Origin of the sequence: Streptomyces regalis (genome assembly GCF_001509475.1) — a bacterium.
In the GTDB taxonomy this organism is placed as follows: domain Bacteria; phylum Actinomycetota; class Actinomycetes; order Streptomycetales; family Streptomycetaceae; genus Streptomyces; species Streptomyces regalis.
Genome location: NZ_LLZG01000403.1, coordinates 1 through 41,164 on the forward strand (window position 1 = coordinate 1; position 41,164 = coordinate 41,164).

Below are 41,164 nucleotides of genomic sequence, written 5' to 3' on the forward strand. Positions count from 1 at the left end.
GGCAGCAGGCGTCTGCGCTGCTCGCCACGACCGCAAGCGGCCACCCCACGATCCCCCAACCCGGGCGGATACCCCCAGGTCCGCCGCCCCCGCCCCGCTGAACGTCCCCCGCACCCCCACCGGCAACGCCGACGTCGACGCCCAGCTCGAGCGGTTGGGCGATACCGACCACCTCGCCACGGACGGGCACATCGAGGTGTACGAGGATGTACACGGGGGGCTGCGCGACGCGCTCACCGCGCTCGACGCCCACCCGGGACCTCCGGCTCCCACCCGCCACCCGACCACCACCCCTCAACGAGACCCTTCGGGTCACACCCATCGATTGCCGTACGAGCACAGGAGCTGAACCGAACGTGGCAGGAGTCGCACGCCGTCGTCTCGACGCGGAGCTGGTCCGCCGGAAGCTCGCGCGCTCGCGCGAGCACGCCAGCCAGCTGATCGCCGCGGGGCGGGTCTCCGTCGGCAAGACCGTCGCGACCAAGCCGGCCACGCAGGTGGAGACCGCGGCGGCGATCGTCGTCGCGACCGACGGCAGTGATCCCGAGTACGTGTCGCGGGGCGGGCACAAGCTCGCGGGCGCGCTGGAGGTCTTCGTACCCCAGGGGCTCGTGGTGGAAGGGCGGCGGGCGCTGGACGCCGGCGCGTCGACCGGGGGTTTCACCGACGTCCTGCTGCGGTCGGGTGCCGCCCATGTCGTGGCCGTCGACGTCGGATACGGACAACTCGCCTGGACTCTCCAGAGTGATGAACGCGTCACCGTCAAGGACCGTACGAACGTACGCGAGTTGACGCTCGAAGCGATCGATGGGGAGCCAGTGGATCTTGTCGTGGGGGATCTGTCCTTCATCCCGCTCGGACTGGTGCTGCCCGCCCTGGTGCGGTGCGTGAAGCCGAACGCGGACCTGGTGATGATGGTCAAGCCGCAGTTCGAGGTGGGGAAGGAACGGCTGGGAAGCGGCGGGGTCGTCCGCAGCCCCCAGCTGCGGGCCGAGGCCGTGCGCGGCGTGGCCGAGAAGGCGTGGGAACTCGGGCTCGGGGTGAAGGGGGTCACGGCCAGTCCGTTGCCCGGACCCTCCGGGAATGTCGAGTACTTTCTGTGGCTGAGTGCCGGGGCGCCCGCCCTGGACCCGGCCGACGTTGACCGTGCAGTTGCGGAGGGGCCGCGTTGACACAGAACCGAGCTCGTACTGTCTTTCTGCTCGCCCACACCGGGCGGCCCGCGGCCATTCGCAGCGCCGAGCTGGTGGTCAAGGGCCTGCTGCGCTCGGGCATCGGCGTGCGGGTGCTGGAGGCGGAGGCCGAGGATCTGCCGCTGCCGGACGAGGTGAAGCTCGTCAAGGAGGCCACTCCGCAGTGCCTCGACGGGTGCGAGCTGCTGATAGTGCTGGGCGGTGACGGGACGCTGCTGCGGGGCGCCGAGTTCGCGCGGGCGTCCGGCGTGCCGATGCTCGGCGTCAACCTCGGACGCGTCGGGTTCCTCGCGGAGGCCGAGCGGGACGACCTCGACAAGGTTGTCGACCGGGTGGTGACCAAGGCGTACGAGGTCGAGGAGCGGATGACCGTCGACGTCGTCGTGCATCAGAACGGCGACATCGTGCATACCGACTGGGCGCTGAACGAGGCGGCCGTGCAGAAGGCCGGCGCCGAGAAGCTGCTCGAGGTCGTGCTGGAGATCGATGGGCGGCCGGTGACGGGGTTCGGGTGCGACGGCATCGTGCTGTCGACTCCGACCGGGTCGACGGCGTATGCCTTCTCCGCGGGTGGGCCTGTGGTGTGGCCTGAGGTCGAGGCGCTGTTGATGGTGCCGATTTCGGCGCACGCGCTGTTTGCCAAGCCGTTGGTGACCTCGCCGGATTCTGTGCTGGCGGTGGAGGTTCTGCCACACATTCCGCCGGGAGTGTTGTGGTGTGACGGGCGGCGGACTGTGGAGTTGCCGCCGGGGGCGCGGGTCGAGGTGCGGCGGGGGGCTGTGCCGGTGCGGTTGGCTCGGCTGCATCATGCTTCGTTCACTGATCGGTTGGTGGCGAAGTTTGCGTTGCCGGTTTCTGGGTGGCGGGGGGCGCCTCACTAGCCGTCTGTGGGGGGTTGTGCCGGAGCGCGGGCGGCTGCGGGTGGTTCGTGGTTGCTCGCGCCCACGCGGCGGAGCCGCACATCGATACAGCCCCGCGCCCCTGAGGGAAGTGACACTCGCCTGGGTGACAATGTGCTGCCGATACACATTCGTCACCTGGACCTTCACATGACTGAGGCCGGGGGCCGTCGCACTCTCCGCCCCCGACCTCGTAAGGTCGTGTCCGTGTTGGAGGAGATGCGGATACGGTCGCTCGGAGTCATCGACGATGCGGTCGTCGAGCTGTCGCCGGGATTCACCGCTGTCACGGGTGAGACAGGTGCGGGCAAGACCATGGTGGTCACCAGCCTGGGGCTGTTGCTCGGTGGGCGGGCGGACCCGGCGCTCGTGCGGATCGGGGCCGAGAAGGCGGTCGTGGAGGGGCGGATCGCCGTGCCTTCGGGCGCGCCGGTCGTCGTACGGGTCGAGGAGGCGGGGGCCGAGCTCGACGACGGGGCGTTGCTGATCAGCCGTACCGTTTCCGCCGAGGGGCGGTCGCGGGCGCATCTCGGTGGGCGCAGTGTGCCCGTGGGGATGCTGGCCGAGCTCGCCGACGAGCTGGTGGCCGTGCACGGGCAGACCGATCAGCAGGGCTTGCTGAAGCTGGCCCGGCAGCGACAGGCGCTCGACCGGTACGCGGGGGATTCCGTCGCTGTGCCGCTCGCCAAGTACACCGAGGCCTACCGGCGGCTGCGGGCCGTCTCTGTCGAGCTCGACGAGATCGTGACACGCGCGCGTGAGCGGGCTCAGGAAGCCGACATGCTGCGGTTCGGGCTCGACGAGATCGCGGGTGTCGAGCCGCGGGCCGGGGAGGACGTGGAGCTCGCGGAGGAGGCCGAGCGGCTGGGGCACGCGGAGGCGCTGTCGTCGGCCGCCACGGCCGCTCACGCCGCGCTCGCCGGCAACCCGGAGGACCCCGAGGGCATCGACGCCGCGACGCTTGTCGCCGGTGCGCAGCGGGCCCTGGACGCCGTGCGGTCGCACGATCCGGCGCTGGCCGCGCTGGCGGAGCGGATCGGGGAGATCGGGATCCTGCTGGGCGATGTCGCCGGGGAGTTGGCCGGGTACGCCGATGATCTGGACGCGGACCCGCTGCGGCTCGCGGCCGTCGAGGAACGGCGGGCCGCGCTGAACGGGCTCACGCGGAAGTACGGCGAGAACGTCGCCTCCGTGCTCGCCTGGGCCGAGGAGAGCGCGGCGCGGCTGACCGAGCTGGACAGCGACGACGAGCGCATCGACGAGTTGACCGCCGAGCGGGATGCGCTGCGGGCCGAGCTGGGCGGGCTGGCGCAGGCGTTGACCGATGCGCGGACGGACGCCGCCGAGCGGTTCGCCGCCGCGGTGACGGCGGAGCTGGCCTCGCTCGCGATGCCGCACGCGCGCGTGTCCTTCGACATCCGGCAGACCGAGGATCCCGAGGGCGTGGAGGTCGGCGGGCGTGCGGTCGCCTACGGGCCGTCGGGTGCGGACGAGGTCGAGCTGCTGCTCGCTCCGCATCCGGGAGCGCCGCCCCGGCCCATCGCCAAGGGCGCGTCCGGCGGTGAGCTCTCGCGCGTGATGCTCGCCGTCGAGGTCGTGTTCGCGGGGACCGATCCCGTGCCGACGTATCTCTTCGACGAGGTCGACGCCGGCGTCGGCGGCAAGGCGGCCGTGGAGATCGGGCGGCGGTTGGCCCGGCTGGCGAGGACCGCGCAGGTCGTCGTCGTGACCCACCTGCCGCAGGTCGCTGCCTTCGCCGACCGGCAGTTGCTCGTCGAGAAGACCAACGACGGGTCGGTCACCCGGTCCGGGGTGAAGGTGCTGGAGGGCGAGGAGCGGGTGCGGGAGCTGTCCCGGATGCTCGCCGGGCAGGAGGACTCGGAGACCGCGCGGGCACACGCGGAGGAGTTGCTGGCGACGGCTCGGGCGGACGTGTAGCGCGAGCACCGGTGGAACGGGCCGTGCGTCGCCGTGGCCCCCGGCCGTGTCACTCCGCGCCGCCTGTGGTCGTCCGGGTGGCGCTCGCGAGGCTTCACGGCGGGTGCGGAAGCGTCGTGGCCGTTGGCCGGCGAGGATCTCGGGGAGCGGCTCCTCCATGCCGTACTGGGCCGTCAGAGTCGTCGCGCTGTCGCTCTGTGTTGCGCAACTGCCGTGCCGACGCGTGGTCACCGAGTCTGTGGGCGCGGCCTCTTCGCGATGTGCCCCCGCCGAGGCATGCTCCACGTGCGCATGTTCGGCCACACCCCCCACCCTGCCTCACTCGTGCAGGTGACTCGGCCCGTCGCGTTGCCCGGCGTCTGCGCCGCTTTCGCCCACCCGCCGTGCCCGGAACAGCCGTACGTCCTGGCATCCTTGGCGTAAACACGTCGTACGCGTAGGGATCTCGCGGTACACCCCCTCCGCCCGATCCTTCTGTACTTTCTTCGTGACCGCCCGACCCGAACCAGGAGCCCCGGCCACGTGACCCCCGTGAGCAGCCACTCACCGCACGGCCAGTCGTCGCTGCGCACCGTGCAGGTGCTGGGCGGCGGCAACGCCGGCAGTAGCGCGCATGTGCGATCGCTGGCCTCGGGCCTGGTCGCGCGGGGCGTGCGGGTCACCGTGTGTGCCCCTGTCGAGGCCGATCGTGCCTACGACTTCACCGGGGCCGGCGCCGAGCACGTACACGTGCCACGCAGCAGCGACCCCGCCTCCGTGGCGGCCCTGCGGGCGGCGTGCGCCGACGCCGACCTGGTGCACGCGCACGGGCTGCACGCCTCCTTCCGTGCCGTGCTCGCGCTCAGCGGGCGGCGTACTCCGCTCGTCGTCACCTGGCACGACCGGGCGCATGCAGAGGGGGCCCGCGCCCATCTCGTACGGCTGTTGGAGCGGCGGGTCGTCAAGGCCGCCTCCGTCGTGCTCGGGACCACATCGGCGCTCGTGGACCGGGCCCGCCGGACCGGTGCGCGGGACGCCCGCCTCGCCGCCGTCGCGATGCCCGGGCCGGGCCGTGCCGTCGAGCGCGACGACCCCGACCGGCTGCGGCCCAAGGTGCGGGCCGAACTCGGGGCCACCGGACGCCCGTTGCTGATCGCCGTCGGCTCGCTGGAGCGGCATCGCGGGTACGACGTGCTGCTGGACGCCTCGCGCGCGTGGCTGCGGCTCGATCCCGTGCCGTTGGTCGTGATCGCGGGGGAGGGGGCGCTGCGGGCCGCTCTGCAGCAGCGGATCGAGGACGAGGGGCTGCCCGTACGGCTCATCGGACGGCGTGACGACGTCTCCGAGCTGCTCGCCGCCGCCGACGTCGCGCTCCTGCCGAGCAGTTGGGAGTCGCGGTCCGTCCTCGCCCAGGAGGCCCTCCACGCGCGCGTGCCGCTCGTCGCCACCGAGGTCGGCGGCGTGCCGGAGCTCGTCGGTGACGCGGCCGAACTCGTCCCGTACGGCGACCCGGAGGCACTCGCCGACGCCGTCGTACGGCTGCTCGGCGACTCCGAGCGCCGGGAACTCCTCAAGGAGCGGGGCGGGCGGCAGGCGGCGACCTGGCCGACCGAGGACGAGACGGTTGCCCAAGTGCTCAGCGTGTACGACGAGTTGACGCAGCCGCAGCCCATGATCTAGACGCCGGACGCGTCTCTACTCCTCGACCCCTCTACCTCTTTTACCCCTCTACCCTTCTGCCCTCTATCCCGCATGCCTTCGCGCCCGCAGCGCCAGGCTCAACGCCAGCACCGTCTGTGGGTCGTCGAGGTCGGTGCCGAGCAACTCGCCGATGCGGGCGAGGCGGTTGTAGAGCGTCTGTCGGTTGAGGTGCAGCTCGCGGGCCGTCTCCGCCTTGCGACCCGCGTGCGCCAAGTACGTCTCCAGGGTGGGCAGCAGAGGCGGCCGGGAGCGGTTGTCATGGTCGCGGAGCGGGCCGATCGCGCGGTCCACGAAGGCCGCGAGGTCCGGGTGGTCGCGCAGCCGCCACAGCAGCAGGTCGATGTCCAGGCGCCGGGCGTCGTACCAGGGGCGGTCGGACAGGCCCTGCGCCGCCGTCGCCGTCTCCGCCGCGTGCCTGAGGCCCGCCGACGCAGTCGCCCAGCTGCCCGCGACGCCGACGACCACGACCGGCGGCTGCGCGCCCGGCCGCTGGATCCCGGCCCGCTCGACACCGGCCCGCAGCGCCGCCGCGACCCGGTCCGCGACCGCCGACCGGTCCGACTCCGCACGCAGGCCCAGGAGCAGGGGGACGCGGCCCTCGACCGGGCGTACGCCCAGCAGGACCGGAACTCCTACGGACGCCAGCTCCTCGCCGACCGCGCGCGCCAGTACCGCCCAGCCGCCGCTGGGGGACAGCGCGTCCCCCAGCCGCATCACGACCGGCAGCAGCGGGCTGTCACCGGGCTTGAAGCCCAGTACGCGCGCCTGTGCCGGGGCGTCCTCGGCGGCGATCCGGCCCTCCGCGAGGTCGGTCAGGAAGTCGCCGCGACCGCGTGCCGCCAGCTCCTCCTCCTGGCGTGCCTGCATCAGCACCACGGCCAGGATGCCCGCGGCCCGCTCGGCGGCGATCCGGTGTACGGGCGCCAGAGGGCCGCGCACGGGGAGGAGCACGAGTCGGGCCCGGACCGAGCCCGTCCCCGGGCCGCCCCCCGGAACATCCACGAGCACCGCCCCGGCGGGCGGCGGCGCGTCCTTGTGCTGCCCCCGCAGCCCTTCCCATACCTGCAACGGATCCGCCCCCTCGGGCCCGGCCCCGGCGGCGTACAGCAGCCGGCCGTCCGTCGTCTCCAGGAAGACCGGGTTGCCGCCGAAGTCGGCCAGGATGCCGAGCACCTGGGGCACACCGCCGCCGCCGAGCAGTGCTTCCGTGCACCGGCGGTGCACCTCCTCCGCCCGTTGCAGCAGCGCGTAGTGGCCGTTGACGATCTCGGTGTGGATCTCCTCGGTGACCGTCACGAAAGGCACCTCGCGGTGCAGCTGGATCAGCGGCAGACCGGCCGTACGTGCCGTGTCGACCAGCGTGGCGGGCAGGCGTGTGAAGCGCGGGCCCAGCTCGATGACGAGGGCCGCGATGCCGCGCTCGGCCAGGGTGCGCACGAACGCGCGCTGGTCGGCCGGACGCGTACCGAGGCCGTAGCCGGTGGTCAGTAGCAGCTCCCCGCCCTTCAGCAGGGAGGCGATGTGGGGCACCTCGCCCGCGTGCACCCAGCGCACGGTCCGCCCCAGCCGGTCGGCGCCCGCCAGGACCTCGGGGAGCCCGCTGCGCAGGCCGGGCAGCTCCAGAGCCCGCCGCACGGTGATCCCGGCGCCGTGGGTGCCGAAGCCGCTGTCCGTACCGCCCGTACCGCTGTCCATGAGCCGGACGCTACCCGCGGTCACGCTTCCACGACATATCCGGACCGTTACGGGAGGAGAAGCCGGTTACGGCGCGTGCGGCGGGGTAGCGGCGCCTGTATGGACTTCAGCGTGGTTGCCGTGGCACGGGAGGACGACAGTGAGGTCGAGGAGCCGTTGCGGGTGGCGGTGGTCGCCGATCGGCTCGGGTACTGCGAGGTGTGGGCGGGGGAGGGGCCGACCTGGGACTCCTTCGTCCTCGCCGCGGCGATCGGGCGGGCCACCGAGCGGGTCGCGCTGACGGCCGGTCCCGTGGCGGTGTCGGTGCGTGAGCCGTTCGGTATCGCGCGGGGTGCCGCCTCGGTCGCCGCCGTCACCGGGAGGCCGGTCGGGGTGGCGCTGGGGACGTCCAGCAAGCGGGTGGTGGAGGGCGTGCACGGGGTGCCGCGAGTGCGGCCCGCGGCGGCGATGGAGGCCTCGGCGGCAGCCTTGCGCGTCCTCCTGCACGGCAAGCCCGGCGAGCCGGTCGTCCCGGGCAGTGCCTTTCCGCGCCGCCTCCCGCCTCCAGGCGGCCCGCTCACCGTGGCGGCGTTCGGCGACCGAGCGATCGCCACGGCGGCAGCGCACTCCGACCGCATGCTGCTCGACCTCGTCTCGCCGGAACAGGTCCGCATGCTGCGGGCGAAACTCGAAGCGGCCGCCGAGCGCGCGGGCCGTACGGCGCCGCCGACCCTGGCCGCCTGGCTGCCTGCCGCCGTCGATCCGGACCCTCAGTCCCTCGCGCAGGTCCTGCGGAGCATCGCCGGGTATCTGACGGTGCCGGGCTACAGCGACATGTTCGAGGCGGCCGGTTTCAGGGAGGCGGTCGAGCTGGCCCGCACCGGTGCCGACCCCGGCACCCTGGTCCGCGCGCTGCCCGCTGCGGCGGCCGACATGGTCGGGCTGGTGGGTGACCTGGACGCCGTACGCGCGCGTGTCGAGGAGTATGCCGAGGCCGGACTCGACGAGATCGCCCTCGTCCCGGCGACGGCAGGCGATCCGGGCGGGGAGCGGACGCTGACGGCATTCAGGCAAGCCTGGTGACGGCGCTCAGGCCGGCCTGATGTTGTGGTTGAACCGGAAGACGTTGTCGGGGTCATAGCGCCGCTTCAGTTCCGCCAGCCGCCGGGTGTTCTCGGCGCCCAGACCGGCCACCACCCGCTCCGGGCCCTCGTCGCCGATGAAGTTCAGGTACACCGCGCCGGTGCTCCACGGCCGCACGTCGGCGCGGACGCCGCGCACCCACTGCCTGCACCGCTCGTCGTCCGCCGCGTCCTGCCACATGCCGTACGGGTGCACCGCCCAGGGCGCGTCCCGGTAGGGCACCGGGTACTCGTGCGGTCCGGCGGCGATCGCGCCACCCTGCGGGAGCAGGACGTGCTGGGTGCCGGTCGGTACGGGCATGGACCGCCCGTCGGCGCAGTACACGTCCACGAAGTCGTCCGGCGCGCCCGTCAGATACTCCGCCGACCAGTAGTGCCGCATACCGGGCGGATCGTCGATCATGCACTGCACGTCGGCGTACGGCATCGCGCCGACGATCTCCGCCTCGTGCGGCAGCGCCAGCAGCGGCTCGGCGTACTTGCGCATGTCCTGTTCGGCACCGGCGTACGTCAGGAGCGCACAGCACACCAGTGAGCCGACGAGGGGCGGCGGTACGAAGTCCTCGGGCGGGCCGGTGAAGTGCAGGATGCCGCCGCCCACCTCGTCGGGGCCGGACTCGATCACGTCGCGGAAGGTGCGGACGGCGTCCGGTCCGAGCTCCGGCCGGTACAGCAGCAGCGCGATGGCGAACTCGGGCAGCTCGTACAGCTTCAGGGTGATCGCGGTGGCGATGCCGAAGTTGCCACCTCCGCCGTGCAGGGCCCAGAACAGGTCCGGGTTCTCGTCCGCGTTGGCATGCACCCGGCTGCCGTCGGAGGTGACGAGTTCCACACCGAGCAGGTTGTCCACGGCGAGCCCGCACCACCGGTCCAGCCAGCCGGTGCCGCCGCCGAGGACGAAGCCGCCGACGCCGGTGGTCGAGGCCCGGCCGCCGGTCGTGGCGAGGCCGTACACCTGGCAGGCGCGGTCCAGGTCGCTCATCGTGGCCCCGCCCGCGACCCGTACCGCCTCGGCCCCGGGGTGCACGGTGACCGCGCGCATATGGCGCAGGTCGATGACCAGGCCGTTGTCGTTCAGCGCCATTCCCGCGACGCTGTGCCCGCCGCCGCGGACCGCGATGTTGAGGTCCAGCTCCCGCCCGAACCGCACGGCCCGCACGACGTCGTCCTCGTCCACGCACTGCGCGATCACCGCGGGCCGCCGGTCGATCATGGTGTTGAAGACGACCCGGGCGTCGTCGTAGCCGAAATCCCCCGGCGCGAACACATCACCGGCGAGATCCTCACGCAGCGCGGCGAGGGCCGCGCCCGCCTTCGAGTGGGAAGCCATGGCCGCCCCCTTCCGACAAGCGGCAAGGCAAGGGGCAATCGCCTGCTTCCAGGCTAGGCGGGCGCGTCACGTCCGTCCTGTCGAGCGGTACGGCGATGCGGCGGTACCGCGGCCCTGCTCAGCCGCCGTACGCCCCGGACGCCGTCAGTCGCAGGGCGGTGTCGATCAGCGGAACGTGGCTGAAGGCCTGCGGGAAGTTGCCGACCTGGCGCTGCAGGCGCGGGTCCCACTCCTCGGCCAGCAGACCGAGGTCGTTGCGCAGGGAGAGCAGCTTCTCGAAGAGCTTGCGGGCCTCGTCGACGCGGCCGATCATCGCCAGGTCGTCCGCCATCCAGAACGAGCAGGCCAGGAAGGCGCCCTCGTCACCGGGGAGCCCGTCGACGCCCTCGTCCTCGCCCTGCGTCGGGTAGCGCAGGATGAAGCCGTCCGCTGTGGACAGCTCGCGCTGGATCGCCTCGATGGTGCCGATGACACGCTTGTCGTCCGGCGGCAGGAAGCCCATCTGCGGGATCAGCAGCAGGGAGGCGTCCAGCTCCTTCGAGCCGTACGACTGCGTGAAGGTGTTGCGCTCCTTGTCGTAACCCTTCTCACACACGTCCCGGTGGATGTCGTCGCGCAGCTCGCGCCAGCGCTCCAGCGGCCCGTCGGCGTCGCCGGACTCGATGAGCTTGATCGTGCGGTCGACGGCGACCCAGGCCATGACCTTGGAGTGCACGAAGTGCCGGCGCGGCCCGCGCACCTCCCAGATGCCCTCGTCGGGCTGGTCCCAGTGGTCCTCGAGGTAGCGGATGAGCTTGAGCTGGAGCAGCGAGGCGTAGTCGCTGCGGGCCAGGCCGGTCATGTGGGCCAGGTGCAGGGCCTCGGTGACCTCGCCGTACACGTCCAGCTGGAGCTGGTGCGCGGCGCCGTTGCCGACCCGGACCGGTGCGGAGTTCTCGTAGCCGGGAAGCCAGTCCAGCTCGGCCTCGCCGAGCTCACGCTCGCCCGCGATGCCGTACATGATCTGCAGGTTCTCCGGGTCGCCGGCGACCGCCCGCAGCAGCCACTCGCGCCAGGCGCGAGCCTCCTCGCGGTAGCCGGTGCGCAGCAGCGAGGACAGGGTGATCGCCGCGTCGCGCAGCCAGGTGTAGCGGTAGTCCCAGTTGCGCACGCCGCCGATCTCCTCCGGCAGGGAGGTGGTGGGCGCGGCGACGATGCCGCCGGTGGGGGCGTACGTCAGCGCCTTCAGCGTGATCAGCGAGCGGATGACCGCCTCGCGGTACGGCCCGTGGTACGTGCAGTGCTCGACCCACTCCCGCCAGAAGTCCTCCGTCGCCTCCAGCGACTGCTCCGGCTCCGGCAGCGGCGGCGGCTCCTTGTGCGAGGCCTGCCAGGAGATCGTGAACGCGAAGCGGTCGCCCGGTCCGACCGTGAAGTCGGAGTACGTCGTCAGCGACTTGCCGTACGTCTCGCGGTCGGTGTCGAACCACACCGAGTCCGGGCCCGCGACGGCCACCGTGCGCCCCTCGTGCTTGTGCACCCACGGCACGATCCGGCCGTACGAGAAGCGCATCCTGAGCGCCGAGCGCATCGGCACCCGGCCCGAGACGCCCTCCACGATCCGGATCAGCTGGGGCGCCCCGTCACGCGGGGGCATGAAGTCGATCACCCGGACCGTGCCGCGCGGCGTGTCCCACTCGGACTCCAGGATCAGGGAGTCACCGCGGTAGCTTCTGCGGGCCGCGGTGGGCGGTTCGGCGTCGGAGGCGTGGGCGGGACCGAGCCGCCAGAAGCCGTGTTCCTCGGTGCCCAGCAGGCCGGCGAAGATGGCATGCGAGTCGAAGCGGGGCAGGCACAGCCAGTCCACTGTGCCGTCCCGGCAGACCAGCGCTGCGGTCTGCATGTCTCCGATGAGTGCGTAGTCTTCGATGCGCCCGGCCACGTGCAACTCCAGTCGAACGGCCACGTCACCCCCTCTTCTGGCAAGGGGGCTCTCGCTAGTGCGGTCAAGGGGTGGGTTTTGTAATGCGTCGTTGAGCGGTGAAGCAAAGCAGTCGTCTCGGCCGTGAGGCAAAACGACAGTCTCTTCTCAACAATCTCTGCTCAACGAACTGACGAGCTCTCGTTGTTCCGGTGGTTACGGGCGAGGGGTGGTGCCGTGTTGCCGGCCGGGCTCGGCAGCGAATGTCCGAGCAGGATACGACGCACGTAGATGATCTGCGTGCCGCTCCGGGCAACCCGGGTCGGCCGAACGGGTGAGCAAGGGGTGAGAAACCGAGGCGCCTGTGCAGGAACGTGGCGACTCGTGTGCGGAGCGTGGCCGGAAGCCATCGGTCCCCGTCGCTGATACCCTGGTAGCCCGTGGACCGGTGGGAGAAAAACCCCCGAACCGCAGCGACGGCGACCCCGGAGAACTCTCCGGTCACACAGCCGTACCGCACCCCAGACCGCGACCACGGGAGCCCCCCTTTGGCCATGCCGCCCGCTGCTTTTCGAAACAGCACAGCCACGACGACCAAGCACATCTTCGTCACCGGGGGTGTCGCCTCCTCGCTCGGCAAGGGCCTGACGGCCTCCAGCCTCGGCATGCTGCTCAAGGCGCGGGGCCTGCGCGTCGTCATGCAGAAGCTGGACCCGTACCTCAATGTCGACCCTGGCACGATGAACCCCTTCCAGCACGGTGAGGTGTTCGTCACCAACGACGGCGCCGAGACCGACCTGGACATCGGCCACTACGAGCGCTTCCTCGACCGCGACCTGGACGGCTCCGCGAACGTCACCACCGGCCAGGTGTACTCGACGGTGATCGCCAAGGAACGCCGCGGCGAGTACCTCGGCGACACCGTGCAGGTCATCCCGCACATCACCAACGAGATCAAGCACCGCATCCGCCGCATGGCGACGGACGAGGTCGACGTCGTGATCACGGAGGTCGGCGGCACGGTGGGCGACATCGAGTCGCTGCCGTTCCTGGAGACCGTCCGCCAGGTCCGTCACGAGGTCGGTCGTGACAACGTCTTCGTCGTCCACATCTCGCTCCTGCCGTACATCGGCCCCTCGGGAGAGCTGAAGACGAAGCCGACCCAGCACTCGGTTGCGGCTCTGCGCAACATCGGTATTCAGCCAGACGCGATCGTGCTGCGCTGCGACCGTGAGGTGCCGACCGCGATCAAGCGGAAGATCAGCCTGATGTGCGACGTCGACGAGGCGGCCGTGGTCGCCTGCCCCGACGCCCGCTCGATCTACGACATCCCGAAGACCGTGCACGGTGAGGGCCTGGACGCCTACGTCGTCCGCAAGCTGGACCTGCCGTTCCGCGACGTGGACTGGACGACCTGGGACGACCTGCTCGACCGCGTCCACAACCCCGACCACGAGATCACCCTCGCGCTGGTCGGCAAGTACATCGACCTGCCCGACGCCTACCTCTCGGTCACCGAGGCGCTGCGCGCGGGCGGCTTCGCCAACAAGGCCCGCGTGAAGATCAAGTGGGTCACCTCGGACGACTGCAAGACCCCGGCCGGGGCCAAGCAGCAGCTCGCCGACGTGGACGGCATCTGCATCCCGGGCGGCTTCGGCGACCGCGGTGTGCTCGGCAAGGTCGGCGCGATCAAGTACGCCCGCGAGAACAGGATCCCGCTGCTGGGCCTGTGCCTGGGCCTGCAGTGCATCGTCATCGAGGCGGCCCGCCACCTCGCCGACATCGGCGACGCCAACTCCACCGAGTTCGACCCCGCCACCTCCCACCCGGTCATCTCCACGATGGCCGAGCAGCTCGACATCGTCGCCGGTGAGGGCGACATGGGCGGCACCATGCGGCTCGGCATGTACCCGGCCAAGCTGGCCGAGGGCTCGATCGTGCGTGAGGTGTACGACGGCAAGGAGTACGTCGAGGAGCGGCACCGTCACCGGTACGAGGTGAACAACGCCTACCGGGCGGAGCTGGAGAAGAAGGCCGGAATCCTGTTCTCCGGCACGTCGCCCGACGGCAAGCTCGTCGAGTACGTGGAGTACCCGCGCGAGGTCCACCCCTACCTGGTGGCCACGCAGGCCCACCCCGAGCTGCGCTCGCGCCCGACGCGTCCGCACCCGCTGTTCGCGGGGCTCGTGAAGGCGGCTGTCGAGCGCCAGCGGGCTGAGGGTGCGCGCCAGCAGGGCGAGGGCGTCGGCAAGAATTCGAAGTAACACGAGAGTTGTACGGTGGCCGGGGTGCAAACCTTCAAAGGTGCGCACCCCGGTTTTCTTTGCGCACGTGGAAGGGCAGGGCATGACGATCAAGGACACCCCCGAGCAGTGCGAGGTCCGGGCGACGGACACCCCCTTCGTGGGCAACAAGACCTCCGTCCGCACGGACGACGTGGTCATGCCCGACGGCTCGGTGGTCCGGCGCGACTACCAGGTCCACCCGGGCTCGGTGGCCGTCCTCGCCCTGGACGACGAGGACCGCGTCCTGCTCATCAAGCAGTACCGCCACCCGGTGCGGCAGAAGCTGTGGGAGATCCCGGCCGGCCTGCTCGACATCCCCGGTGAGAACCCGCTGCACGCCGCCCAGCGCGAGCTGTACGAGGAGGCGCACGTCAAGGCCGAGGACTGGCGGGTGCTGACCGACGTGTACACCACGCCCGGCGGCTGCGACGAGGCCGTACGGATCTTCCTCGCCCGCAATCTGTCCGAGGCCGACGGGGAGCGCTTCGAGGTGGAGGACGAGGAGGCCGACATGGAGCACGCGCGCATGCCCGTCGACGAGCTCGTCCGGGCGGTACTCGCGGGCGAGTTGCACAACAACTGCCTCGTCGTGGGCGCGCTGTCGCTGGCCGCCGCGAGGAGCGGCGACGGGCTCGACGCGCTCCGTCCGGCTGAGGCGCCCTGGCCCGCGCGCCCCTTCGAGTCCTGATCCAGCATCGGAAGCAGCACCGGGAGACCTCCGGTCGGATGATCCGATCGGGGGACTTTCCCGTTGTGCTCCGACGCGATCGTCGCAGCGCGTGAACTAGGCTGCCCACTGCCCGTAGCCGAAGCGACAGGCTTGCAGTTCGGGAGCACCGATGGCTTCGATGCCCAGTCCGCGTCCAGCATCCGCGAAGGATGCAGAGGCGATGGGCTGCGCCCCGCAGCTCGGGCATGTCAGCCCGGCGGTCATCACACCGTCAGCATCCCGAAAAACCGGGTCCACCGGCCGCAGCCGGAATGGTGCCTGCAGGACTCGGGTGTGTGCCCGGCCAGCATACGGATCGCCGGGGACACGTGTGGTGCTCTTGCGGCAACCCGCCCTCGGCGGGAAGGGAGTATGACGGTGGCGGAACAGGCGGTCGCATCCGGCGGGCGGGCGGCAGACATGGAATCCCCCACTCAATTCCTGGGCCGCACCCGCGAGTTGAAAGAGCTCCTCGCCGACATCGAGCGTGCGGGTCTGGACACCCTCTCCGGCCGCAAGGCGCCACGCGCGCGCGTGCTGCTCATCGCCGGCCGTCCCGGCTCGGGTCGCACCGCGCTCGCCGCGGAACTGGTACGGCAGGTGGCGGACCGTTACGCGGACGGCGTGCTGCGCGCCCGCCTGAGCGAGCCCGACGGCACCCCCGTCCCCGTCGAGCGCACCGCCCGCGAACTGCTCACCGCCCTGGACCGGCCGACCCCGGCCGGCGCCGCCGAGGACGAGCTCACGGCGGCCCTGCGCGAGGCTCTGGCCGGGCGCCGGATCCTGCTCCTGCTCGACGACGCGGCCGAGGCGGAGCAGGTCGACGCCCTGCTGCCGGACACCCCGGAGTGCCTGGTCGTGGCCGTCTCCCACGGCCCGCTGACCGGGATCTCGGGCGTGCGGCCCTGCACGCTGGGCGGCCTGGACACCAAGTCGGCGGTGGAGCTGCTGTCCCGGTACGCCGGCTCGGTCCGCATCACCGTCGACCCACGGGCTGCCGAGAGCCTCGCCGAGGTCTGCCAGGGCCAGCCCGCCGCGCTGAAGCTGGCGGGCGGCTGGCTCGCCGCCCGGCCCAAGGCGGCCGTCGCCGATCTCGCCAAGCAGGTGCATGCCGAGGGCGACGAGGGCACACCGCTCAGCCGGGTCTTCCGCCTCGTCTACGCGTCCCTACCGGGCCCCGCCGCCCGGATACTGCGGCTGCTCTCCCTCGCCCCGGGTGGCCTCGTCGACCCGCACACCGCATCCGCCCTCGCCGGCAGCTCGGTCGACGGCGCCCACACCACCCTGGAGGACTTTGTCGCCCTCGGCCTGCTGCACGCGGCCGACTCGCCACTGCCCCAGTACGAGGTCCCGGCCTGCCTGCACCCCCTCCTCAAGGCCCTCACCGAGACCCAGGACCGCCCCGGCGAGCTCCAGCTGGCGCGTGCCCGCATGCTGGAGCGGACCCTGCGGCTGCTGCAGTCCTGCCGGGCGATCACCGAGACCGACGATCCCGAGGCCCGGCAGAAGCTCCTCGACACCCCTCGCGCCCTGCGTTTCCCCAACCCCAGGGCGGCTGCGGACTGGATCGGCATCCGCAGGCCCGCCCTGCTGGCCTCGGCCCGCGCCGCGGTCGCCGACGGGGAGCTGGACACCCTGGCCCGGCGCCTGATGTCCCAGCTGGTCAGGGCCATGGTCGTGCACTTCGGCACCCAGGCGGCCGCGGGCGACCTGTATGGCATCCACCGCCTGGTCCTCGATGTGGCCGAACGCCGCAACCTGCCCCGTGAGAAGGCCGCGGCCCTGCTGAACCTCGGCGACCTCGACGCCCGGACCGGGCGTACGAAGGCGGCGCTGGGGCGCTATCGGGCCGCGCTGGACGCCGGACGGGAGGCAAACGACCCGTATGCGACCGGTCGCGCGATGGAATCCGTAGGCGGCGCCCACCTGGAGATCGGGGACTACGACCGGGCCGCCGACTGGTTCGGCCGGGCGCTGGCCCAGCGGCTGGCCCGGAGCGAGCGCGCCGACGCCGCCCGGCTGTACGGCCGTATCGGCGCCGCCCACACCTATGCCGGCCGCTACGGCGAGGCGCTGCGCAGCTGGCGGGCCGCGGTCGCCGGGCATCGCAAGAACGGCGATGTCGCGGGCCACGCACGGGCGTTGAGCGAGGTGGCGCGGGTCCAGGAGTACGCGGGGCGGCCCGAGGAATCGCTGCGTACCTGCCAGGAGGCGGTGGAGTTGGCGCGGCGCGCCGAGGACCCACGGCTGCACGCGGCGCTGTACTTGCGGCTCGCCGACACCCTGGAACATCTCGGCGATCCCGCGGCGGCGCAGCTGCACCGGGGCGCTGCCCAGCGGATGCTGGGGGAGGAGCCTCAGGAGTCCGATGCGGCCGAGCCTGGGCCCAAGCAAGGCGCTTTCGAGCCGGAACGCGACCCTAACGCCTGCGAAATCCGTAGTACATCCGCTGAAGATTGATGCAATGAAAGGCTAGACAGCGGGAACACCTTCATTAGACTGGCTCTGCCGCACCTTCTCCTGCGGTGTCTCCCGGTGTGCCCTGCATGCACGGGTATGTCTTGTAATGCCCCCACACCCTCTGAGCCAAGGACCGTGATCGACGTGAAGGTCGGCATCCCCCGCGAGGTCAAGAACAACGAGTTCCGGGTGGCCATCACCCCCGCCGGCGTGCACGAGCTGGTGCGCCACGGCCACCAGGTCGTCATCGAGCAGGGCGCCGGTGTCGGCTCGTCGATCCCGGACAGCGAGTACATCGCCGCAGGCGCCCGGATCCTGCAGACCGCCGACGAGGTGTGGGCCACCGCCGACCTGCTGCTGAAGGTCAAGGAGCCCATCGCCGAGGAGTACCACCGCCTCCGCAAGGACCAGACGCTCTTCACCTACCTGCACCTGGCCGCCTCCAAGGAGTGCACGGACGCGCTCATCGAGTCCGGCACCACGGCGATCGCATACGAGACCGTCGAGCTGCCCAGCCGTGCGCTCCCGCTGCTCGCCCCCATGTCCGAGGTCGCGGGCCGCCTCGCCCCGCAGGTCGGCGCCTACCACCTGATGCGCTCGGCCGGCGGCCGTGGCGTGCTCCCCGGTGGTGTCCCCGGCACCCAGCCCGCGAAGGCCGTCGTCATCGGCGGCGGCGTCTCCGGCTGGAACGCGACGCAGATCGCCGTCGGCATGGGCTTCCACGTCACACTGCTCGACCGCGACATCAACAAGCTGCGCGAGGCGGACAAGGTCTTCGGCACCAAGGTCCGGGCGATCATGTCCAACGCCTTCGAGCTCGAGAAGGCCGTCCTGGAGGCCGACCTCGTCATCGGCGCCGTCCTGATCCCGGGCGCCAAGGCCCCGAAGCTGGTCACCAACGAGCTGGTCTCGCGCATGAAGCCGGGAAGTGTCCTTGTCGACATCGCGATCGACCAGGGCGGCTGCTTCGAGGACTCCCGCCCGACGACGCACGCCGAGCCGACCTTCCAGGTCCACGACTCGGTCTTCTACTGCGTCGCCAACATGCCCGGCGCGGTGCCCAACACCTCCACCTACGCGCTGACCAACGCCACGCTGCCGTACATCGTCGAACTGGCCAACCGCGGCTGGGTGGAGGCCCTGCGCCGTGACCCCGCGCTGGCCAAGGGCCTCAACACGCATGACGGCAAGGTGGTTTACCGGGAGGTCGCGGAGGCGCACGACCTGGAGCACGTGGAGCTCGAATCGCTGCTCGGCTGAGCCGATCGGTTAAGTCACTTTCTGGTAAAGGCGATACGTCAACACGAGTCGTCAACCGTACGCACCCGGCCGGACCTTGCCCGAAAAGGTCCGGCCGGATGTGTGTATGGTCACTTTGCGACTCTCGGTCAACTCGCCTCGAACGCAACCCTTCGACCGATTCGTACACCGGTGAAACCTGCCGTGCGACGGCCGTACGCCCTTGACAGCGGGATGTTTCATTGTCGACACATCTGCCCGGTCCGGCGGATTGTGTTGCTGCGGACCGCCGACACGCCATAGAGTCGCCAACCGTCGGCATGGTGCCACGCTGACCTGTCTAGAAGTTTCCTGGTCCCCAAGGAGGTAAGACGACTTGTGAATGAGTCGACATTTTCTCCCGGGGGTGGTCAACCAGGAATGCCGGTACGGGGCCAGGGTCCCGCGGGATTCGAGGCTGTCGGCTCCGTCGCGGTGCGCACCTTCGCAGCCCACCAGGGTCACCTGACCTCAGGGGTGACTCAGCCAGCAAACATGAGCATGGATGGCCATCACGTGAACGCCATGGCCGGCGACGGAAGTGGCGCGCCCCACAACCACTTCGCCGACTACGACGAACTGCCCGAGGGGCACTTCTACGACCCCGACGCGGAGTACGAGCCCGACCCCGAGTACGCGGCCACGCTCGCGCCCGACGCTGCCCGCCAGCGCCGCGAGCGCATCGGCCCGACCGGGCGTCCGCTGCCGTACTTCCCGATCCCGGGCCCGCTGACCGATCACGGTCCCGCGAAGATCATCGCGATGTGCAACCAGAAGGGCGGCGTCGGCAAGACGACGTCGACCATCAACCTGGGTGCCGCGCTCGCGGAGTACGGACGCCGGGTCCTGCTCGTCGACTTCGACCCACAGGGCGCGCTCTCGGTCGGCCTCGGCGTCAACCCGATGGAGCTCGACCTCACCGTCTACAACCTGCTCATGGAGCGGGGCATGTCGGCGGACGAGGTGCTCCTGAAGACGGCGGTCCCGAACATGGACCTGCTGCCGAGCAACATCGACCTGTCGGCCGCCGAGGTCCAGCTGGTGAGCGAGGTCGCGCGCGAGTCCACGCTCCAGCGCGCCCTGAAGCCGCTGCTGCCGGACTACGACTTCATCGTGATCGACTGCCAGCCCTCGCTGGGTCTGCTCACGGTGAACGCGCTGACGGCCGCCCACAAGGTGATCGTGCCGCTGGAGTGCGAGTTCTTCGCCCTGCGAGGTGTCGCGCTGCTGACGGAGACCATCGAGAAGGTCCAGGAGCGGCTCAACCCGGAGCTGGAGCTCGACGGGATCCTCGCCACGATGTACGACTCGCGCACGGTGCACAGCCGTGAGGTGCTCGCGCGCGTCGTCGAGGCGTTCGACGACCACGTCTACCACACGGTCATCGGGCGCACGGTGCGCTTCCCGGAGACCACCGTCGCCGGTGAGCCGATCACCACGTACGCCTCCAACTCCGTCGGCGCCGCCGCCTATCGTCAGCTCGCCAGGGAGGTGCTCGCCCGGTGTCACGCCGAGTGAGTCTGCCGGGGGCCGACGAACTGTTCCGCACGACAGGGGGTATGGCGCTCCAGCCGTCCACTCCCCGGCGCCCGGCCAACGGCGAGGCCCGGGTGCCGGCTCCCGCGGGGGAGAGCGACGCCGCCGCGGCCGAGGACGCGCCGCAGTCGGTGCCCGTGCAGGGCGGTGACGGCGACGGCGCGGAGCACGTGGCGGCCGACGCGGAGTCCGTCGACGCCGGTGAGTCGCGCAGCCGGGCTGCGGCCGCGGAGCGCTCCGCGCGGCGCCAGGGGGTGCAGGAAGGTTCTGCCGGGGCGCCCGCGGGTGCCGCCGGCGGTTCTGCCTCGTCCGGTGCCGCTGCTTCTGCCGCCTCTTCCGCGGCGCCGCGCAAGCGTGGGCGGACGGCCTCGCGTCGGCCCAGTGGCCGCGAACGGCACGATGAGAAGATCACCGTGTACGTCTCCGCCGAGGAGCTCATGGATCTGGAGCACGCACGTCTGGTGCTCCGCGGTGAGCACGGGCTGGCCGTCGACCGCGGGCGGATCGTCCGCGAGGCGGTGGCCGTGGTCCTCGCCGATCTGGAGTCCCGAGGAGACGCCAGCATCCTCGTACGACGGCTTCGCGGGCGGTAGCGGTAGCCTGCGGGGGCCATGACCTCGAACGACGTTCCCCTCCCCGGCGCCGGTGCCTCCGGTGGGCGTCGGCGTGCGTTGGGGCGGGGGCCTGGGGCGGCGCCGGTGGCTCCGCCGGTGAAGCCGGTTCTTTCGCCTCCTGCGGAGAGCGAATCGGTGCCTGAGGCCGAGTCTCGGCACGAGGCCGGTGGGCCGTTGTGCCCACCCGTTCCTCCCCCGGTGCCTGAAGGGCCTGCGGAAGCGCCTGCTGCCGAACCGGAAGATCCCGAGGCGGACCGGCCGGAGAATGAGCCGCAGGTTGCCGAACCGCCGGAGACGGCCGTCGAAGCGCCGCAGGCCGCGCCCGAGCCGCCCGCCGCCCCCGAACCGTCGCCGGTCGCCCCCGAGCTGCCGGAGGACGTCTCCGGACCTCAAGAACCCGACGACGGTGTCTTCAAGGTCCGCCTCTCCAACTTCGAGGGCCCCTTCGACCTCCTGCTCCAGCTGATCTCCAAGCACAAGCTCGACGTCACCGAAGTCGCGCTGTCCAAGGTGACCGACGAGTTCATGGCGCACATCCGGGCCATGGGGTCGGACTGGGATCTCGACGAGACGACCGAGTTTCTCGTGGTCGCGGCCACCCTGCTCGACCTCAAGGCGGCCCGGCTGCTGCCCTCCGCCGAGGTGGAGGACGAGGCCGACCTCGCGCTGCTGGAGGCGAGGGACCTGTTGTTCGCGCGGCTGCTGCAGTACCGGGCGTACAAGCAGATCGCCGACATCTTCAGCCGGCGGCTCGACGAGGAGGCCCGGCGATACCCCCGTACCGTCGGGCTCGAGCCGCACCACGCCGAGCTGTTGCCCGAGGTCGTCATCAGCATCGGGGCGGAAGGATTCGCCAAGCTCGCGGTCAAGGCGATGCAGCCCAAGCCCAAGCCGCAGGTCTACATCGATCACATCCACGCGCCGCTGGTGAGCGTGCAGGAGCAGGCCGGGATCGTCGTCGCGCGGCTGAAGGAGCTCGGCGAGGCCAGCTTCCGGGCCCTGGTCGAGGACACCGACGACACCCTCACCGTCGTAGCGCGATTCCTGGCGCTGCTGGAGCTGTACCGCGAGAAGGCCGTGGCCCTCGATCAGGAGACCGCGCTCGGGGAGCTCATGGTGCGATGGACCGGCGGGGAGGGGGACGAGACGCCCAGGGTGACCGACGAGTTCGACCGGCCGCCCGAGCCGCCGAAGGAGGAGGAGAAGAAGGCGTGAGTGAGGAGACCACCGAGCTTCCGGCCGGGCTGCGTACCGTCGCGGACCTCGACCTCAAGCCCGCCCTGGAGGCGATGCTCATGGTCGTGGACGAACCGGCGACCGAGGAGCGCCTCGCGAAGCTCCTGGAGCGGCCGCGCCGGCAGATCGCCGACGCCCTGCGGGAGCTGGCCGACGAGTACGCGATGCAGGGGCGCGGCTTCGAGCTGCGGTTCGTCGCGGGCGGCTGGCGTTACTACACCCGCTCCGAGTACGCGGCCGCCGTTGAGCGGCTGGTGCTGGACGGGCAGACGGCCCGCCTCACGCAGGCCGCCCTGGAGACGCTCGCGGTCGTCGCGTACCGCCAGCCGGTCAGCCGCAGCCGGGTCTCGGCGGTGCGCGGAGTGAACTGCGACGGTGTCATGCGCACCCTCCTGCAGCGCGGGCTGGTCGAGGAGGCGGGCACGGAACCCGAAACAGGTGCGATCCTGTACAGGACGACGAACTACTTCCTGGAGCGGATGGGCCTGCGTGGCCTGGACGAGCTCCCGGAGCTCGCGCCCTTCCTCCCGGAGGCGGAGGCGATCGAGGCCGAGACCCAGGAAGGGGTGCCGTCGTTCGACCCGGACGCTCCCGATGACGGTCCGGGCACCTCGGTGAGCCGGGGTACCGACGACGTAGACGACCAGACGGAACTTTGATGCGAAGCAGCAGCGGCAGGAACAGCAGCGGAAACAACGGCGGGAGCCGTGGTGGCAACAGCGGCGGCCGCGGCGGGAGCAGCGGTGGCCGCGGTAACTACCGTGGCGCCGGTAACAACCGCGACGACAAGCAGGGCGGCCGGCCGAAGAAGCCGCGCCCGGAGGAGCGGCGCTATGACGTAGGCCCCGGGGCCACCCAGGACGGTCCGAAGTCCGGGCGCGGTGCCTCCGCGCGCGGCGGCGCCAAGGGCGGGCCCAAGCAGGGCCAGCAGCGCGGCACCGGTCGAGGCCGTTCGGCCCCGGCGAGTTCCCGTGAGTACGACGCGCGGGCCGAGGAGCGCAACCGGGAGCGGTACGCCGGCAAGAAGGACGTCAAGCTGCCCAAGACCTTCTCGGGCGCCGAGCAGGAGGGCGAGCGGCTGCAGAAGGTCCTCGCGCGCGCGGGCTACGGCTCCCGGCGTGCCTGTGAGGAGCTCGTCGAGCAGGCGCGGGTCGAGGTCAACGGCGAGATCGTCCTGGAGCAGGGCAAGCGCGTCGACCCGGAGAAGGACGAGATCAAGGTCGACGGCCTGACCGTTGCCACGCAGTCGTACCAGTTCTTCTCGCTCAACAAGCCCGCCGGTGTCGTCTCGACGATGGAGGACCCCGAGGGCCGTCAGTGCCTCGGCGACTACGTCACCAACCGCGAGACCCGGCTCTTCCACGTCGGCCGTCTCGACACCGAGACCGAGGGCGTCATCCTGCTCACCAACCACGGCGAGCTGGCCCACCGCCTCACGCACCCCAAGTACGGCGTCAAGAAGACCTACCTCGCGGCCATCGTCGGCCCGATCCCGCGCGACCTGGGCAAGAAGCTCAAGGACGGCATTCAGCTGGAGGACGGCTACGCGCGCGCGGACCACTTCCGGGTCGTCGAGCAGACCGGCAAGAACTACCTGGTCGAGGTCACCCTGCACGAGGGCCGCAAGCACATCGTGCGCCGCATGCTGGCGGAGGCGGGCTTCCCGGTCGAGAAGCTGGTGCGCACCTCCTTCGGGCCGATCACCCTCGGCGACCAGAAGTCGGGCTGGCTGCGGCGGCTGTCGAACACCGAGGTCGGGATGTTGATGAAGGAAGTCGACCTCTAGGAAGTCCCAGGTATCGGCCGGTTCCGGAATCACTCCGGGGCCGGCCGATTCGTTTTCGCCGCTCCGCCGGTCTGTATCCGTGACGGAGGGAGCGGGGATGAGTACGACCACTGCGGACCGCGAAGAGTTCGTCCGGCTGACCGACCCGTACCGGCGGGAGCTGCTCGCGCACTGCTACCGGATGCTGGGGTCGGTCGACGAGGCCGAGGACCTGGTGCAGGAGACGTATCTGCGGGCCTGGCGGTCCTACGACGGCTTCGAGGGCCGCGCGTCCCTGCGGACGTGGCTGCACCGGATCGCCACCAACACGTGTCTGACGGCGCTGGAGAGCCGCGGGCGACGTCCGCTGCCCGCGGGGCTCGGCGGGCCCGCAGAGGCGCCTGAAGAGCCGCTGAGGGCCCCTGTGACGGACGTTCCGTGGCTGCAGCCGCTGCCGGACGCGCTGGTCGACCCGGCGACCGTCGTCGCCGCGCGGGGCAGCCTCAGGCTGGCGCTGGTTGCCGCCCTTCAGCATCTGCCCGCGCAGCAGCGGGCCGTGCTGATCCTGCGGGACGTGCTGGCCTGGCGGGCGCCCGAGGTGGCCTCGCTGCTCGGCACGTCGACGGCGGCCGTGAAGAGCAGCCTCCAACGCGCGCGTGCCCGCCTCGACGAGGTGGCGCCCGACGAGGATCTCGTCGAGGAACCGGAGGGCGCCGCCGACCGCGCCGTGCTCGACCGGTACATGGCCGCCTTCGAGAACGCCGACCTGGACGCCCTGATCGGGCTCCTCCAGGACGGCGTCGAGCTGGAGATGCCGCCTTACCTGGAGTGGTACAGCGGCAAGAAGGACGTGCTGCGGTTCCTTCAGGCGCGCGTGCACGAGAAGGGCACCCTGCGGATGCTGCCCACGCGCGCGAACGGACAGCCGGCCGTGGCGATGTACGTGCGCGGGGCGGACGGCGTCCTGCGGGGGCACTCGCTGCAGGTGCTCACCGTGGCAGAGGGCCTCGTGGCCCGCATCACTGCCTTCCTCGACCTGGCCCTGCTGGGCCGGTTCGGGCTGCCCGAGGAGCTGTCGTGAACGCCGGGGAGCTGCTGGAGCGTTCGCTCGCCTATGCGCTGGGCAGCGTCGCCGGGGCCGAGTCCGTGAACCCGGGGCGCGGGACGCCCTGCGCCGAGTGGGATCTGGGGGACTTGCTCGGGCATCTCGACGACTCGCTGGACGCGCTGTACGAGGGCCTGACCGGCGGGCGGATCGAGCTGTTCCCGCGCGCCGACCGGGCCTGCGGCTTCCGCACGCGCGCGTGTGCCGTGCTCGGCGCCTGGGCGGCCGGGCCCGACGGGGAGCGGGTCCTGGTCGGTGAACGGCCGCTGGACGTACGGGTGATGGGCGCGGTGGGCGCCGTGGAGATCGCCGTGCACGGATGGGACGTCGCCCAGGCCTGCGGCCGGCCCAGGCCCATCCCGGTCGCGCTCGCGGCCGAGCTGCTGAGCGTCGCCCGCTGTGTGGTCGCGGAGGAGGACCGGGGAGTGCGGTTCGGCGCGCCGGTCGCGGTGCCGGCACGCGCGCGTGCCGATGTCAGGCTGCTGGCCTTCCTGGGCCGCCGCGATTCCTTTCCGGGGTGAGCCCGGTCTGCCTTCCGTGAGTGACCCCAAGAACTCACGGAAGGCACGGTCATGACCGACACGCTCAAGGTCCCCCTCCACGCCCCGCCCGCCGAACAGGCGCCTGCGCGTCGCGTCTGGACCGTCGCCCTCGCCGGGCTCGGCGCGCTGCTGTGCTCCCTCGACGTCGTGGTCGTCGCCACCGCGCTGCCCGCGCTGCGGGCCGACTTCGGCGCGAGCCTGTCCGAGCTGGAGTGGACGATCAACGCCTACAACCTCGTCTTCGCCTGCCTCACCCTGACCGGTGCCGCGCTCGGCGACCGTCCCCCAGTCTCGGCTTCGCTCGACCGGGAGGTGCCCCCATGGGCGGCGGCGGATGTACGTCGTGGGCCTCGCCGTCTTCACGCTCGCCTCGGCCGCGGCGGCCCTCGCCCAGGGCCCGGGCCAGCTCATCGGCGCGCGCGTGGTGCAGGGCGCGGGGGCCGCCGTCCTGCTGCCGCTCACCCTGACCCTGATCAGCGAGGCGTTCCCGGCCGAGAAGCGGGGCGTCGCCATCGGGATGTGGGGCGGGGTGACCGGACTCGGTGTGGCCGCCGGGCCGGTGCTGGGCGGGGCTGTCACCGAGGGACTGTCCTGGCAGTGGATCTTCTGGTTGAACGTGCCCATCGGGCTGGCCATGCTGCCCCTCGCCGCCACCAGGCTGCGCGAGAGTTACGGCACTCGCCCCCAACTCGACCTCGTCGGGCTGGTGTTGGCGGCGGTGGGCCTGACGGGTGTCGCCTGGGTGCCGGTGCGGGCGCCCGAGGCCGGGTGGGGGAGTGCCGAGGTGCTGACCGCGTTGGCCGTCGGGGTCGTGTTCGTGGCGGCCTTCCTGGCCTGGGAGCGCAAGGGGGCCCGCTATCCGATGCTGCCGCTGTCGCACTTCCGGCGGCGCGGCTTCTCCACCGCCAACGCCTCCGCCTTCCTCCTCTTCGCCTCACTCCTCGGCGCCCTCTTCATGATCACGCAGCTCTTCCAGCTCGGCCTCGGCTACTCACCGCTGGAGGCGGGCGTCCGGATCCTCGTCTGGAACGCCACGCCCCTGCTGGTCGCGCCCATCGCCGGGGCACTCGCCGACCGGTACGGGAACCGGCCGTTCATGTTCGGCGGCCTGGTGCTCCAGGCGACGGGCCTGGCACTGCTGGCCTGGCAGCTCGAACCCGGCGTCGGCTACGGCAGTCTCGTCGTCCCGCTGATCGTCGCGGGCATCGGCATCTCCATGGTGTTCCCGAGCGTGGCCAACGCCGTGACCTCGTCCGTCCCCCTGGGCGATGCGGGCGTCGCGGCCGGCGTCAACAACGCGTTGCGCGAGCTGGGCGGCGTCTTCGGGGTCGCCGTCGCCGCAGCCGTGTTCACGACGTACGGCGGCTATGGCTCGCCCGAGGCGTTCATCGACGGAGCCGGTGCGGCGCTGTGGGTGACGGCGGGGGCGGCGGCTGTCGGGGCGGCGGTGGCGGCGTACGCGCCCTCCCGCCCCCGGACCTAGACACGGGGTTGCGACAGCACACCCACCCTCTTTATAGTCGTACTGACTATTAAGGGGGTGGGTTCGCATGGCCTACGACAAGATGGCCTACGACAAGTACGCGCACGAACCCTTCGCCGTCACCGCCGACCTCGCCGTCCTCACCATCCGCGACGGCGTTCTGCACGTCCTGCTCGTCGAGCGCGGGCAGGAGCCGTACCAGGGCCACTGGGCGCTGCCCGGCGGCTTCGTACAGCCGGACGAGTCGGCGGAGACGGCGGCCCGGCGTGAACTCGCCGAGGAAACCGGCCTGTCGGACGTCTCCGGGCTGCACCTGGAGCAGCTGCGGACCTACAGCGAGCCCGACCGCGATCCCCGGATGCGGGTCGTGACGGTCGCCTTCACCGCCCTGCTGCCGCACCCGCCCGAACCGCACGGCGGCAGCGACGCCGCGCAGGCGCGCTGGGTGCCGTACGACACCGTGGGGCCGCTCGCCTTCGACCACGACCGCATCCTGGCCGATGCTCATGAACGCGTCGGCGCCAAGCTCGAGTACTCGAGCCTCGCCACCGCCTTCTGCCCGCCCGAGTTCACGCTCGGCGAGCTGCAGCACGTGTACGAGGTGGTGTGGGGCACCGCCCTCGACCGGCCCAACTTCCGCCGCAAGGTGCTCGCCACGCCGGGCTTCGTCGAAGCCGTGCCCGGCGCCGCCCGGCTCACCGGTGGCCGCGGCAAACCGGCCACGCTCTACCGCGCGGGCGCCGCCACCACCCTCCACCCACCCCTGCTGCGGCCCACCCCGGAAGGACGCCCCGCATGACCACGACCACCGTCCGCAAGCGCGCCGCCACCGGCTCCCTGCTCGGCCTCGCCCTCGGGGACGCGCTCGGCTTTCCGACCGAGTTCAGCGACGTGCCGTCGATCCTCGCCAAGTGCGGGCCGTGGCGTGAGATGGAACTGCCGACGCCGGCGATCGTCACCGACGACACGCAGATGACGCTGGCGTTGGGGAAGGGGCTGCGGACGGCGATGGACCGGGGAGTGCTCGGGCCGAAGCGGCTGGAGCGGCCGGTGCGGGAGGAGTTCGTCGACTGGTACCAGTCGCCCGAGAACAACCGCGCGCCGGGCCGGACCTGCCTGGTCGCCTGCAATCTGCTGAAAAGTGAGAGCAGGCCCTGGCAGGACGCCAGTCAGATCGGCTCCAAGGGCTGCGGCGCCAACATGCGCGTGGCGCCGGTCGGGCTCGTCCCGGGCCTCAGCGACGAACAGCGCGCGGGCGCCGCCCAGTTGCAGTCCGCGCTCACCCACGGGCATCCGACGGCGCTTGCCGCGTCCGACCTGACCGCACACGCCGTACGGCTGCTCGCGCAGGGCGCCGAGCCGACCGGGCTGGTCGGGCTGCTGCGGTCGTACGCCTACGAGAACCGCACCCGCTACCACCACCGCTGGCTCGGCGACCTGTGGACCCGCAGCCAGGACCCCACCCCCGAGCACTTCATCGCGCGCGGCTGGGACGAGTGCCTGGAGATCCTCGGCCGCCTCCAGGACGCCGTACGCACGGCCTCGCCCGAGACCGACCCCTGCCTGGCCACCGGCGCGGGCTGGATCGCCGAAGAGGCCCTCGCGACCGGGTTGCTGTGCTTCCTGATGTTCGTCGACGAGCCGCTGACGGCCCTGCGCCGGGCCGCCTGTACGTCCGGCGACTCGGACTCGATCGCGTGCCTGACGGGCGCGTTCGCGGGCGCCTACCTGGGTGCCGACGCCTGGCCGGCCGAGTGGGCGGACCGGATCGAGTACCGGGGGGATCTGCTGACCCTCGGAGCGCTCTGGGACGCTTGACGGATGATCGACGCCCCGGACATCGACCTCACGCCCGTCGTCGCCGAACAGCCCGACCCGATGCTGTTCGCGACCGTCTCGGGCGCCCACCTGTACGGCTTCCCGTCCCGCGACTCCGACGTGGACCTGCGCGGCGTGCACCTGCTGCCGGCCGCCGACCTCGTCGGACTGCGGGAGCCGGACGAGACACGGTCTCGGATGTGGGTCCGGGACGGCGTCGAGATGGACCTGGTCACGCACGACCTGCGCAAGTTCGTACGGCTGATGCTGCGGCGCAACGGCTATGTCCTGGAGCAGCTGCTCTCGCCGCTCGTCGTGCACACCACGGACGCCCATCGTGAGCTGGCCGAGCTCGCGCCCGGCGTGCTCACGAGCCACCACGCCCATCACTACCGGGCCCGCCGCGGAGCGGCTGATGTCAACGTGCGACCACCCAGTGGCGGCTGTTCGAGAAGACCGGGGAACTCAAGCCGCTGCTGTACACCTTCCGTGTGCTGCTCACCGGCATCCATCTCATGCGCGGCGGCGAGGTGCAGGCCCATCTGCCCACGCTGCTGGAGTACGTGGACGCCCCGGCCTATCTGCCGGAGCTGATCGCGGCGAAGGCGGAGCAGGAGCACGGGACCGCCGATGTCGACCACGCGCGCGTGGCGGCCGACATCGAGCGGCTGCACGGTGTGCTGGACGAGGCGCAGACGGCCTCAGTGCTGCCCGACGCTCCGAGCGCCTACGACGCCCTGGACGCCTTCGTCGTACGGACCCGGCTGGCGGGCTGAGGCGCGCCGGACGCGGATCAGGAAGTCCTCCACCCGGCGGCGGTCCGGCTCCGCCGGGAGCGGGCTGTGGCGGCAGGCCTCCTCGGCCTCCCCCGCCAGGCGGGTCATCCAGGACTCGACCTCCGGCCAGGGGACCTCGCCGCGCTTGACCGCCAGCAGTGGCTCGCGCCGGTCGCCCACGTCGATCGTGAGGCTGCCGGTGCGCAGCAGGTCGCGGGCGCTCATGAGGAGACGGAGGAGGTGCATCGCGTGCTTCCAGCGCGGGGTGCCGTGCGTGCGGACGTCGGCGTCCAGCTTCTTGCGCTGGCCCAGGGCGTAGCGGGCGAACGTCTCATGGGCCTGGCGGGACAGGAACGCCGCGCGCAGGGCGAGGAGTTCGCGGCCCGTGTCGTCGACGTGCTCCACGAGCGGGGAGTGCAGGCACTCCAGGATGTTCGGGTTGGCGCGCAGGGCCAGCTCGCAGAAGCGTTCCAGTTCCCAGCTGAACTGCTCCTCCAGCGGGCCTTCGACGTGCGTCGGCGGCTTGTCGAAGCGCCAGAAGAGGGGAGTGGGGGCCAGAAACACGCCCCGGCGGTCGGTGTCACTGCCGTCCGTCGCCAGACCGAAGGCGCGCGAGCCCATGACGCAGGCGTAGATCGTGTGGTCGCGTACCAGGGTCTCGGGGTGCATGCCCCGGAGCGTACGGGGCGGTTCACGCCAGGCGGATCGAATTTCCGTCCACGGTGATCTTCTTCTCGGGCAGCGGCCTCGTCGCCGGAGGGCTGGCCACCGAGCCGTCCGTGATGTTGAACTTGCTGCCGTGGCAGGGGCAGTTGATCGTGCCGTCCGAGACACTGCCGACCGTGCACTGCCGATGCGTGCAGATGGCGGAGAAGGCCTTGAACTCGCCGGACTTCGGCTGGGTCACCACCACCTTCTCGTCCTTGAGGATCGTGCCGCCGCCCACCGGGACGTCGGCCGTGGTGACCAGCTCCTGGCCGGGAGAGAGGCTCGGGGCCGTCTCGGCTTTGTCGCCGGAATCGCCACAGCTCGCGACGAGCGCCGCCGCACCCGTCGCGCCCGTCGCGATGAGGATCGTGCGTCGCGTCGGACGGTTGGTCATGTCGTCACTCCGAAGGTGCGGAAGAACCAGAGGGCGGAGGTCAGCCAGATGATCGTGAGGGTGGTGAGGACCAGCCCGCCGACGATCGGGAGCAGCCAGCCGGGAAGTCGCTCCGAGCGGAGCAACAGCATCTTTGCACTGAAAGCACCGAAGAAGAAGCAACCCAGGAGAGAGTGCCAGAAAACGCGCGTTTCGTACGTCTGGTAGCCCATGGCGTACAGGCAGTGCACCGCCACGGGGACGGAGACCAGGAACGCGAAGCGTCCCGACCACCGGTGCAGTGCGGACGACCAGGCCGGTCCCGGCAGCTTGCCGTACACCATGAACGCGGAGACCAGTTGGACCAGCGCGAAGAAGAGCGCCGTCGTCGCCAGCCATGACTTGACCGCGCCGGTGCTGCTGAACCCGGCGAGGTTGAAGGCCGTCCCCGTCGGGTCGTGGACCTTGCCGTACACCCCGAGGGCCACCGCGACCGCGCCGGCGACCAGCGCCGGGACCAGGTAGCGGGCCGGTTGCGGGCGGCGGTGGCGGTTCTGCGGGGACGGGAAGTCCTGGGTGACGGCGTTCGGGTCGACGGTCATGATCGACTCCCGGGAGGAGGGGGATCGAGGCGGGCAGCGAGGAGCGGGATCAGAAGAGCGGGATCAGGGTGTGGCGCGGCGGGCCGTGAGCTGCTGTCCGTCGACCGGCACCGTGCCGGTCTCCGGGTCGAGCCGCGGGGCGCGCGAGGGCTGACCCTCGCGGGTGAGGAGGCCGACCTGCCGGCCGTCCTGCAGCACGATCCAGCCGCCGTCGACCTTGGCGCCGCGCACGGTGGCGGTGGCCCGGTACAGGCCCGACGGCTTCTTCGTCCGGTCGGCGGTGAAGGCGTAGTGCCCGCCATCGATGTCGACCGTGCCGCGGATCCTCCCCCACTCTCGGCTTCGCTCGAGCGGGGGGACCCCCACGCCCTGCTGGATGGTGCCGTTCAGGACGGAACCGTCCTTGCCGGTGAGCCGCATGGTCCCGTCGTCGGTCACCTCGCCCTTGAGCCAGGACTCCTTGGCGCGGCCGTCGCAGAAGTAGGCGATCGCCCTGCCGTCGCGCAGGGTGAGGGCGACGGCGGAGGAGTCGTCGTCGGTGCGGCCGGCGTAGCCGGCGTCGGGGACGGGGGCCGTGGTGGGCGAGGGGGAAGGTGGCGGGGTCGTCCTGGTCGGTGTCGGTGTCGGTGATGCCGTCGCCGCGGGCGACTGCGACTCCTTTGTGGTGTCCGCTGTGGTGTCCGGGGACGAAGATGACGTGTTCTTCGTCCCCGTCGCCGCGTTGAACGACAGCATGAACACGCCGACCAACAGTCCCGCGAGAAGGGTGAGCAAGGGTCCGGGACGCTTCATGAGGCCTCCCCCGAGGCGAGCTTCCTGCCCATGAGAGCGGACCCCTGCCCCGTCGTCCAGAGGCGCACGGAGGTGTTCGCAGTCCGGTAGCGAAATCGGGATACACGGGTGACAGTGGCCCAAAGCTGACTTCGGGCGCCTGTCGGTGTCTCAGCGTGCGGGCGACATGCGTCTGCCGCACCCGGGCTGACTAGGCTGGACCGGCGAAGAGCCGATCCGTACAGCAGCAAGGAGCCAAGTCGTGGCGGTACGAGCGGTCCGGGGGGCCGTCCAACTGGAGCGGGACGAAGCCGGCCACATGGACGAGCAGGTCGGGGCCCTGCTCACCGCGATCCTGGACCGGAACGGCCTGACCGCGGACGACCTGATCAGCATCTGGTTCACGGCCACGCCCGATCTGCACAGCGACTTCCCGGCGGCCGCCGCCCGCAAGCTCGGCATCGTCGACGTACCGCTGATCTGCGCCCAGGAGCTGGACATCGCCGGCGCCATGCCCCGGGTCGTGCGCGTCCTCGCGCACATCGAGTCCGACAAGCCCCGCGCCGACATCGCGCACGTCTACCTCGGTGCCGCGGCCGCCCTGCGCAAGGACATCGCCCAGTGAGAACCGCACTCGTCATCGGCACCGGTCTCATCGGTACGTCCGCCGCGCTGGCGCTGGCGGGGCGCGGTGTCGTCGTCCACCTCGCCGACCACGACTCCGAGCAGGCCCGTACGGCGGCGGCGCTCGGCGCCGGCACGGACGAGGCGCCCGAGGGGCCCGTGGACCTCGCGATCGTCGCTGCCCCGCCCGCGCACGTGGCCGGGGTGCTCGCCGACGCCATGCGCCGGGGTGTGGCCCGCGGCTACCTCGACGTGGCCAGCGTCAAGGGCGGCCCGCGGCGTGAGCTGGAGGCGCTCGGGCTCGACCTGTCGTCGTACATCGGTACGCATCCCATGTCGGGCCGTGAGAAGTCCGGGCCGCTGGCCGCGACCGGGGACCTCTTCGAGGGCCGTCCCTGGGTGCTGACGCCGACCCGCGACACCGACACCGAGGTGCTGAACCTCGCCCTGGAGCTGGTCTCGCACTGCCGTGCGGTGCCGGTGGTGATGGACGCCGACGCCCACGACCGGGCGGTCGCCCTGGTGTCGCACATGCCTCACCTGATGTCCAGCATGGTCGCCGCGCGGCTGGAGAACGCCGAGGAGGCGGCCGTACGGCTGTGCGGGCAGGGCATTCGGGACGTGACGCGGGTCGCCGCGTCCGATCCGCGGATGTGGATCGACATCCTCTCCGCGAATCCGGGGCCGGTCGCCGATCTGCTCACGGATGTCGCCGCGGATCTGGAGGAGACGGTGCGGGCGCTGCGGGCGCTGCAGTCGTCCGACGACGCCAAGCGGCTGGAGGGGACCTCCGGGATCGAGGACGTGCTGCGGAGGGGGAACGCGGGGCAGGTGCGCGTGCCCGGTAAGCACGGGGCGGCTCCTCGGGTGTACGAGGTCGTGGCCGTGCTGATCGACGACCAGCCTGGGCAGCTGGCTCGGATCTTCGCGGATGCGGGGCGGGCCGGGGTCAATATCGAGGACGTGCGGATCGAGCATGCGACGGGGCAGCAGGCGGGTCTGGTGCAGCTGATGGTGGAGCCGAAGACGGCGCCGGTGCTCAGTGCTGCGCTGCGGGAGCGGGGCTGGTCGATCCGGCAGTAGGGTTTCTCGCCCCCGCCGCCCCTACCCGTCCCGTCCCTGGGGGCTGCCGCCCCCAGACCTCCGCTTCGGCCCTGAACGGGCCTCGTCCTCAAACGCCGGACGGGCTGAGAGCACGGACCGGCGCTGGGTAGTGACCGTCAGCACCATGAGGCCTCGAACGCCGGGCGGGCGGACGAGTGAGTCGTACCCAGTAACCTTGTGCGGGGCACGTTCGCGTCCCACCCCTCCCGCCTCACCGCACCAGGAAGGTGTTCCCCCGTGGAAAACGGTGCCGCCAAGCCCGTGATTGTCGCCATCGACGGCCCCTCAGGCACGGGCAAGTCGAGCACGTCGAAGGCCGTCGCCGCGCAGCTCGGGCTGAGCTACCTCGACACCGGCGCCCAGTACCGGGCGATCACCTGGTGGATGGTGACCAACGGGATCGACATCGAGGACCCGTCCGCGATCGCCGCCGTGGCCGGCAAGCCGGAGATCGTCTCCGGCACCGACCCGAGCAACCCGACGATCACCGTCGACGGTGTCGACGTGTCCGGTCCGATCCGCACCCAGAAGGTGACCTCCCAGGTCAGCGCGGTCAGTGCCGTACCGGAGGTGCGTGCGCGGATCACCGAGCTGCAGCGCTCGCTCGCGACCTCCGCGGAGATCGGCATCGTCGTCGAGGGCCGTGACATCGGTACGACCGTGCTCCCCGACGCCGACCTGAAGATCTTCCTCACCGCCTCCCCGGAGGCCCGCGCAGCCCGCCGCAGCGGCGAGCTGCAGGGCGCCGACGTGCACGCGACCCGCGAGGCGCTGATCAAGCGCGACGCGGCCGACTCCAGCCGCAAGACCTCGCCGCTCGCCAAGGCGGACGACGCGGTCGAGGTGGACACCACCGAGCTCACGCTGCAGCAGGTCATCGAGTGCGTCGTCACGCTCGTCGAGGAGAAGCGGGCCGGGAAGTGAGCGTTGCGTCCGCGCCCTCCGAGCGGGGCGCCGAGGTCGGGCGGCGCATCGGCGTCGGTCTGATGTACGGGCTGTGGCGTCCTCGGGTCCTGGGTTCCTGGAAGGTGCCCGCGACCGGGCCGGTGGTCCTCGCGGTCAACCACAGCCACAACATCGACGGGCCGATGGTGATGGGCGTGTCGCCCCGGCCCGTGCACTTCTTGATCAAGAAGGAAGCGTTCGTCGGCCCGCTCGACCCCTTCCTGACCGGTATCGGCCAGCTGAAGGTGGACCGTCATTCCGCCGACCGCACGGCCATCACGCAGGCGCTCGACGTCCTGTCGAACGGCGGCGTCCTCGGGATATTCCCCGAGGGCACCCGGGGTGAGGGCGACTTCGCCGCGCTGCGTGCCGGGCTCGCCTACTTCGCCGTGCGCAGCGGGGCACCGATCGTCCCGGTCGCCGTGCTGGGAAGTTCCGAGAAGCGGGGACGGTTGATGAAGGGGCTGCCTCCGCTGCGCCACCGCGTCGACGTCGTGTACGGCGACCCCTTCGAGGCGGGCGACGGCAGCGGCCGGCGTACCCGCAAGGCGCTGGACGAGGCGACCGAGCGCATCCAGAAGCAGCTCACCGCGCACCTGGAAAACGCCAGGCGGCTGACCGGCCGCTAGGCGACACTGAGTAGTGGATCAGACCGGCACAAAGGCACCGGGCGGTCCACCGATCACCACGATGAACGAGGTACGGACTTCATGAACGACCACATCCACTCCGAGGGCTCGCTCGAAGAGCACGACCACGGAGAGCTTGGCGATGCCGAGTACGCGGAGTTCATGGAGCTCGCCGCGGAAGAGGGCTTCGACCTCGAGGACGTCGAGGGGGCTATTGAAGCGGCCGGGCATGGGCCGTTGCCTGTCCTCGCCGTCGTCGGGCGGCCGAATGTCGGCAAGTCGACTCTCGTCAACCGGATCATCGGGCGCCGCGAAGCCGTCGTCGAGGACAAGCCCGGCGTCACCCGTGACCGCGTGACCTACGAGGCCGAGTGGGCCGGCCGGCGCTTCAAGGTCGTCGACACCGGCGGCTGGGAGCAGGACGTCTTCGGCATCGACGCCTCCGTGGCCGCGCAGGCCGAGTTCGCCATCGAGGCCGCCGACGCCGTCGTGTTCGTCGTCGACGCCAAGGTGGGTGCCACCGACACCGACGAAGCCGTCGTACGACTGCTGCGCAAGGCCGGCAAGCCCGTGGTGCTGTGCGCCAACAAGGTCGACGGCCCCAGCGGTGAGGCGGACGCGGCGTACCTGTGGTCGCTGGGGCTGGGGGAGCCGCACCCCGTCTCCGCGCTGCACGGCCGTGGCACCGGCGACATGCTGGACGCCGTCCTGGAGGCGCTGCCGGAGGCACCGCGCGAGTCCTTCGGCGGGGCCGGCGTCGGCGGCCCGCGTCGCGTCGCCCTCATCGGCCGGCCGAACGTCGGCAAGTCGTCCCTGCTGAACAAGGTGGCGGGCGAGGAGCGCGTCGTCGTCAACGAAATCGCCGGGACGACCCGTGACCCGGTCGACGAGCTCATCGAACTGGGCGGCAAGACCTGGAAGTTCGTCGACACGGCGGGCATCCGCAAGCGCGTGCACCTCCAGCAGGGCGCCGACTACTACGCCTCGCTGCGCACCGCGGCCGCCGTCGAGAAGGCCGAGGTCGCCGTCGTCCTGATCGACGGTTCCGAGTCCATCTCGGTGCAGGACCAGCGCATCGTCACGATGGCCGTGGAGGCGGGCCGCGCGATGGTGATCGCCTACAACAAGTGGGACACCCTCGACGAGGAGCGCCGCTACTACCTGGAGCGCGAGATCGAGACCGAGTTCGGCCAGGTGGCGTGGGCGCCGCGGGTCAACGTCTCGGCGCACACCGGCCGGCACATGGAGAAGCTGGTCCCGGCGATCGAGACGGCCCTGGCGGGTTGGGAGACCCGCGTCCCGACCGGCCGTCTGAACGCCTTCCTCGGCGAGCTGGTCGCCGCCCACCCCCACCCGATCCGCGGCGGCAAGCAGCCCCGCATCCTGTTCGGCACCCAGGCCGGCACCAAGCCCCCGCGGTTCGTGCTGTTCGCCTCCGGCTTCATCGAGGCGGGCTACCGCCGCTTCATCGAGCGCCGGCTGCGCGAGGAGTTCGGCTTCGAGGGCACGCCGATCCACATCTCCGTGCGGGTGCGCGAGAAGCGCGGCAAGAAGAAGTAACGGACATGACGGAAGGGCGGCCCGGTGAGGGCCGCCCTTCCGTGTGTTCAGCCTCTGCGCGCCGGCGGCAGCGCGGCCGGGACGTGATGCATCCCCGTGCCCCCCTGCGGGCCGATGTGCCCGACGCGCTGCCACTGAGGCTGCTGACCGCTGCCGTGCCGAGCGCTGTGCGCCCCCGCGCTGTAGGCGCTGTACGAGCTGCTGAACGACCCCGGGCGATGGCCGCCGTACGTGCCGGTACTGCGCTGGATGTTCCCGAATGCGATGAACCCCAGGTCCTCCTCACCGCTGCGATCACCCGGCAGCGAGCGGAAGGACTTGACGTACTCGGCGTAGAGCGCGTCGTAGATCGGCGTGGGCGAGGGGCCGCCCTGATGGCGGGGGACGTCGTATGCATGCACGTATGTCCAAACGACCCCGAGCCTGATGAGATGCGGTCGGACCGTGCCCCGGCGAGCAGCCTCAGCTGAACAGCCGCTCTCAGGTCCCCGCCAGAGGCAACGCCGCCCCGACCAACTTCCCGTTCGCCGCCGCCTTGTCCAGCGCCTCCCGCAGCAGATCCTCCCGGGGCTGACGCCCGATGGAACCCACCGGAGCCGCGAACATCAGCACCTGCTGGTGCTTGTTCGCAGCCGCCCGCCAACCGTCGGTCACCAGCAACGGCTGATGCGCCTGCCACCAGGCGACCGGCTGCCCCCCGTTGGTCCCCGGCTGCAGAACCGCGTGCAGCTGCCCCATGGCCAGCAGCACGGACCAGCCGTGCAGTACCGGCGGCACGTCGGCCAGCTCCGTCACCGGCATGAACCCCTGCTCGATGAGCAGCGGCAGGAAGTCGTCCCCGGCGCCGATCGCCCCGGGGCGCACGATGGGCCCGGTCGGCTCGACGACCAGGGCGGGGTGCAGTTCCCCGGCGATCAGTACCAGTCCGCTGGTCACGCCGAGCACGGCCTGCTCAGGCACGATCGTGTCCGGCTCGAGGTCGACCGTGTCGCCGGTGATGGACTTCACGGCGCCCTGCAACTGCTCCTCGGTGACCTGGACGACCTGCGAGGGCAGGCAGGTGGCGTGGGCGAAGGCGAGGACGGCGGTCTCGTCCCCGATGAACAGGACGGTGCTGGTGCGCTCCTGTTCGGAGTCGCCCGGGGTGCGACAGGACGTGCAGTCGTAACTGCCGGGGGCGTTCTCCCCGGCGAGCAGCCGGTCGGCTTCTTCGTCGCCGATCTCGGCACGTACCTCGTCGCTGACGTCGAGCATGCGCGGCACGGTTGGCTCCCTCGGGATGCGGTGCGTGGCGGGGCCGGGTGGCTCCCGGTCCGTGAACCGGCGGGTGCCGGGCTCATGAAGAAGACAACGGACGATCTGTGGCGGGAGTCACGCACCACGGCGAACGGAATCGAACCATCCACCGCACACGGTCACCTCGGGTGCGGAATCGCGTACTCACCGTCAAGTCCTTGGAGGCCCAAGGAAGTTGGTTGCGTGGGGTGCGTCACAGACCGCCGGGGTTGTTGGTCGACAAATCCTGAAATCAGCGAATGAAGTGGGTGGCCGGAAAACGACGATACCGGAGGTAACGGCTAACTGGCCTGGAATGACAAGGAGTTGGTTGATGTCGACCGGTCGCCCTCCCTACATTCCTCGGCCGTGTGCAACGAGCACCGCTCGGGTACGTCCGTCGGCCGCAACAAGCCAGCTCGCAGTACCGACTCCGGCGGACGGGGCGAGCGCGACTCCCACGCCCCATGGCGTGGGAGTGGCGTTCCGCCCTGGGGGACCCCGAGTCCTTCGAGAGGGAACTACATGTCCGAATGTGCCGATAACACTCACGGCAACGCTCTCAAGGCGCAGCAGGCTTCGAACCGGAGCCGGACTCGTACGACGGCGGCCCTCGCCGGGGCGGTACTGCTCGCCCCGCTCGGGCTGTTGGCCGCCACCGGCAACGCCGCGGCGGCGGACGGCGGAGTGTGGGACCGCATCGCCCAGTGCGAGAGCGGCGGCAACTGGCACATCAACACCGGCAACGGCTACTACGGCGGACTGCAGTTCGCCGCCTCCACCTGGCGCGCGTACGGCGGTACGGCCTACGCGTCGACGGCGGACCAGGCAAGCAAGGACCAGCAGATCGCAGTGGCCACCAAGGTCCAGCGCGCCCAGGGGTGGGGCGCGTGGCCGACCTGTTCGGCCCGGGCCGGAGCGTACGGGAGCGCACCCGCGGCTTCCATCGCCGGCTCGGCGCCCTCCACCAAGGCAGCCCCGTCGACTCCGTCACAGACGCCGGAGCGTTCGTCGGGACACGCGACCCGTGGCTCGTCCCGCGGTGACTACACCGTCCGTGAGGGCGACACGCTGAGCGGCATCGCCGCCCGGCACGGGACCACCTGGCAGCGGCTCTACGCCGCCAACAAGTCCGTCATCGGCGGTGATCCCCATCTGATCGTGCCCGGGCAGCGCCTCGAACTCTGAGCATCGCTCCCTGCCCCGGGCATGAAGCCCCGCCCGGTCCGCCGACCGGGTGGGGCACCGGCGGCCGTCGGACGCGCCGCCCCGGTCGGCCGCAATGAACTGCCTAGCGTGCTCATATGAAATGCACACCGCTCACGAGCGTCCTGGCCGCCGCCCTGTTCACCGCCGTTCTCCCGGGAACGTCGCACGCAGCGCACGCGGCCCAGCCAACACACCCCACGCGCCACATCCATACGGCGCCACCGGCCCCCGGACCACCGCCCAAACCCGCGGCGTACAGCTGTGCCAAGGACCAGTGGCCCTGGGGTTGCGTCGCCAAGTGCGAGAGCGGCGGCAATTGGCGCATCAACACCGGCAACGGCCACTACGGGGGACTGCAGTTCTCGCAGTCGACCTGGGAGGGCTTCGGCGGTGCGAAGTACGCCCCGCGCGCCGATCTCGCCAGCCGCAAGGAGCAGATCACGATCGCCCGGAAAGTGGTGGCCGTGCAGGGGTGGGGGGCCTGGCCGCACTGCTCCAGGCGGTACGGGCTCAAGGGCCGTATGCACATGGAGAAACCCAGCGTCACGGATCGGCTGACCGCGAAGACGTCGGAGCTCCTCCGGAAGGGCTCGACGCTCATCCGGAAGGGCTCGACCCGGTTCGGCGCGCTGCACGGCGCTCCCACTCGCCGGTCTCTCCGCTGAACACGACGGCGCCCCGCCGCAGTTCGTAGACGAGTGCCGCCTTGCCGCGCAGCACGCGCGGCAGGCGCTGCTCGGCGACGACCACACAGGCGTCGAGTTCGCTCAGTAGTTCGTACGTACGGGCAGCGACTGTCGGTGCCATGCCCTGCGCGGGCTCGTCCACGAGCACCACACGCGCGCGTGCCAGCAGGGCACGAGCGAGGGCGAGCATGCGCTGCTCGCCGCCGGAGAGGGTGCCGGCGCGGCGGGCGAGGAGGGGTTCGAGCCGGGGGTAGGCGTCGAGGGCGATGTCGTACGAGTCAGCCGCGAGTTCGAGGTTCTCCCGCACGGTGAGGGAGCCGAACGCCGCCTGCCGCTCGGGGATCAGGCACAGTCCGCAGCGGGCCCGCTCGTATGCGGGCATACGGGTCACGTCGGCGCCGTCCCACACCACCGCGCCGCCCGACAGCGGCAGAGTGCCGGCCAGGGCGTGCAGCGCGGTCGAACGGCCGGAGCCGTTCCGTCCCAGCAGAACGGTGAGGCCGGGGCCGGGGGCGGCGAAGGTGACGCCGTGCAGGGCCTCCAGAGGGCCGTAGCGCACGCGCGCGTGGCGCAGGGAGATCGTCGTCATACCGGGGTCTCCTGAGAGCCTGCGACATCGAGTACGCGGTCGGGTGGGCCGGAGGCGACGATGCGGCCGGCGGCCATGACGTGCACGGTGTCGGCGAGGTCGGCGACCAGGTCGAGGTCGTGCTCGACGACGAGCAGGGCCGTGCCATCGGCGGCGAGTGCCTTCAGGACCCGGGCCAGTGCGGTGACTTCGGCGGTGTCGAGGCCGGCGGCGGGTTCGTCGAGCAGCAGCACGCGCGGGCTGCCGGCGAGGGCGCGGGCCAGCTCGACACGGCGGAGTGTGCCGGTGGGGAGGTCTGCGGCCGGCATCGACCGTAGGGGGCCGTCGAGTCCGAGGAGCCTGAGGGCTCGCTCCACGGCTGCGGGGTCTCGGACTCGGCCTTGTTCGGCGCCTACGCGGACGTTGTCGGCCACAGTCAAAGAGGGGAACACGGCCAGTTGCTGGAAGGTGCGGGCGATGCCCAGGCGGGTGCGGGCGTGTGCGGGCAGGCGGGTGATGTCCCGGGTGCCGAGCAGGACTTGGCCGTGGGCGGGGCGGTGGGTGCCGGCCAGGCAGTGGAACAGGGTGGTCTTTCCGGCGCCGTTGGGGCCGATGATCGCGGTGATGTGGCCGGGTGGGACGGTGAGGGTGACGTCGTCGAGGGCCGTGAAGCCGTCGTAGCGGGCTTGGAGGTGGTGGGTGGTGAGGATGTGGGCGAGGGTGCGGCGGGAGATGGCCACGGCTCGG

Annotated in this window: 38 protein-coding genes and 1 pseudogene; 28 read left to right on the top strand and 11 right to left on the bottom strand. The window is 71.3% G+C overall.

The features are described 5' to 3' along the window. The 5 genes from ADL12_RS51990 to ADL12_RS43915 all read left to right on the top strand — a co-directional run. On the top strand, window positions 1-349 hold a 349-nt coding region (locus ADL12_RS51990; RefSeq protein ID WP_244188265.1), incomplete at its 5' end, for a hypothetical protein. Window positions 350-356: 7 nt separating this feature from the next. Further along, the gene (locus ADL12_RS43900; protein WP_062714033.1) at window positions 357-1,172 is read left to right on the top strand and encodes a TlyA family RNA methyltransferase; all 816 of its coding nucleotides are present in this window, start codon (window positions 357-359) and stop codon (window positions 1,170-1,172) included. After that, a complete protein-coding gene (locus ADL12_RS43905) occupies window positions 1,169-2,074 on the top strand; it encodes an NAD kinase (RefSeq protein ID WP_062714036.1) in 906 nt (301 codons plus the stop codon). Before ADL12_RS43900 ends, ADL12_RS43905 begins: the two co-directional genes overlap by 4 nt. A gap of 237 nt (window positions 2,075-2,311) precedes the next feature. Next, complete coding sequence (gene recN / locus ADL12_RS43910) at window positions 2,312-4,030, top strand: DNA repair protein RecN (protein WP_062714038.1); 1,719 nt, start codon at window positions 2,312-2,314, stop codon at window positions 4,028-4,030. 522 nt (window positions 4,031-4,552) lie between these two features. Continuing rightward, entirely contained in the window at window positions 4,553-5,689 is a 1,137-nt protein-coding gene (locus ADL12_RS43915) for a glycosyltransferase family 4 protein (protein WP_062714040.1), read from the top strand. A 63-nt stretch (window positions 5,690-5,752) separates the two neighbouring features. On the opposite strand, the gene ADL12_RS43920 is transcribed toward ADL12_RS43915, so the two are convergent. Further along, window positions 5,753-7,405 (bottom strand): PucR family transcriptional regulator, encoded by a 1,653-nt coding sequence (locus ADL12_RS43920; RefSeq protein WP_062714043.1) that lies wholly within the window; start codon window positions 7,403-7,405, stop codon window positions 5,753-5,755. A gap of 99 nt (window positions 7,406-7,504) precedes the next feature. Between ADL12_RS43920 and ADL12_RS43925 the strand changes: the two genes are divergently transcribed. Next, window positions 7,505-8,467, top strand: a complete 963-nt coding sequence (locus ADL12_RS43925) for an LLM class F420-dependent oxidoreductase (protein ID WP_062714045.1) — start codon at window positions 7,505-7,507, stop codon at window positions 8,465-8,467. A 6-nt stretch (window positions 8,468-8,473) separates the two neighbouring features. Here ADL12_RS43925 and ADL12_RS43930 read toward each other — a convergent pair whose 3' ends face one another. Both ADL12_RS43930 and ADL12_RS43935 read right to left on the bottom strand, forming a co-directional pair. Beyond that, window positions 8,474-9,856 carry an FAD-binding oxidoreductase gene (locus ADL12_RS43930; protein WP_062714047.1) on the bottom strand — a complete coding sequence of 461 codons (1,383 nt, stop codon included), beginning with the start codon at window positions 9,854-9,856 and terminating at the stop codon, window positions 8,474-8,476. Between the two features lie 118 nt (window positions 9,857-9,974). After that, entirely contained in the window at window positions 9,975-11,777 is a 1,803-nt protein-coding gene (locus ADL12_RS43935) for a glycoside hydrolase family 15 protein (protein WP_062714049.1), read from the bottom strand. Between the two features lie 533 nt (window positions 11,778-12,310). On the opposite strand from ADL12_RS43935, the gene ADL12_RS43940 reads away from it, so the two are divergent. The 15 genes and pseudogenes from ADL12_RS43940 (at window position 12,311) to ADL12_RS44010 (ending at window position 29,363) form a co-directional block, all read left to right on the top strand. Beyond that, window positions 12,311-14,020: a CTP synthase gene (locus ADL12_RS43940; RefSeq protein WP_062714051.1), complete on the top strand. Its 1,710-nt coding sequence runs from the start codon at window positions 12,311-12,313 to the stop codon at window positions 14,018-14,020. Window positions 14,021-14,102: 82 nt separating this feature from the next. Then, a complete protein-coding gene (locus tag ADL12_RS43945) occupies window positions 14,103-14,729 on the top strand; it encodes an NUDIX domain-containing protein (protein ID WP_062714053.1) in 627 nt (208 codons plus the stop codon). A gap of 399 nt (window positions 14,730-15,128) precedes the next feature. Continuing rightward, complete coding sequence (locus tag ADL12_RS43950; protein ID WP_062714106.1) at window positions 15,129-17,210, top strand: tetratricopeptide repeat protein; 2,082 nt, start codon at window positions 15,129-15,131, stop codon at window positions 17,208-17,210. Between the two features lie 144 nt (window positions 17,211-17,354). Then, window positions 17,355-18,470, top strand: coding sequence for an alanine dehydrogenase (ald, locus tag ADL12_RS43955; protein ID WP_159053482.1), 1,116 nt, complete (start codon window positions 17,355-17,357; stop codon window positions 18,468-18,470). Between the two features lie 399 nt (window positions 18,471-18,869). Further along, a complete protein-coding gene (locus ADL12_RS43960) occupies window positions 18,870-20,006 on the top strand; it encodes a ParA family protein (protein WP_079052605.1) in 1,137 nt (378 codons plus the stop codon). After that, window positions 19,991-20,617, top strand: coding sequence for a hypothetical protein (locus ADL12_RS43965; RefSeq protein ID WP_079052606.1), 627 nt, complete (start codon window positions 19,991-19,993; stop codon window positions 20,615-20,617). Before ADL12_RS43960 ends, ADL12_RS43965 begins: the two co-directional genes overlap by 16 nt. Window positions 20,618-20,635: 18 nt before the next feature. Beyond that, a complete protein-coding gene (locus ADL12_RS43970; protein ID WP_208614746.1) occupies window positions 20,636-21,853 on the top strand; it encodes a segregation and condensation protein A in 1,218 nt (405 codons plus the stop codon). Further along, on the top strand, window positions 21,850-22,533 hold the full coding sequence (gene scpB, locus ADL12_RS43975) for an SMC-Scp complex subunit ScpB (protein ID WP_062714064.1): 684 nt from the start codon (window positions 21,850-21,852) through the stop codon (window positions 22,531-22,533). Before ADL12_RS43970 ends, scpB begins: the two co-directional genes overlap by 4 nt. Beyond that, entirely contained in the window at window positions 22,533-23,660 is a 1,128-nt protein-coding gene (locus ADL12_RS43980) for a pseudouridine synthase (RefSeq protein WP_062714066.1), read from the top strand. The genes scpB and ADL12_RS43980 overlap by 1 nt, the downstream gene beginning before the upstream one ends. Window positions 23,661-23,757: 97 nt before the next feature. Further along, complete coding sequence (locus ADL12_RS43985) at window positions 23,758-24,720, top strand: sigma-70 family RNA polymerase sigma factor (protein WP_062714069.1); 963 nt, start codon at window positions 23,758-23,760, stop codon at window positions 24,718-24,720. Then, the gene (locus ADL12_RS43990; RefSeq protein ID WP_062714071.1) at window positions 24,717-25,265 is read left to right on the top strand and encodes a TIGR03086 family metal-binding protein; all 549 of its coding nucleotides are present in this window, start codon (window positions 24,717-24,719) and stop codon (window positions 25,263-25,265) included. The genes ADL12_RS43985 and ADL12_RS43990 overlap by 4 nt, the downstream gene beginning before the upstream one ends. Before the next feature lie 355 nt (window positions 25,266-25,620). After that, the gene (locus ADL12_RS43995) at window positions 25,621-26,769 is read left to right on the top strand and encodes an MFS transporter (RefSeq protein WP_208614747.1); all 1,149 of its coding nucleotides are present in this window, start codon (window positions 25,621-25,623) and stop codon (window positions 26,767-26,769) included. Between the two features lie 82 nt (window positions 26,770-26,851). Beyond that, window positions 26,852-27,568: an NUDIX hydrolase gene (locus tag ADL12_RS44000; RefSeq protein WP_062714108.1), complete on the top strand. Its 717-nt coding sequence runs from the start codon at window positions 26,852-26,854 to the stop codon at window positions 27,566-27,568. After that, window positions 27,565-28,587, top strand: a complete 1,023-nt coding sequence (locus ADL12_RS44005) for an ADP-ribosylglycohydrolase family protein (protein ID WP_062714073.1) — start codon at window positions 27,565-27,567, stop codon at window positions 28,585-28,587. The genes ADL12_RS44000 and ADL12_RS44005 overlap by 4 nt, the downstream gene beginning before the upstream one ends. A 3-nt stretch (window positions 28,588-28,590) precedes the next feature. Further along, window positions 28,591-29,363 (top strand): annotated as a pseudogene (locus tag ADL12_RS44010) (nucleotidyltransferase domain-containing protein). On the opposite strand, the gene ADL12_RS44015 reads toward ADL12_RS44010, so the two are convergent. The 4 genes from ADL12_RS44015 to ADL12_RS44030 form a co-directional block, all read right to left on the bottom strand. Next, window positions 29,289-30,032, bottom strand: coding sequence for a nucleotidyltransferase domain-containing protein (locus tag ADL12_RS44015; RefSeq protein WP_062714075.1), 744 nt, complete (start codon window positions 30,030-30,032; stop codon window positions 29,289-29,291). The pseudogene ADL12_RS44010 and the gene ADL12_RS44015 overlap by 75 nt on opposite strands. A gap of 22 nt (window positions 30,033-30,054) precedes the next feature. After that, window positions 30,055-30,465, bottom strand: a complete 411-nt coding sequence (locus tag ADL12_RS44020; RefSeq protein ID WP_062714077.1) for a Rieske (2Fe-2S) protein — start codon at window positions 30,463-30,465, stop codon at window positions 30,055-30,057. Beyond that, on the bottom strand, window positions 30,462-31,046 hold the full coding sequence (locus ADL12_RS44025; protein WP_062714079.1) for a DUF6529 family protein: 585 nt from the start codon (window positions 31,044-31,046) through the stop codon (window positions 30,462-30,464). The genes ADL12_RS44020 and ADL12_RS44025 overlap by 4 nt, the downstream gene beginning before the upstream one ends. 63 nt (window positions 31,047-31,109) lie before the next feature. Continuing rightward, window positions 31,110-31,838, bottom strand: a complete 729-nt coding sequence (locus ADL12_RS44030) for a hypothetical protein (protein WP_062714081.1) — start codon at window positions 31,836-31,838, stop codon at window positions 31,110-31,112. 241 nt (window positions 31,839-32,079) lie between these two features. Between ADL12_RS44030 and aroH the strand changes: the two genes are divergently transcribed. The 5 genes from aroH (at window position 32,080) to der (ending at window position 36,679) form a co-directional block, all read left to right on the top strand. Then, window positions 32,080-32,442: a chorismate mutase gene (aroH, locus tag ADL12_RS44035; protein WP_062714082.1), complete on the top strand. Its 363-nt coding sequence runs from the start codon at window positions 32,080-32,082 to the stop codon at window positions 32,440-32,442. Continuing rightward, the gene (locus ADL12_RS44040; RefSeq protein ID WP_062714085.1) at window positions 32,439-33,524 is read left to right on the top strand and encodes a prephenate dehydrogenase; all 1,086 of its coding nucleotides are present in this window, start codon (window positions 32,439-32,441) and stop codon (window positions 33,522-33,524) included. The genes aroH and ADL12_RS44040 overlap by 4 nt, the downstream gene beginning before the upstream one ends. A gap of 258 nt (window positions 33,525-33,782) precedes the next feature. Beyond that, window positions 33,783-34,469: a (d)CMP kinase gene (gene cmk / locus ADL12_RS44045; RefSeq protein ID WP_062714087.1), complete on the top strand. Its 687-nt coding sequence runs from the start codon at window positions 33,783-33,785 to the stop codon at window positions 34,467-34,469. Then, window positions 34,427-35,119 (top strand): lysophospholipid acyltransferase family protein, encoded by a 693-nt coding sequence (locus ADL12_RS44050; RefSeq protein ID WP_079052607.1) that lies wholly within the window; start codon window positions 34,427-34,429, stop codon window positions 35,117-35,119. The genes cmk and ADL12_RS44050 overlap by 43 nt, the downstream gene beginning before the upstream one ends. An 81-nt stretch (window positions 35,120-35,200) precedes the next feature. Continuing rightward, window positions 35,201-36,679 carry a ribosome biogenesis GTPase Der gene (gene der / locus ADL12_RS44055; protein ID WP_062714092.1) on the top strand — a complete coding sequence of 493 codons (1,479 nt, stop codon included), beginning with the start codon at window positions 35,201-35,203 and terminating at the stop codon, window positions 36,677-36,679. A 47-nt stretch (window positions 36,680-36,726) separates the two neighbouring features. Here the strand turns inward: der and ADL12_RS44060 are convergent, their stop codons facing one another. Then, window positions 36,727-37,080 (bottom strand): hypothetical protein, encoded by a 354-nt coding sequence (locus ADL12_RS44060; protein WP_062714094.1) that lies wholly within the window; start codon window positions 37,078-37,080, stop codon window positions 36,727-36,729. Between the two features lie 79 nt (window positions 37,081-37,159). Then, window positions 37,160-37,942, bottom strand: a complete 783-nt coding sequence (locus tag ADL12_RS44065) for a hypothetical protein (RefSeq protein WP_062714096.1) — start codon at window positions 37,940-37,942, stop codon at window positions 37,160-37,162. 537 nt (window positions 37,943-38,479) lie between these two features. On the opposite strand from ADL12_RS44065, the gene ADL12_RS44070 reads away from it, so the two are divergent. Beyond that, entirely contained in the window at window positions 38,480-39,142 is a 663-nt protein-coding gene (locus ADL12_RS44070; RefSeq protein ID WP_062714098.1) for a LysM peptidoglycan-binding domain-containing protein, read from the top strand. A gap of 116 nt (window positions 39,143-39,258) precedes the next feature. Next, complete coding sequence (locus ADL12_RS44075; RefSeq protein WP_062714100.1) at window positions 39,259-39,828, top strand: transglycosylase family protein; 570 nt, start codon at window positions 39,259-39,261, stop codon at window positions 39,826-39,828. Here ADL12_RS44075 and ADL12_RS44080 read toward each other — a convergent pair. Together ADL12_RS44080 and ADL12_RS44085 are read right to left on the bottom strand one after the other, a co-directional pair. Beyond that, on the bottom strand, window positions 39,761-40,438 hold the full coding sequence (locus tag ADL12_RS44080; RefSeq protein ID WP_062714102.1) for an ATP-binding cassette domain-containing protein: 678 nt from the start codon (window positions 40,436-40,438) through the stop codon (window positions 39,761-39,763). The two genes, ADL12_RS44075 and ADL12_RS44080, sit on opposite strands and share 68 nt — an antisense overlap. Beyond that, a partial coding sequence (locus ADL12_RS44085) for an ABC transporter ATP-binding protein (protein WP_159053481.1) occupies window positions 40,435-41,164 on the bottom strand: 730 nt, incomplete at its 5' end. The genes ADL12_RS44085 and ADL12_RS44080, both read right to left, overlap by 4 nt.

Coding starts and splice junctions, on each gene's coding strand:
- ADL12_RS44005 (WP_062714073.1), top strand. CDS start 27,565: ATGACCACGACCACCGTCCGCAAGCGCGCCGCCACCGGCTCCCTGCTC.
- ADL12_RS43995 (WP_208614747.1), top strand. CDS start 25,621: ATGTACGTCGTGGGCCTCGCCGTCTTCACGCTCGCCTCGGCCGCGGCG.
- ADL12_RS43985 (WP_062714069.1), top strand. CDS start 23,758: ATGAGTACGACCACTGCGGACCGCGAAGAGTTCGTCCGGCTGACCGAC.
- ADL12_RS44075 (WP_062714100.1), top strand. CDS start 39,259: ATGAAATGCACACCGCTCACGAGCGTCCTGGCCGCCGCCCTGTTCACC.
- der (WP_062714092.1), top strand. CDS start 35,201: ATGAACGACCACATCCACTCCGAGGGCTCGCTCGAAGAGCACGACCAC.
- ADL12_RS44070 (WP_062714098.1), top strand. CDS start 38,480: ATGTCCGAATGTGCCGATAACACTCACGGCAACGCTCTCAAGGCGCAG.
- ADL12_RS44000 (WP_062714108.1), top strand. CDS start 26,852: ATGGCCTACGACAAGTACGCGCACGAACCCTTCGCCGTCACCGCCGAC.
- ADL12_RS43945 (WP_062714053.1), top strand. CDS start 14,103: ATGACGATCAAGGACACCCCCGAGCAGTGCGAGGTCCGGGCGACGGAC.
- ADL12_RS44020 (WP_062714077.1), bottom strand. CDS start 30,465: ATGACCAACCGTCCGACGCGACGCACGATCCTCATCGCGACGGGCGCG.
- ADL12_RS43920 (WP_062714043.1), bottom strand. CDS start 7,405: ATGGACAGCGGTACGGGCGGTACGGACAGCGGCTTCGGCACCCACGGC.
- ADL12_RS43960 (WP_079052605.1), top strand. CDS start 18,870: ATGCCGGTACGGGGCCAGGGTCCCGCGGGATTCGAGGCTGTCGGCTCC.
- ADL12_RS43925 (WP_062714045.1), top strand. CDS start 7,505: ATGGACTTCAGCGTGGTTGCCGTGGCACGGGAGGACGACAGTGAGGTC.
- ADL12_RS44080 (WP_062714102.1), bottom strand. CDS start 40,438: ATGACGACGATCTCCCTGCGCCACGCGCGCGTGCGCTACGGCCCTCTG.
- ADL12_RS44025 (WP_062714079.1), bottom strand. CDS start 31,046: ATGACCGTCGACCCGAACGCCGTCACCCAGGACTTCCCGTCCCCGCAG.
- recN (WP_062714038.1), top strand. CDS start 2,312: ATGCGGATACGGTCGCTCGGAGTCATCGACGATGCGGTCGTCGAGCTG.
- ADL12_RS43970 (WP_208614746.1), top strand. CDS start 20,636: ATGACCTCGAACGACGTTCCCCTCCCCGGCGCCGGTGCCTCCGGTGGG.
- ADL12_RS44015 (WP_062714075.1), bottom strand. CDS start 30,032: ATGCACCCCGAGACCCTGGTACGCGACCACACGATCTACGCCTGCGTC.
- ADL12_RS43980 (WP_062714066.1), top strand. CDS start 22,533: ATGCGAAGCAGCAGCGGCAGGAACAGCAGCGGAAACAACGGCGGGAGC.
- ADL12_RS44030 (WP_062714081.1), bottom strand. CDS start 31,838: ATGAAGCGTCCCGGACCCTTGCTCACCCTTCTCGCGGGACTGTTGGTC.
- ADL12_RS43930 (WP_062714047.1), bottom strand. CDS start 9,856: ATGGCTTCCCACTCGAAGGCGGGCGCGGCCCTCGCCGCGCTGCGTGAG.
- ADL12_RS43940 (WP_062714051.1), top strand. CDS start 12,311: ATGCCGCCCGCTGCTTTTCGAAACAGCACAGCCACGACGACCAAGCAC.